Genomic DNA, 57,671 nt, shown 5'->3' with positions numbered 1-57,671 from the left:
GGCTGCACGACCGATAGTACCATCCGCTAAAATCACATCGGCTTCAATGGTTGGGTTGCCGCGTGAGTCCAAAATTTCGCGGGCAATGATATCTTTGATTTGGTTATTGGTGGTGGTTTCTTCAGCGTACATGGCGTTTCCTGTTTTTATTCAGTAAAAGTAAAATTTTCGCCATAATAGCATATTTTGGTAAGTTTTTTTAGTAGGATAGAAAACCATATTTTGTTAGACTCATCGTAATAAATATCTACTCATATAAGCGAAAATCGTAATGATTAAAACCTCTTTATCCATCACAACCCTATGCACTTTTTTGACGCTGACTTTGTTGGGTTGTCAATCAAAAATTTTATCAAACCCACCACCAATGGTCATTACTCATCCTGAAGTCAAAAAATCACTTGATATAAATAAGCCTAATCTTTCTAGCCCTTTAGTTGTTATGCCTAGCGTTCTTACTAAAGAGGGTTATCGTATTGCACCGATGGCAAAACTGACGGGTCCACTTAATCTAAAAGATAATTGCTTGATGATAGGTGATCAAGCGGTTGTTTTTCCAGCTGAAACCACGAGCTGGGATGCGCAAAACCAAATTCTAACTATAAGAAAAACCAAATACCGTTTAGGCGATACTATGTCCGTTGGTGGGGGTGAATATTCTTATGCAGCTCTACAGCCACAACCTAAAATCAATTGCAAAGTCGAAAAAGTATGGCTAATGTGACACTTTAAATCGAGTCAATCGCAGCGCATTGAGTAGTACAGAAATCGAGCTCAGCGCCATCGCCGCTGCCGCTATCATCGGATTGAGTAGCCCAAACGCCGCTAACGGTATACCAAGACAATTATAGATAAACGCAAAAAATAGGTTTTGCTTGATATTACGCAGGGTTGCGCGAGCAATTGTGACCGCATAATCGACATGTTTGAGCGACTCGCCCATTAGCCTTGCCGTGGCGCTATGCTTGGCAATATCGGTTGCGCCTTCTACCGCAAAACTTGCAGTCGCCGTTGCCATTGCAGGCGCATCATTCACCCCATCCCCCACCATTGCTACTTTTTTGCCTTGTTGTTGCCATTCATCAATGCGCTGCGCTTTGTCACGTGGTGACAGCTCGCCAAGTGCCTTGCTGGCGTTAATCTGCTCACCCACATAATCTACCACCGATTGCTTGTCACCACTCATCACTACCACATCTAGATGATGGGCTTGCAGCGACGCAATCACCTTAACACTGTCTTGTTTAAGCTCATCGGCTAGCGCAAAGGCTGCCACAGGGGTGTCATCGATACTTACTGCCACTTGACTGGCAATTTGCCAAATGGGATTGGCTTGGGTAGTCGCTGCAGGCAACTGAAGATTGGCAAAACTTGGCGTGCCGATTTTCACCCGCCCAATAGTTGCTACCTGTGCCTGTATCCCCTGCCCGAGCACTGTCTCCACATGGCTTATGGTAAATGCCGCTGGACTTTGAGGCGTATCAGTCTGTTTATTGTAAGATTCAGCATAGTTCACTAGCGTGGTCGCAAGCGGGTGATTCGCATGACGCTCGACACTGGCAACGAGCTGCAGCAGTGCTGCTTTATCTAAGTTAAACAGTTTTAGATTGTCATCTATCAGGTACGCTGCAGATAATTGGGGTTTACCTTGGGTGATGGTGCCTGTCTTATCGAGTACTACCGTATCAATTGCGCCTGCTGCTTCTAAGGCTTGCGCATCTTTAAACCAAACCCCTGAGCGTGCTGCCACACCCATGCCCGCCATGATGGCTGCCGGCGTCGCCAGACCCAATGCACAGGGGCAAGCAATCACTAACACGGACACCGCACGCATGAGTGCCGTGTCAAACGCGCCTAAGAACCAATAATTGGCAAAAAAAGTCAACAAAGCGATGGCAACCACCACCGGCACAAAGATACCCGCGACTCTATCTGCAATACGGGCGATATGGGCTTTACTGCCTTGTGCGTCATTGAGCGCTTTTATCATATCACCGAGCCGTGTTTGGCTACCTTTGGCGGTGATTTGGTATTCAAAGCTGCCGTTTTCTACCATGGCACCTGCTAGCACCGTGCTGCCAATATGTTTAGATAGGGGCACCGACTCACCCGTCAAATGGCTCTCATCACACCAGCCTTCGCCAGCGGTGACAATGCCATCAGTGGCAATGCGAGTACCTGCTTTAGCACGTAAAATTTGACCAGCCGTGACTTGCTCGAGGGGCAGGGTTTGCCACTGCGCATCTTGGCTTTGTGGATTGGGAATTTTAACTTCTACTTGCTCAGGGGTGAGCGCTAATAGCAAATTGATGCTATTTAGGCTGTGTTTTTTGGTACGGGCTTCTAGGTATTTCCCCATTTTGACGAAGGCAATCACCATCACACTGGCTTCAAAATACACATGGGGCATGCTATGCGCCATCCCATCATGCCCCATTTGGGCTGTGGTTTGCAGATAGCTCAACCAACTATAGGTCGAATACGCCCAAATTGTCAGTGTGCCCAGCACCACCAACACGTCCATATTGGCAAGACCGCCTTTGATACTCGCCCACGCACTTTTGTAAAACGCTATCGCCAAGCCAAACTGTACGATAGTTGCCAACACAAATTGTAGCCACAGCGGCGGCATCAGTGCGTGACTGCCTATCATCATGCCTGCCATGCCAATCAAAAAAGGCAGCAAGCAAATCCAGACCGCAATCAAGGTATAGGGCACTTTCTGCTCATAGGCTTCATGCGCAAATAGCGCGTTCTGCCGCTGTACTTTTGCCTCATAGCCCGTCTTTTTCACCCATGCTACAATCTGCTCAGCGTTGGTTTGTGAGGCATCAAACTGCACCTGCGCCACTTCATTGGCATAATTGACATCAGCTTGCACAATCGCAGGCTTTTTATTAAGCACTTTTTCGATGCGGCTGGCACAGGCTTGACAAGTCATGCCATCGATATCAAGAATGATTTGCTCAGTATGGGCGTTGTCTGACGCGTGGGTGATCGATTGGGTAGTCATGATAGTGTCTGTCTTGTATGGAGTCCTTGTATGGTGTCTTTATGTGGCGTCTTTATACTACGTCAAAGCCAGCGTCTTCAATCGCTTCTTTAAGCGTGCTTTGTTGTACTTGGCCGTCATCAAAGTTGATGGTTGCGTTGTTATGGTCAAGACTGACATCGACAGATTGCACCCCTGCCACTTGATTGAGGGCATTGGTTACGCTTTTGACGCAGCCGCCACAAGTCATGCCTTCGATATTTAATGTGATGGTTTGGGTTGTCATACTACGCTCCTTTTTTAGGTGGTTTTAGGTGGCTATTTTTTTAATTAATGGGCTTGTTTGCTAAGCCAATCTTGCATTTGTTTGATTTCTGGCGTTTGCGCTTGTTTAATCTGCTTGGCGAGTGTTAGCATCGCTGGATTTTTACCATAGGTTTGCTCTATCGTTGCCATATCAATCGCGCCTTGGTGATGCGGTATCATACCCTTGGCAAAGGCAATATCAGGATTGGCGTCCATAGTCCCCTGCATCATGGCATCGTGGTTGCTCATGTCTTTTTGCTGATAGGCTTGCGTTATTTCTTTGGCATTACTCGCTGCTAGCTGACTTGATTCGTTCTTGTCCAACCAGTTTTGCATCACGCTGATTTCACTTTGCTGGGCATCGACGATTTTTTGCGCAAGGGCTTTCATCTCGGCATCTTTGCCATATTGCAGCTCCACTTTTGCCATCGCAATTGCGCCTTCATGATGCGGTATCATGCCTTTGGCAAACCCGACATCGGCATTCTTAGCTTGCACCCCTGCTGACATGGCTTGGTGCATTTTATTCATGATATCCATATAAGCCATGATATGCGGCGGCTGTGATTGTGACTGCGTATCCGCTGCCGAAGCCATATGATGCATTGACTGCGCTTGGGTCATACTCGCATGGGTACTCATTGAATCGGTACTTGATGCTGTCGTTGCAGTTTGGGTAGTGTCATTTTTTGTACAAGCCGTCATACCTAGCGCCAATGCCACCACCCATGACAAACCCATGATGTTATTCATATTAATATCCTTCAGGTTGATTTTTTACTTTCTTTGAAAAAAATATTGATTTATCACACTGTGGTATTACTATAAACCTTAACATTAGGTCAAGGTCAAGCAAAAAATGAATATTAATGAAGTCGCTAAATTGACTGAGTTATCGCCCAGACAAATTCGTGAGTACGAAAAACTCGGTTTATTACAGACCATCCAGCGCACGGACAGTGGTTACCGTGTCTTTAGCGATACCCAATTACAGCGTCTAAAATTTATCAAACATGCCCGTGATGTGGGATTTTCGTTAGCGCAAATTGAAGCGTTATTGGCTCTACAAGACAACAAGCAGCGTAGCAATGCCCAAGTCAAAGCATTAACCCGCAATCACATCGATGAACTAAGCGATAAAATACAGCGGTTACAATCAATGAAAACCACCCTGCAAGGATGGCATGATAGTTGTTTGGGAGATGGCTCGCCTACCTGTAGTATTCTAGAGGGCTTACAAGATGGCGTACAAGATGGCGTACAAGATGGCGTACAAGATGGTTCAGTGACCAAGCACGCTTGCCACATCGAGCGTAGCCACTGAACAAACAATTTAGGAAAGTCTACCATCTTTTGCCAAATCACCCGCTAAAGTGCGATTGTTGGCAGGGTTGGCAGGTGCTTCAATCGGGAACGGCTCGGTGATATAGTCCACATTGGTCAGCGCAGCTTTGAAGGCAAAAACTGACGTCTGTGTATCATCAAAGCTGACAATCACGCGATGATTTTCAGGCTCAAGATGTACTGCCTGCACCCCGCCGATGGTGGTTAAAGCTTTCATGACTTCCTCATAGCCTGCAGGGTCATGAATGCCTTTTAAATCATACGCGACTGTTTGAATTGCCATGGTTATTCCTGTATTTATGCGGTGGGTGATAAAATATTGTTCTAGTTCTATAACCTAGCACTATACCATAGCCAAAAAAAAGCCTCGTTATCGATTGATAGCATTTTAATAACGAGGCGTTGCAAATTTGTGTTAAAAGGTTGAGTAAAAATTAGTGGGTATCTAACACCTCAAACCCTTTGACTAAGGTATCAAGCTGTTTTAACTGCGCTAAAAACGGCTCAAGCTGACTCAGCCGCAGCGCACAAGGGCCATCGCATTTGGCAACATCAGGATTTGGATGCGCTTCCAAAAATAATCCTGCCAATCCTGTTGCCATGCCAGCGCGTGCTAACGTGGTAATCTGTTCTCGGCGACCGCCTGCACTATCTTCACGCGCACCTGGCTGCTGAAGGCTATGGGTCACATCAAAAAACACGGGAACCTGCATTTTTTTCATAGTGTCAAAACCCAGCATATCGACAACGAGATTGTTATAGCCAAACGCGCTGCCACGCTCGCACAAGATGATTTTATCATTACCGGCTTCAAGGCATTTATTGATGATATGCTTCATCTCATGGGGTGCCAAAAACTGTGCTTTTTTGACGTTAATAATCGCACCGGTTTTTGCCATCGCTGCTACCAAGTCAGTTTGGCGACTCAAAAACGCGGGCAACTGGATAATATCCGCCACTGCTGCCACAGGCTCAGCTTGGTACGGCTCGTGTACGTCAGTGATAATGGGCACATTGAACGCTTTTTTGATATCGCTTAGCCATTCAATGCCTTTTTCTAGACCTGGACCACGAAATGAATACAAGCTTGAGCGATTGGCTTTATCAAAACTTGCCTTAAACACATAGCCGATATTTAAGCGCTTACAGATTTCAATATAGCTTTCAGCAATCTCAAATGCCAAATCTTTGCTTTCTAGTACATTCATGCCGCCAAACAGCACAAACGGTTGATCATTGCCGATGGTGATATCGTTGAGCTGAATATGGGATTGTGGTGTCGGTAAGTTAGTGGTCATAGGGCTCTCAGTATGTTGTTAAAGTTGTTATTGATTGTCACTATAGCATAATTGGCTATAGCCAATGGCTAAAAACAAAAAACCACCTGTAACAGATGGTTTTTTGTGCATCATAAATACTATTTTTTGGTTTGTTTCGCCGCTGCAACAAAGCTATTGAACAATGGATGACCACCGCGTGGCTGGCTGGTAAATTCTGGATGGAATTGTACCGCGACATACCAAGGATGATTGGCAATCTCTACCGACTCAACCAAATGCTGTTTGGCTGAATAACCAGAAATTTTCATACCGGCATTTTCCAGCTGTTCGATATAGCGACCATTCATTTCATAGCGGTGACGATGGCGCTCAGTAATCACAGGGCTGCCATAGATTTGACGCAGTTTGCTGTCTTCCACAAGCTCGGCTTTTTGGGCACCCAAACGCATGGTACCGCCCAAATCTGAGGCGTCACTACGCACTTGTAGTTCACCTTTTTCATCAAACCATTCTGTAATCAAACCAATCAATGGCGCCTTGGTTTTTTTATCAAACTCCGTTGAGTTGGCGTCTAAACCTAATACATTGCGCGCAAACTCAATGACGGCTAATTGCATGCCCAAACAAATCCCTAAATAAGGCACATTATTTTCGCGGGTATAGCGAATCGCTTTCATTTTACCCAAGGTGCCGCGCTCACCGAATCCACCAGGGACGAGCACAGCATCGGCGGATTTAATATGCTCAAACAGGCTGTCATCATTTTCAAGTTTTTCGGCATCGACATAGTCAATATTGACTTTGACATTGTTTGCCACGCCCGCATGTAGCAAGGCTTCATTGATTGACTTATAAGCATCAGGTAGTTCGACGTATTTACCCACCATCGCCACAGTGACGGTTTCTTGGGTATTTAACAACGCTTGGGTAAACTGGTGCCAATCACTCAAGTCCGCCTCTGGCATATCTAACCCAAAGCGCTCACAAATCAAATCATCTAAATGCTGCGCGTGCAGGATACTTGGAATTTGATAAATGGATTTGGCATCTGGGCAAAGGATAACGGCACGTTGCTCAACATTGGTAAACGAGGCTATTTTTAGGCGATTATCATCGCTAATCGCGTGTTCACTACGACAAATTAATACATCAGGCTGCAAGCCAATGCTGCGTAATTCTTTGACTGAGTGCTGGGTTGGTTTGGTTTTGCTCTCGCCTGCACTCGCGATATAAGGCACGAGGGTTAAATGCATCAGCATCGCATTGTTGCGGCCAAGTTCAACTTGCATTTGACGCACCGCTTCCATGAATGGCAAGCTTTCAATATCACCGACAGTACCACCGATTTCAATCATCGCAATATCGTAGCCTTCGCCACTGGCACGGATACGCGCTTTGATTTCATCGGTAATATGCGGAATGACCTGTACCGTGCCACCCAAATAATCACCGCGACGTTCTCTCTCAATCACCGTTGAATAAATACGCCCGCTGGTAAAGTTGTTGCGCTGCGTCATTTTTGAGTGGCGCAAAAAACGCTCGTAATAGCCCAAATCAAGGTCAGTCTCTGCGCCATCTTCGGTAACAAACACTTCACCATGCTGAAACGGGCTCATTGTACCTGGATCAATATTGATATAAGGGTCCATTTTGGTCATGGTGACTTTCAGACCACGTGCCTCAAGAATCGCGGCTACCGATGCAGCGGTGATACCTTTGCCAAGTGAAGAAACGACACCGCCAGTTACAAAGATGAATTTTGTCATGTTATCTATTTCGCTCGTTGGTAAAAAAGAATTTTACTCGAAAATGCCTAGGTTTAGCAAAAAATTATTTTTATCAATAAATCGCTCACTCATAAAAAAATCCACTCATCGCTGAGTGGATTTTTTTATAACAAATTCTAGTAAAGATTAGAATTTGTATTCGATACCAGTACCGATACCAAAACCGTCTCTATCATCTTGACCTTCTTGCTCTAGATTTGAGTAGCCAGCGTATACATGACCCGTTGCATTGGCATTGAATGCATACTTACCACCTAATACTAAACGCTGTGCGTCCTTACCATCAACACCGTCAACATTTGAGGTCATTTCAGCTTGCGCGTAGGCTGTCCAAGGCGTTGCAGTTTTGTAGGTTGCGCTTACTGCAGCCAAGTTTTCTTTGTCACTTTTGTCTAAATCACTGATTTGATACAATGCACCAAGACCAATTTGGTTATTTAAGTCATAGGCACCGCTTAAGCGAGTAGTATTGAAATCACCTGATTTGATGTAGGTTGCACCAGCACGGAATGGTTGATTTGCTGGCTCATACTTCACACCTACACCAAACGCTTCTGCATCTGTGGGTAAATCAGATGCGTTATCCTCTTTAAATGCATACATACCCATGAATTGAAGACCGTTATAGGCTGGTGAAAAGTAAGCCATCGCATTGTTTACACGGTCACCATCCCAATAAGCTGCATTGAAACCGTCGTATTGACCTACAGTTTGGCTAACGTAATTGATGTTGTCATCGATTGCAGACAAACGACCAGCAACCAAAGTACCATATTGTTTGTTAGATAGACCTAAATAAGTGTCACGTGAATGAAATTGATTTTGTGATTTGCCTTTCACAGTGCCACCGTTGTCACTATCAATTTCAACACCATACTCTAATTGGTATACCAAGTCAGTATTAGCTGTTAGTGCTTCGGCACCTTTAAAACCAATACGTGAGGCAGTAGAATTCAACTTAGTAGTTGATTCATCGTCAAAATCAGAATAATCAACTGTAACTAACGCTTTACCATAAACAGTTGGAGCAGCATGGGCAGCAGAAACTGAAAGTGCAGCGACGGCTGTGGCTAAAAGTAATTTTTTCATAGGACATCTCTATCAGGAAAAACAAATTTTAGATAACTGGTGACTTGTCAGCACCACTACCTCTCCGAACGACCAAAGCAAGAAAATCTTTACTTTGATTATTATTAATAGCGTCAACTATTAACTGTATAAGTCTAGCAATAAAGTATGAATATATTTACATTTTATTCGTACTAATTACTAAAAACATACTTCTAACTACTAGGATAACAATTTTGAAATATTTTGCAATAGTTTTTTTAATTTTTACGTGATTGTAAGTTTATTTTTAATCTTAGTGACATAATATTCTTTCTAGTATTAAATCATATTTTTTTTAATTAATTTTTTAGCGTTAATGAAAATAAAAAAGCTAACTAAAAAATTAGTTAGCTTTTACAGCAATCTAAAAGTTAGATATATTAGAACTTATATTCTAAGCCACCACCCACGATTGTTCTATCTGAAACATTATCAGTATCGATTTGTGCAGCGTACAAGTGACCTTTGGTAGCTTTGTTAAAGCTATATTCAGCACCTAACGCAACTTCAGTAGCATCACGGTCTTTCACGCCATTTTGGTTTGAAGTGTCAATATATTGTGCTTTAACCGCCCATGGCGTTGCCCCAATTTTGTATTTACCGCTTAACAGCCATGATTTCTCATTATCATCAGTGTTAAAGTCATAATCTTGATATAGCGCACCCAGTGTTAGACCATCAACCATGTTCATTTTGCCCATATCTACTGAGCCCGCTAAACGCCATCCACTTGTATCTTTACCATATACTGAATTGTCATAACCTAAACCGATATATACACCATTTTGGTCATAGTTTACCATTGCAGAGTAAGCATTTTTCTTGTCACGATAGACGGCAGGTTTTGCTGGTGTACCTTTAGTGTAACCAATAATGTTTTTACCAGTCACATCATAAATCGCTTGTGGTGCAACGGCTGCAACAGCTGGCGTAGCTACACATTTATCATCATCATTTTTAGAGCATTCATCGAGGCTCACCGCGCCTAAAAAGGTAACTGGCATACCTACCAATGTTGGTGATTTATAAGCAATCACGTTGTCAACGCGTTGTTCACCCGCCATTAGCTTACCTAACGCTACGTTATCGTAATCATTGAATACATCAACACTGCCTTTAGTTAGTTTAAATGGTGTGTCGTGACGACCGGCAAGTAAAGTACCCATAGTGTTATGAGCTAAACCGATGAATGTATTACGAGAGTAAAATTGTTGGTTGGTTTTACGGGCATTGCTATCAGCATCAACATCAATACCGTATTCCAATTGATACACAAGTTTAGTAGTATCAGTAAGATCATCTTCACCTTTAAAACCAATACGTGAAGAGTTAGAAACTAATTTTGTACTAGAAGTATCATCATTTTTAGCAGTTTTATCATCAACATCTGTATATTCGCCAGTTAATAAGACTTTACCATATACAGTCGGTGCAGCATGGGCAGCAGTGATTGAAACTAGAGCGATAGCAGAAGCTAGAGCGATTTTTTTCATAAGGATTTCTCCACAGTATCCTAGGTGAAACTACACAGATGCGTAGCAATTCTTTTGTATAGATAGATTTTGCCAACAATTTGTTACAAAACAATGAAAAAGTTAACAGAATCTAAAACTTTCTTTGTGAAATTAGAGTAATTCACTCTGAAACATTTTGCAATATTTTTATGCCATAAAAAAACCACCAGTTACAAATCTGATGGTTTTTTGAATAATTGATAGGTTTGAATGGCTAAAATCTAGTTAGCTTTGAGATTAAGACGGGCTTGATGTAACAATGGCTCAGTATATCCGCTGGGTTGTACTGTACCTTTAAAGATAAGATCGCGAGCTGCATTATATGCCCAAGTGTTATAGTCATTTGCCATTGGGATATAAGCAGGATCGTCTTTACTTTGCTCATCGACCATTTTTGCCATACGTTTGAGTACGTCATCCACTTGCTCAGGCGTCACAACCCCATGCGTTAGCCAGTTGGCGACGTGCTGGCTAGAAATACGCAAGGTAGCGCGGTCTTCCATCAAGGCAACGTCGTCAATATCCAGTACCTTAGAACAGCCAACGCCTTGGTCAACCCAGCGCGCTACATATCCTAAGATACCTTGAATGTTGTTTTCAAGCTCGGCAGTTTTTTGCTCATCTGTCCAGTTGGTATCCGTAGCAAGTGGCACGGTCAAAATGTCATCAAGCTTGGCGGGCTCGCGGTCTTTGATATTATCTAACACGTCCATGACGTTGGTTTCATGGTAATGCATGGCGTGAAGCGTCGCGCCTGTCGGTGATGGTACCCAAGCACAAGTCGCGCCTGATTTTGGATGATTGGACTTGGTGGCAACCATTTCTTTCATGTTGTCAGGTTTTGCCCACATGCCTTTACCGATTTGCGCTTTACCAGGTAAGCCCAATTTGACGCCCATGTCTACGTTCCAACGCTCATAAGCATTGAGCCAATCGGTATTTTTCATGTCGTTTTTACGGACAAAGGGACCTGCTTTCATACTGGTGTGCATCTCGTCACCGGTACGATCCATAAAGCCTGTGTTAATAAAGATAACGCGGTTTTTAGCAACGCGGATACATTCTTTTAAGTTAACGGTAGTACGGCGCTCTTCATCCATGATACCGACTTTTAAGGTATTCTCGGGTAGGTTTAACGCTTTTTCTACCGCTGAGAATAAATCTACCGTAAATTGCACTTCTTCTGGACCGTGCATTTTTGGTTTTACGATATACATTGAACCTGTACGTGAATTGCTTAAGCTGTTTTTACCCAAGATATCTGGCAGGCTACACAGTGGTGTGATTAGCGCATCCATGATACCTTCATAAATTTCTTCTTGCTGACCTTCAAAATCGACTAAAATCGCGGGGTTGGTCATCAAGTGACCGACGTTGCGAATTAGCATCACTGAACGGCCGTGCAAGGTGATTTTACCACCATCTGGTGCAGTATATTCACGGTCAGGGTGCATGGCGCGCGTGGTTTGTTTGCCATTTTTTTCAAAGGTGTCTTTCAGGTCGCCTTTCATCAAGCCAAACCAGTTGCGATATACTTCTACTTTCTCTTCGGCGTCAACGGCAGCGACTGAGTCTTCACAGTCTTGAATGGTGGTAACCGCGGCTTCCATCAAGACATCTTTGATGCCTGCAGGGTCATCTTTACCCACATGGCTTGATGGGTCGATTTGGATTTCGGCATGTAGGCCGTTGTTTTTCAGTAAAATACCCGTTGGATTTGCCGCATCGCCTAGAAAACCTGCGAATTTTTCTGGCTGGGCTAATGAGGTAGTTTTATCGCCTTGAAGTATCACTAATTTACCGTCTTCAACCTTAAAACCGGTAACGTCAGCATATTTACCCTCAGCTAAGGCAAAGTTGGCATCCAAGAAGTTTTTGGCGTATTTTACGACTTCGGCACCACGAACAGGGTTGTAGCCTTTGCCTTTTTCTGCGCCATTGGTCTCATCGATGACATCAGTACCGTATAGCGCATCATACAAGCTGCCCCAACGCGCATTTGCTGCGTTTAGCGCATAACGGGCATTGCGTACGGGTACCACTAACTGTGGGCCTGCGATATGGGCGATTTCGTCATCCACGTTTTGGGTTTCAACCAAAAAGTCATCGCCTTCTGGCACGATGTAATTGATGTCTTTTAAAAATTGGGTATAAGCGGCTTTATCGATTTGACCGTTGCTAGCGGGGTTTTTGTCATGCCAGTCATCGATTTGGGTTTGAATCTCGTCACGTTTTGCCAACAATGCTTTATTACGGGGTTGGAATGCTTTGACAATTTTTTCAAATTCTTGCCAATATTTTTCGTTATCGATGCCCACGACTGGCGTAACTTCATTGGCAATGAAGTTATAAAGCTCTGTATCAATCGCTAGACTACCCTTTTGAACGCGTTGTGACATGGCATTTTTCCTTATGTTATGACCTAAAATAGCAAAAAATTCACATTTGATTATACGAACATCATTTATAAAAATAAAGAAATAAAAACTATTTATTTTTTAAATAATCGTTATATATAAATTTTTGTGCTAAGGGTTTTATCGCTGATTTTTGGTAAAATATCACTTTATTAACTTGTGAATAAGTGAGTAACCCCTTGTCAAATTCCGCTCTTATCAATAACCCACTACAAACGGACAGCAGTTTTGATGAATTAGCCGTCATCGACTTGGATAACGATAACTCTGTCTATCAGCCAAAACCCATTGATATCACCCCTGTTTTGGCGTTTTTGGGTTGTACGACGTCGGATAAATGGCTAAAAGCCGCAATGGCAGATTTGCCGACCATCATCCAAGATCATGCCAATTGTGAAAAAAAAGCCGCAGGCACGGCGATGAATTTGATTTTTCGCTATATGTCGCATACCGAGCTGCAATTAAAACTTGCTCAGCTGATTCGAGAAGAAATGCTCCATTATGAGCAAGTGATGGGATTGATGGCAGAGCGTGGACAAGCGTGGCAACATATTGCTGCAGGTCGCTACGCCACGGGTATGCTCAAACATAAACGCACTTATGAGCCGCAAGCGATGATAGACACGTTAATTATTGGTGCTTTCATCGAAGCCAGATCGTGTGAACGTTTTTGGGCACTGTCACAAGTGATTGAGGATGAGCGTTTGGCAAAATATTATCGCTATTTGCTAAGATCAGAAAGTCGCCATTTCGAAGATTATTTGGCATTGGCGCAAAGTATCAGTCACGAGCCGATTGATGCGCGGGTGGCGTTTTTTCGTCAAATAGAAACGCAGCTCATCAATGAACCCGATGATGAATTACGCTTTCATAGTGGGGTACCCAGTTGGATTGCATGAGGTTGGATTGCGTGAGGTTTTTGTAGACTGTAACGATAAAAAAAGCTAACCATCAAATGGGGTGGATGGTTAGCTATTACAATTACAATTTAATCCTTAAACTGACTCACTGCCATTTACTGTCACTCACTACCAACGCTTGGAATAGAGCCATCAGGATTTATAGTGCGTTTTTGGGCATTTTCTGGGGTACTATAAAGATTGCGCTCATTAATGGTGTCGCTTTTTAGCTGTTCATTACCAACCGCGTCCCCGCCAATGGTATGTTCATTAACATTATCATCAAACGCTTGTCCCGGTTGGTTACGACGATCGACAAACTCGGCAGACTTATCGCCTAAATTAACGTGTTTGGTTTGTGCTTCTGGTGAATTCATGGTCATTCCTTTTTCGATATCAACCCAATAAAATGCTTAAACTTAACTTAGTGATATCGAAAATTAGTGATCTCGGTCGATATCTACACTACCATCTGATAATGTATGCAGTGAATTTTCTGCATTAAGATTGGCTTGGGCAGTTTGCTGTAATTTCTGCGCCTCTTCCTCAGAAATACGTGCCACATTTTCATCCGATAATTCGCCATTCGCCACGTCTTCTGCGGATTGGACTTTTACCGCCGCTTGTGGAGTATTATCAAAAATATCAGGCGTTTCCATTGAGGGTGACATGCCTGTGGTCAAACCATCCCCTGATTGGTGAGTGACACTGTCTTCTACTACAACGGCTTGGGGGGTCACAGCAACACCCGTTTTTGGATCTACAATTTCTACGTTATTTTGATTTTGCATTTTTTATTCCTTTAATTAATTGTTATCGCTCAATTGGTTATTATTTTTACAGGTTGAGCTATATAAATTAGTCAATCAAAATTTAATGATTAAAAGCTTAGTATTCAAAAGCTTAACAATTAAAATTCTAGCGGTTGTCAGTACGCAATGACTCGTCAATAAAAGGGGTGTTTTCACTTTTGTCTAAGTCTTGTGGCTCACCTTTCACGCTATTTTGCTTGTCCAAATTTTCTGATAATTGACTGGGATCCACATTTTCTGTCGCTTTTTGAATCTCGGTTTGGTTGCTTGACTGATTCTGTGATTGATTTTGTGCTTGATTCTGTGACATGGTAATTTTCCTTATGTTTTTTATTAGTATCAATTTAAGTCAAAGATTTTAACCATAGACTTTTAAATAGAGCGCGATTAAATTTATGTAAAAAAAATAGCCAATTCAATCGCTTTTATACTTATAATTTCATGATTTGATAGTAGCAAATAAAGGCGGTTAGTGATAAGTATTCGCGTAACAAGCTGTTATCACTATGTGATAAGTGTTTAGCTGTGTGAAATTTTAGCAGATTTATTACTATTCGGTAAATTTTGAACGCTAGGTGTAAGTCAGCGCATTCATCAACAAAAAACCGCCATCTTCTGTAGATAGCGGTGTAATTGACTCAAAACCTATGACTAGCAAAATTAGCTTTTTCTGGTGATTTTGGCTAATAAATAATCTTGTGCCGAGAATGCTGTTTCACCTTCACCAGGGGTAATCGCTCGCCATGTACCTTTGGCATCAAGCTCCCATGCATTGACATTGTCATTGAGGTAATTGTGCAAATCTTCCATAATGCGTTTAAAGACGACCGGGTCTTCAATGGGGAAAGCCACTTCAACACGGCTAAACAAATTACGATCCATCCAGTCTGCACTGGCGCAATATAAACGGTGGGTACGTTTGCCATTAGCATTGGGATTTTGATGGCCATTGGCAAAATAATACACGCGGGTATGCTCCAAAAACCGCCCGACGATAGAGCGCACGGTGATGTTGTCGGATACGCCGGGTAATTGCGGACGAATACAACACATCGAACGAATAATCAGATTGACTTTAACGCCTGCTTGCGATGCTTCATATAGCTTGTCAATCAATAGTTTTTCGGTCATCGCATTGACCTTGATAATGATATGCGCCTCTTTGCCTGCTTTGGCATGGGCAATTTCGTTGTCGATAAAGCCCATGAGTCTGTCATGCAAGGTGAAGGGGGCATGCAGTAGTTTTTGCACTTTGGCTGGTTTGCCCATGCCTGTGAGTTCGTTAAAGATTTTATGCACATCTTCGGTGATTGCTTCATTGGCGGTAAATAGACCATAGTCGGTATAAGCTTTGGCATTGCCCGCATGGTAGTTACCCGTGCCCAAATGCACATAGCGGCGGATTTTATCTTCCTCACGGCGCACAATCATCATCAGCTTGGCGTGGGTCTTGTAGCCTACGATGCCATACACCACCACTGCCCCAGCCTGCTGCAGAAAGTTTGCTACTTCGATGTTGGATTTTTCATCAAAGCGCGCACGCAGCTCAATCACAGCGGTGACTTCTTTGCCTTTACGCGCAGCTTCCGCCAGCGCTTGGACAATTTCAGAATTTGTCCCTGAGCGGTAAAGGGTCTGTTTGATGGCTAATACATGCGGGTCATTGGCGGCTTGGCGCAAAATGTTGACCACAGGTGAAAACGAATGAAACGGGTGATGCACCAATACATCTTGCTTACGAATGGCATGGAACACATTTTCATTTTTGTCCAAGCTATCACGGCGAAACGCTTTGGGAATGGCATGATTAAACGACTGATAACGCAAATTTGGGATTTTAAAATCAAACAACAAGCGCGTCAAATTGACAGGACCATTGACACGGTATAGCTGCTCTTGGCTTAAACCAAACTCATCAAGTAGATAATCCACCATCGGCTGTGGGCAATAGGTCGTCACTTCTAAGCGCACTTTGGCACCAAATCGTCGGTTCTCTAACTCACCTTCCAACGCTTTCGCCAAGTCTTCGACATCATCGGATAAATCTAAATCGGCGTTACGGGTCAAACGAAATTGGTGGCAGCCAGTGACCGTCATGCCAGGGAACAAGTCTTCGATATGCCCGTGAATCACTGCGGTGAGCATGATATGATGTTCTTTACCGCCTGTCAGTTCATTGGGTAAGCGAATAACCCGCGGTAAGCTTCGGGGTGCAGGGACAATTGCCATGTTAATATCGCGACCAAAGCCATCTTTGCCCTCTAAGCCCACCATAAAATTCAAGCTTTTATTCACCAATCTAGGAAAAGGATGTGCAGGGTCAATACTAATCGGCGTCAGCACCGGCGCGACTTGTTCGGCAAAGTATTTTTTTACCCATGCGGCTTGCTCTTGGGTCAATTCATCACGTTTTAAGTAGCGAATGTCTTGCTCCGCCAGTGCAGGCAAAATTTCATCGTTCAAAATACGGTATTGCTCATCTACCGCATGATGGGCGATTTCAGAGATATATGACAAAACCTTACTGGGGCGTATACCATCGATACTGCTCACCACATCGCCCATTTGTACTTTTTGCATCAAGCCTGCGACACGGATTTCAAAAAATTCATCTAAATTGGATGAAAAAATGATCAAGAAAAATAGTCTTTCAAGCAGTGGGTGGCGGGGATTGGTGGCTTGGGCGAGTACCCGCTGATGGAACTGTAACAGTGACAATTCACGATTAAAATACAGCTCGCTATCGTCTTGTTTGTATTCAAACACGTTTGGGTAGCAAATACTGTTAAAGCCTAGTATCGGATTAATTTCTGATACATACTCTTCGCTGGGTCTATCTTGTTTAGCAGTGTTTGGCATAGCACAGTCCTTTTATGGTCAAGCATTTTTAACAGTGTAAAGTTAACAATGTAATGATAAGCGTGTAATGATAAATGAGTTTCTTGACTATTCCGTGTCGGGCAAATCTGCCGCACCCATGCGCCGTAGAATAATTTGGGTTTTGTTAAGCAGGCGGCGGTCGTTACGGTGGTCTTCAAAATATTTGGGGTTAGGTAGCATGGCAATCAAAGATGCGGCTTGTCGCTTGGTCAAATGCGCTGCCGACTTATGGTAGTAGTGCTGAGCGGCTGCTTCAATGCCATACACGCCTTTGCCAAACTCTGCGACATTGAGATAAGCAAGCAAAATCCGCTCTTTGGTCCACATATTTTCAATCATCAAGGTAATTAACGCTTCTTCGCCTTTGCGAAAATACGAGCGATTGGGGTATAAAAATAAATTCTTGGCAAGCTGTTGGCTAATGGTTGAGCCGCCCGCGCTGATAGCCCCCGCTTTTTCATTTTTCTTAATCGCATTCTCAATGCCCTGCACATCAAAGCCAGCGTGATTGACAAAGTTGGCATCTTCACTGGCAATCGCCGCGCGTTTTACATTCACCGAAATTTGATTATCATCCACCCACGTCTGGCTGACAGGGGCAAAATTGCCCAAGCGATACAGTATCATGAACATACTGTTATTGATAGGCTGGGTTTTCCAGACAACCAATAAGGCTGCAACTATTACATGAAACGCAACAAAACAGGCAATGACTATGAGCAAAATACGCTTGAACCAGCCGCCAAACCCGATACCGCGGTTGGTGGGTGGTAAAGCTGTGTTGACAGGTTTGGGCTTTAACGACATTTTGGTAGCGGGTTTGGTCACGGTGTATTCCTAACGGCGGGGGCAAAAGCAGCGATGGCTTAAGCTAAAAATATAACGTATTATGGCATTTTTGGCTACATGCTAAGGCAGAATATGTCCGACTTCGACGCGCAACACATGACAAATCCGCACGATCACATGATGGCTGACCCAACTACTTGGCGATTATATGGCACAGTGGGCTGTCATCTGTGTGAAATCGCTGAAAGCTTATTGCTGCAAGCACAAGCCGTTGCCGATATACGCTGGCAGTCGATTGATATTGCCGAGCTGCCAGAACAAGAGATGCTGGAATTTGCTGATAAAATACCTGTGCTAGTTACCGCTACCAAGACGTTATATTATCCTTTTTCCATCATGGATATTATAGCGTTAAGCTGAAAAGCCCATATAGATTATTGGCATAATATTAAAAATTTAATTCATTATGTCTTGGCAGATTTTTTTATCATCAACGCCATGCCACTAGCTGCGAGATTTTCTTGGGCAGTGGCGTACGCTCAGGTCAAGAGGTGCTCAAAGCCATTGCCCTTGGTGCAAAAGCCGCCATGATTGGTCGGTCGTTTTTGTATGGCTTGGGGGCATATGGCGAGGACGGTGTGCGCCGCGCGCTTGAAATTATCTACAACGAGATGGACATCAGTATGGCATTTGGTGGCTATACCAATATCCAACAGGTGAGCAAAGATATCCTCATCAAAGGCACGTATGAAGACTTGCTGACTCGTCCCTTCATTGTGCGAGAGCGTACTTAGTTGACCGTAGCAAACGAAAGGACGGATGTGAAGTGTTTTGGCACTTTGCCCGTCCTTTTGCTAATCTCTTGTTAACAGCTTTTTTTAAAGCTGATTTTAAAGCTTAGGTAATTGTTTTTTCAGTAAGCTTGCATCCATTTCCCGCGCTTCAAAACCCTGCGCTTCTTTCCAGCCTGCTTCATCAGCAAAGTACAAGCGATTAAATTGTTCATCACGATAAAACCGCATGGGCTGACCACTGTCGCCTTGAATCACAAAATTTTGCACAACTTCGTGAAATTTGGCACGGATATTGGCTTCATTGTGGTCGCTTGCGAGCGTCGGGGTGATGATATAAGCCAAATCATTGTAAAGTTGTGGACTTAACTGTCTAAACACCGCCTTGTTCTCAAGTAACTTGTGGACGATACGCTTTATATCGTCCAAACCAATCGTGCCTTCATGAAGTTCAAGAAACATCATTTTGATTGCCTCAATGTGTACCAGTGTGTATCGCCAAAAAAATGCTAGTATAACGATTAGCAGTTGAAAAATTAGTGGTTTAACGATTAGTAGTATAAACCCTTAGAAGCTGTATTCACAAGCACATATTTCTCAACAATTGAGTGATATGAGCAATTTTAATAAAAGATTCAGCAGATAAAACCGTAATTTCAAAATCTTTAGCGAGACGACGAGCATTATTTAACCAAGCGAAATTACGCTCGACCACCCAACGTTTAGCAATGATTCTCCACTCACCATTGATTTTTGTAGAAATATCAACAGGGATATTATGATTGTTCATAACATCTTGCTCAAAGGTTTTGCGATAACCTGCATCTGCTGAAATAGCTTCAATGGTTGGATAGGTTTTTAATGCCTTATCAACAACCATAATACCCGCTCTAGTGTCATGAATGTTAGCCGCATGAACAACAACGCCTAGTAGATTACCGATAGTATCAACAAGGATATGTCGTTTTCGACCTTTAACCTTTTTACCACCGTCAAAGCCCTTTTGCTCTGATTTACTGGTGGTTTTAACACTTTGAGAGTCAATGATGGCATACGTGGGTGTTGCTTCTTTACCAACGCTCAATCGTTTTTTTTAACCAATGTTTGTAGTATTTCATCCCAAAGCCCTGCTTGATTGGCTCTGCGATAGAAACTCCAGACTGTCGCGTATGGTGGAAAATCATTGGGTAACATTCGCCATTGACAGCCTGTTTTGGTAATATAAAGCACGGCATTGATAAGCTCTCGTTTTTCCCATTTGTAGCGTCTTTGGTTGCTAAAATGTGGTGCGATGAGTTGCCATTGTTCGTCTGTTAGGTCGGTTGGATAGCTCTTATTTGTCATCCGTAGATTTTAACATAACAAGTTAATATATTTAATGAAATATATTATTTTTATTTATGAATACAGGTTCTTAGAGGACACCTGCGTTCTCTACCTTCTTTTGGCTTAGGATAAAAAATAATTCGCTACCCTGTCTAGGCTTAATTGAATTATAGCAAGGCGCCAGTTTATCAATGGTGAAAAACTGCTGAAATAATGTTTCATATTCTTGCTTGTCGCCACCAAACGGTGGACTGCTTTCAAAATGCTTATCTAGCAACAAGCCCACCAATTTACCCGTGGGTTTGAGGAGCTTTTGCATTTGCTTGGCATAATCGCTGCGTCTACTGGGGTCAATCGCGCAAAAAAACGTCTGCTCAATAATATAATCAAACTGATACTGCGCAGGGTCTAAGCCAAAAAAATCCGCTTGTAGCAGGTGCGCTTTGGGAAAACTGGGATAGCGCTTGGCAAAATTATCCAAAGGCAGCCTAGCAAAATCCACCACATAAACATGGCTAAAACCTTGTTCATGAAGATAGCCTGCTTCGTAGGCGTTGCCCGCCCCCGGGATTAAAATCTGTACCGATTTACTCACGCCGTTGTCGAGTAAATGCTCGATATAGGCTTGCAGGGGTGGCGAAATTTTACCGATGTCCCACCCAGTGTAGCCATCATCATAGCGTTTTTGCCAAAATTCGGCGTCGTTGACCGAGTGTTCAGTTAGCGTGTTGTTATCTTCCATGATTGCTGCTCCTGATAGTTTTTTAGGCTTTTCGAATGGTTAAAATTTGCTCGCTACGACCAAATGCGCCGTGTGCGTCATGCAGCACGCTACTGGTCAGACCCACGCCATCGCTCCCAAATTGTTGCACAGTCTCAAGTCCCAGCCAACGCCCAACAGGCATACGGTGCAGATGGATTTGCAAATCTAAATTGGGGAAAAACCATTCAATGGTATTGGGTTGATGAATGCGCGGTACCACGCCATTGGCGGTATCGACCATGCCCATCAAATGCACAAAGTCGGATGTGGGCTTTGCTTGACCGTTTTCTTCGACCATGTCGATATCGGTATTGATCCACACGATACCATCACCTTGGCGGTTGTCGGGGTCGGCTTTGAGATAAATACTGTCAATATAGCCACCGCCCCAATGCTTCATGCCGTCCCAGTTCGGGTAGCTTTCTGGATGACCGATTCGCTCATCTTCAAGCCCAGCAATCTCTGAGGTATCGCTGGTTTGCATACGCCACGCGCGGGCAACGATACAGGTTTTGCCATTGGCTGCCATGGTGGTTTCGACCAGTTCGATAGTGCGACCCGGACGGATAATGTGGGTGGTCACGCTAACATCACCAAAATGAATCAGCCCAAAAATATCCAGACTGATGCGCCCGATACGCATGTCACTGCGCGGTTTGAATTGTTCAAGCTCGTAAGCCAACAGTCCTGTTGCTGCCGCCATGTGCTGTTCGTTATCATTCCATGCGCCTTGGCAGTGGATATTGCAGCGGTAGTTTGATGTGGTGATATCATCGGTCGTGGTGCAGTCAAGCAGTGTGTAATAGCTATTGCCCATAAAGTTCCCTTTTATGCCTAAAAATTGGTTGTGTCTAAAATTGGTAAAACGCCTAAAATTGCTAAAAAATTGTAGCACATTGGCTATCGGCTATTGGTGGAATTTTTGCAAAGCTGCCGCTATCACGACCCGCCAAACTTCGCACTTACTTAGCATACACCCGATTTGCATCCGCCAAAATCTATCCAGCTTCTGCCAATAAATGAGTTTGAAATGCTTAACGATTAGCCGCAAAAAGCCAGTATAATACGCGGATAATATAAAATTTTTCTGTATTTTGACACTGTCTTATATTTTGATATTAGCCTATATTTTGATACTGTCCTGTATTTTGACACCATATTTTAACAACATAAAGATAAGTAATCCTATGACTGCAACTGCCCTACTTGATACCGATCACATCAACACCGAAAAGCCGCCGTTTATCTTGGTGGACGGCTCATATTATATGTTCCGCAATTTTCACGCATTGCCTGTCACCATGCAAACCACCCAAGGCTTGCACACCAACTCCATCCGCGGCACGCTCAACGCCCTCAAAAAACTGATGGAAAAATACCGCCCGACGCACATGGCGGTGGCGTTTGATACCAAAGCGCCCACCTTTCGCCACAAGCTTTCCCCCATTTATAAAGGCGACCGCCCAGAAATGCCCGCCGAACTTGCCGAGCAAATCCCTTACATTCACAAGATGATACAAGCGATGGGCATACCGCTACTCGCCATTGAAGGCGTAGAAGCTGACGACATCATCGGCACACTCGCCCACCGTGCTTGCCTAGAAGGTCATCATGTCATCATCTCCACAGGCGACAAAGATATGTGCCAATTGGTCAATCCCTGCGTCATCGTGGAAAACAGCTTTGATGACAAGCGTTACGACATCGCAGGGGTCAAAGAAAAATTTGGCGTTGAGCCCCGTCAAATCATCGACTATCTCACCCTCATGGGCGACGCGTCGGATGGTATCAAAGGTGTCGCAGGCATCGGCGCAAAAACCGCGCAAAAACTGCTTGAGCAATACGACAGCATTGACAATATCCTTGCCAATGTCGACCAGTTAAAAGGCAAGCAACAACAAACTTTTTTGCAAAGCACCGACAGCATTGCGCTGGATAAACGCTTGGCAACCATTATCACCGACCTTGATATCGTGCCTGACTGGGAGACTTTGCGACTACCGACTGACCCAAGTTTTAACATAGCAGAAAAACGCGCAATTTTTACCGAATTAGAATTTAAAAGCGAAATAGCGTCGCTCAATCATCCGTTTCACCCATCCAATAACGGCAATTTTAAAGCCGCTGAGCCTGCTCAAAATGCCGTGGTGGAAGCGATTAAAGCGAGCCAAGATAGCAAAAACCCTGCCAACAAGCAGTGGCACACTGTCACCAGCCAAGCCGATTTTGATACGTTAATCCAACGCCTTGGCGCATCAAAGCATTTTGTCATTGATACCGAAACCACCGATGTGAATTGGCAACATGCCGAGCTTGTCGGCTTGTCGTTTGCGCTGCAATCGCATGAAGCCTATTATGTGCCTGTTGCCCACGTTGATGAGATGGGCAATCGGATTGAACAACTTGCCCGCGACGATGTTTTAGCCCAGTTAAAACCGATTTTGCAAAATCCACAAATCGGCAAAATCGGTCAGCACTTAAAATACGACGCGCATATTTTGGCAAATTATGATATCGACTTAATCAACGAGCCGAGCAACTGGGCAATGGACACCATGCTTGCCAGTTATGTGATTAACGCCGTTGCTACCCGTCACGGTATGGACGACTTGGCACGTCACTATCTACATACCCAAACCATCACCTTTGAAGATGTGGCAGGCAAAGGCGCCAAGCAAATCACCTTTGACAAAGTCCCTTTAAATGTGGCAAGTGACTACGCCTGTGAAGACGCCGATATCACCTATCAGCTATTTGAACTGTTTAGCGACAAACTCAAAGCAGAACCGAACAACGCCAAGCTACTGCATGAACTAGAAATCCCTGTTGCCCAAATCCTGTGCCAAATGGAGCATGATGGGATTTTGCTCAATAAAGGGTTTTTGGGGGAACTATCCGCGCGCTTTGATGAAAAAATCCAAGCACTTGAAACAGTCGCCTTTGCGCAAGCCGGCGAAACCTTTAACCTTGCCAGTCCAAAGCAGTTGGGTGAAGTGCTGTTTGACCGCTTAGGCATTACAGGTGGTAAAAAAACCAAAACAGGGCAATACTCCACCAGTGAAGCGGTGCTTGCCACCATCGACCATCCGCTGATTGAAACCGTGCTTGAGCATCGCAGTCTGTCCAAGCTTAAAAGCACCTACACAGACGCGTTGGCAAACGTGGCGGACAGCAACGACCGTGTACATACCAGTTATCATCAAGCGTTGACGACCACAGGACGGTTGTCATCGACTGAGCCGAATTTGCAAAATATCCCGATTCGCACCGATACTGGGCGGCTCATTCGTGGCGCGTTTATTGCCCCCAAAGGTCGCAAAGTGCTATCGGCAGACTATTCGCAAATTGAGCTTCGGCTGATGGCACACTTTGCCAATGACCCTGTGCTTATCAAAGCGTTTCAAGAAGGGCATGACATTCACCGCGCCACCGCCGCTGAGATTTTGGGCAAGGCGTTTGATGATGTGACGAGCGAAGAACGCCGCCAAGCCAAAGCGGTCAACTTTGGGCTACTCTATGGCATGAGTGAATTTGGGCTTGCCAAGCAGTTGGGCTTTACTCGCCAGCAAGCGCAAGACTATATCAAGCTGTACTTCGCCCGCTACCCGACAGTCCGTGCCTATATGCAAGCCACCCGCACGGCTGCGCAAAACCAAGGTTATATCACCACGATTTTGGGGCGTAAGCTATTCACCCCCGATATGCAGCACCCCAACCGCGGCGTGCGCCAAGCGGCAGAACGCGCGGCGATTAATGCGCCACTACAAGGCTCGGCTGCCGATATCATCAAACTTGCTATGATTGCGGTGAATGAGGTCTTGCCCCACGACCATGCCAAAATGCTATTACAGGTGCATGATGAGCTGGTGTTTGAAGCGGATGAAGACAAAGTCGATGAAATCGCTAAACTTATAAAGAACGCCATGCAAGATGTGCTATCTAAGACAGCCAAAGATAAAGGCTGGGATGTGGATTTTGCGGTGCCGCTTGTCGTTGAAGTGGGCATTGGTGATAATTGGGATGAGGCGCATTGATTTTTTAAGCTTAAAAGAAAACCCACAGATTTTGTGGGTTTTCTTTTAACCTAGTATATAAAATTCTAAAGCTTGCCAGCCCATTTGTTCTTTTTTTCTGTCGTAAGATTCAATTGCAACGCACTCAACATCGTAAATTTTATCTTCATCTAAATTTTGTATTAGGTAGTAAGGAACAATAATACTTACAGATTCGCTTTTGATAATAGCATAGCTAATTGATATTTTTTTTAAGGTTCCTTTAAATCTCTTTACAAAGTTCAAATCTTCATAGCAACAAGGCTTAAAGTCCACGACAGTGAGTTCATTATTAAAAGAACTTTTTTCCAAAATTAATGCAACTGGTGTGCCTTCTCTAAGCTCCTTAATATCTGGAAAATCTATATGCCATACTCGATAACCTTCTTCATCATCTGACGAAACTCTAATAAAACTAAATTCTCTACCATAATTATGATTATGAATATATCCCGTAATTTCTTTAAATTCATTGTCATTTTGATTATTTAAACCTTCAATCTGATTATCATCTAGCTTATCTTTTCTCAAAAAAGCCAATTCAGAAAAGGATTTGTAAATAGATTTATCATTTTTATCGCTGTCAGAAATTATATTCTTTTCAGTTTTTGAGATGCTGAGTACATCATTAAAATCTACATTATCTTTATCTATCTTTGGTATGTTTGTTCTTGAAATTATAGGAGTTATTTCATGTTGAAATGGGTTAGAATAACTATCATAAACAAAATCAAAAAATTCTTTTACGTTAAAATAAATGAAGTAAGCTAAATCAACATTAGCTAATTTGATTTTCGCAATTCTCCGCCCTGTATTTGGGCAATTGTCATTACATAATCTTTCATCAAGTGTAACACATACTTTTTTGGTGAAAGATACTTTACCCGTCTCTTCATTCTTAATAATATCTTTTAAAAAAATCATATAAATATGACTAGCAATAGAATTTTTTTTATTTTCAAAATCTTTGAAGGATAAGTGACCATCAAAACCAACGACTTCATAATCATTAGTGCCTAATACTTTTGAAATTTCGGGCATTGCTATATCGGTAATAAAATCTTGATAACGTTTGCCTTGTAAACCAAATACAAACTCACTTTGAAAATCAGTCATTTAAATATATCTCCTGAATTTTCAAAAAATTCATTTTTACTAATTCAATAGTACAATCTAACATTTTCAAATCTATTACTATATCATTACAGTTAAAATCATAAAATGGAATAGCGAATTGACTGTTAATTGGTATATCTAAAGCCTGTTGCAAACAAAACTCATATGCTAGTGATTTGATAATACTTATATTAATCCTATCGTTATTTCTATAATCTATTTTTTCAAAATCACTGTCAGAATAATACTTCCAGTCAGTAATATATGTCCTATTCTCATTTTCTATATTATTATTTTCATAACTATTAAATATTTTTTGATAAATTTCATCATATTTATCTTTTGAGATATTTTTTACACTAAATGAATACTTACCTTTTGGGATATATTGGTATCCCTTTAGCGAGCCATGAGCCACTCCTTTTATCCTGTAAAGATTAGAAAAATAATTAGAGAATCTATTAAAAATTTCTTCCCCTTTTTTGATAATATCGGAATTTTGGTTTGCATTAATTTCTCTATTTACATTAAGAGAGAAATCTATATTGATATTATTTGTGCCAAAGGATAAACGAGATTTTACTTCGTGTGATTTAATAGATAAAATATTCTTTTCACCTTTAATTACACTGTCTAAAGGATTTTCATTGTAATCGTTTGCTATTACTGGTCTAGTGATAATATCTGGTCTAAGCCAACGTTTATACCCATGTAAATCAATATGAAATACATTTTCAATTTCACTTTTATCTATCCAAATTCTATTTTGCTTTAATAGATGATCCTTATATTGATTTAAAGGTAGTTTTGTATCACAGTATAAGATTTTATACTCATTACTTACTGCTACCATATAATTACACATTTCTTCCCATATGTAGCTAAAATTATTTATACCCCAAAATCCCTGACTACTATCTTTATCAAATTCTAAGCTGCCATATAAAAAGTGCTCAACTGCCTCATAAATATCCCAATATTGACCATTTTTATAAGCCGTCATTTTATGAATATTATCCAAACAATCTTTTAACGTATTCATTGTAGATTCAAACGAATATTCAGAAAATAGGCTTTGTTCTGGACTAAGAAATTTATAAGAAAAGTTAAATGAAATTTCTTTAATACTCTCAAATACTTCTTGTTTTAATTCATCTGCTAATTCAGTATAAATATAACAGAAAAGCTCTATTAATTCGGATGGTACACCTCGCACAATATTGCGATATCCAACCATATTTTCGATAAAAATTGCGTGATTATCTAAATAAACGCCTTTATCTAAATATCTATCTATTTTTGAGTAGTCAATATCTTCAACTAAGCCAAGTTCTTGAATTAGAGATTCGATTTCCATTTCTTTATAAAGTTGAAAAATACTATCAATTAAATCTATTTTGCTATATAAGATGGTCTCATTGTTATCTTCATCAGTAAATATATAAGCCCCGCTATGATTATCAATTTGAGCATTATCTTTTCCTGTTGGCTTATCATCTAGATTTTCATTTTTTTTGGCAGTCTCTAAGAACTTGTCAAATGTTCGATACATAGAGAAAAATAAATTCTTGACATTCTCATAATTGACTTCAAAATCTTCAAACCCTTTCGGCACAGTAAAAGCCATTTTTCCCAAATATTTATCTTGGCGAATACCCACAAATGATCCACGATAACAATTTGGCTCATTTGGCTGAACAATGGCTAGTTCATTAAAATTAAACATTACCTTTCCTGTATTGCTTTTATAAATGCCTTTACTTTTAGAGCAAAATCGCCAAAAGTCACTAATTCATCTTTTGATACACCTAGTAAGTCAGCCAAGGGTTTTTTATCTCGATTAAACACGCTATCCCAAATGAAAAACATCAACTTACTTTGAACTACTGCATAACTAATTTGATTGTCGAAACCTTTAATAAAATATTTACCAATCTGTTTGTCCTCAATACCTCTAATATAGTTATGGTTAGCTTTAATAAAGTTATTCAAATTTTGAATGAAATTAAAGTATTCTTTATTTTTAGGGTCTTTTTCATTATCAGAGTCGTAATAGAAAGCCACACCATGCTCTGCGATTGACTTGGAATCTATATCTATAAACTCCCAATCCCAACGTCTCTTAAATGCAGTATCCATATGATAAATAGAATTATCAGACGTATTCATAGTAGCAATGATATGTAAATTAGGCGGTATTTTGATGGTTTTATTGACTAAATCAAAATTTAAGTACGCAAATTTCGGTTGAAAAGTTTCTAGTTTTTTAGCGTTGTCAAATCCTTTAAACTTATATTCATCTATATTTCCGTTAATATCATAAGTAAAACCAAACCCAATCAACTCTAACAACCTAACAAATGTTACACCATTAATGGTTGTATCATAGCTAGACCAACCATCATCATCCCTATCCAATAATTGAAAAACTGTACCAAAAATGGCAGATGAGTTACCACGATTAACTTCATCAATCACTAAAACAACATTCTCTGGCTCAGAGATTTTAGTGCCACTTTTATCATGTGCAGAAATAAGATTTTTATAGGCTTGAGCAAGGGCTTTTAAAAAATGCCCTTCATAAAAATTATACTCTACTTTTCCCGCTCTTGTTATTGGTAACAGCTTTCCAATAAAATCACCATAAGTATATTCGGGGTGAAATACTGCCTTTATAACATTTTCTTTATTTTCACTCCCAATTCCTAAAGTAGGTAAAATTTCAGCTTTAATCATATGGCTTTTACCAGTACCAGGACTACCAAATATAATTTTTTGAACGGGTTGATTTGTCATTACTCTTACCTTTTAAAATATTCAAATATTGTTCAATTATATATCAATTCAAATCGCCTTTAACTGCTCAATTTGCTTATTCATTTCGGCAAGTTGGCTATCCATCTCAGCAAGTTTCGCTTTCTCGCTTTCCACCACATTGGCAGGGGCTTTACTCACAAATGCTTCATTCGACAACTTACTACGCAGACTTTCTGCTTGTTTAGTAAGTTTTTCTTGCGCTTTGGCAAGGCGATTCAGCTCCGCCGTTGGGTCAATCAAGCCTTTCATCGGCACTAGCACTTTTAACTGCCCGACCATACTTGATGACGACAACGGTAACTCTTTATCAGAACCGTCACCCGCATTCACAATAGTCAGCGTATCGACTTTGGCAAGCGATTTAAACTGATTTTCAATACGGCTTAGACGCGCGGTTTCCTCATCGCTGATGTTGTCAAGTAGCACAGGCAGACGCACCGCATTGCCAAGCTTCATCTCACCGCGGATGTTACGAATCGCCCCAATCATCGCTTGTAGCCACGTCATGTCATGCTCGGTCTGTAGGCTGATTAGGCTGTCATCCGCTGTTGGGAAGGCAGCAGTCATGATACTGTCAGTCGCTTTTTTATCGATGATAGGGGCAATGGTCTGCCAAATGCTCTCGGTGATATACGGCATAATCGGGTGGGTAAAGCGCATGGCGACTTCAAGGCAGTTGAGCAGCACATAGCGGATTTGGGCTTTACGCTCGGCACTCACCGACTCATCGTTTAAGCTCGATTTGGCAAGCTCGACATACCAGTCGCAGTATTCATTCCAGATAAACTCATAGATATCTTGGCTCACCAAGTCAAAACGGTACTGGCTCATGTGCTCATGGATGGCTTTCACCGTGGAGTTTAGACGGCTCATAATCCACTGCTCTGGCAATTCCCACAACTCAGTATTGGCGGTTTTGTCGATGTTTAGCGCATTGCCATCTTTATCGACACAGTTCATCAGCACAAAACGGGTGGCATTCCAAATCTTATTACAAAAATTGCGATTGCCTTCAATGCGCTTGAGGTCAAAATTGATATCACGTCCCGTACTGGCAAGCGACGTGAAAGTGAAGCGCAGTGCGTCCGTGCCAAACGCAGGGATACCGTCGGCAAATTCTTTGCGCGTGGCTTTTTCGATTTTTTGCGCGTCTTTGGGGTTCATAAGACCTGTGGTGCGTTTGGCGACTAGGGTTTCTAAATCAATGCCGTCAATCAGGTCAATCGGGTCAAGTACGTTGCCTTTGGATTTGGACATTTTTTGCCCTTGTCCATCACGCACCAAGCCATGCACATACACCGTCTTAAATGGCACTTGCGGGTTGCCGTCTTTGTCTTTGATAAAGTACATGGTCATCATCATCATACGGGCAACCCAGAAGAAAATGATGTCAAAACCAGTGACCAATACGCTGGTTGGGTGGAAGGTTTTGAGTGCTTGGCTATAGTCGTCAAAGTTTAGCTCGCCTGTCCAATCAAGGGTGCTAAACGTCCACAATGCCGAGCTAAACCAAGTGTCTAGTACGTCACTATCTTGGCGCAGCGCTAGGCTATCAGCAAGGTGGTATTTTTGGCGGACTTCCGCTTCATCACGCCCGACATAGATATTGCCCTCGTCATCGTACCACGCAGGGATACGGTGTCCCCACCAAAGCTGACGGCTGATACACCAGTCTTGGATATCGCGCATCCACGCCATATACATATTTTTGTACTGGGCAGGGACAAACTCGGTGCGCCCGTCTTCCACCGCCTCGATGGCAGGTTTTGCCAGTTTTTCGATGGATACATACCATTGGTCAGTGAGCCACGGCTCAACGATGGTGTTACTGCGGTCGCCTTTGGGCACTTTTAAATCATGCGGTTTGATTTCTTCAAGCCAGCCTTCAGCCTCGCTTTGCTCAACCATTTTCTTACGCGCGGCAAACCGCTCAAGTCCTGCATACTCGCTAGGCGTGGGCTCAAGCTGTGGCTCTTTGGTTTGCAAATCAGTAAAAATCTGCATTTCTGGCAAGATATGCGCTGAATTATCAAAGATATTAATCATCGGCAAATTGTGGCGTTTGCCTGTTTCGTAGTCATTAAAGTCATGGGCAGGCGTGATTTTGACACAGCCTGTGCCAAATTCCATGTCCACTGCTTTGTCATCGCCCACAATCGGCACAATGCGACCTGTAATCGGTAGCGTCACGGTTTGCCCGATAAGGTGCTGGTAGCGTGCGTCTTCTGGGTTCACGGCAACGGCGGTATCACCGAGCAAGGTCTCTGGGCGGGTGGTGGCAACGACAAGGTAATTTTTACCGTCTTGGGTTTTAGCATTTTTATCGGTCAAATAATAGCGAAAATGCCACAGTGAGCCTTTCTCGTCATGATTTTCTACTTCAAGGTCGGATAACGCAGTTTGTAGCTTGGTATCCCAGTTGACTAGACGTTTACCGCGATAAATCAGCCCATCTTCGTACAGACGCACGAACACTTCTTTGACGGCATTGGACAAGCCATCATCCATGGTAAAACGCTCACGGCTCCAGTCTACCGAGCTACCTAGACGGCGGATTTGGCGGGTGATGTTGCCACCACTCTCGGCTTTCCACTCCCAAATTTTTTCAAGGAACTTTTCACGACCTAAATCATGGCGTTTGATGCCTTGGGCGTTCAATTGACGCTCAACGACCATTTGCGTAGCAATCCCTGCGTGGTCGGTGCCTGGTTGCCAGAGGGTGTTTTCGCCCAGCATTCGGTGATAGCGCGTGAGCGTGTCCATGATGGCATTGTTAAAGCCGTGCCCCATGTGCAGTGAGCCTGTAACATTCGGCGGTGGCAGGGCAATAGAAAACGATTGTTGTTTATCATAGCTTGGCTGAAAGTAGCCTTTGTCTTCCCACACTTGGTACATGCCGTTTTCGACGTCGCTTGGGTTGTAAGCGTTTTCTAAAGACGTTAAGGCTTGGGCGATTTGATGTTGCGTGCTCATAGATGGTCAACTTTTGCAATAAAAAAGAAAGGAATGTCAAAAAGGTAATTAACGGATTTTACCGTAAATTGCCTAGATTGTAGAGTATTTTGTGGGTAAGATAGCGGTTGATAAAATAATAAATGGGTTAATAACTCGTAAGGTTTGCGTTATGCACTTAGACTCTCTAAAGATTAAGAACTTTCGGATTTTGGAAGATGTGACGATTGAGAAATTGGGTCATGTGAATTTGATTGTGGGAAAAAATAATTCGGGGAAAAGTACTGTTCTTGAAGCCTTAGCTTTATTAGCAAGTGGGTTTAATCCTGAAGTAATGCTATTTATTTCAAATAATAGAAATGTATATCGTCATCTAAATACAAAAGACATAGAATCTAAGGTATTTTCAATTGAAAATATTATAAGTAAATCTAATGAAGACCCCTTTTTGAATTGGACTTATATTGGAAATCAAAGCCATTATTTAACTTTTGGTTATGTTAAGAATGGTAAAAATAATAATTTGGACATAGATAGAGAAAAAGGATATTCATTTACCTATTTTATTGATGATAGAAATTTTATGAACTTTGAAGTCAAAGCTATAAGTAATAGAGCTTTATTTATGGATATGTCCGAAAATTCACATCATATGAAAAAGAAAGCTTTTAATTTTGGTTATATCACTACTAATAACATTGACTTAAATTTGTTTGCTTCTTCATGGGATAAAATTGCATTAACAGATGATGAAAATTTAGTTTTGGAAATGCTTAAGTTGATTGATAGCGATATAACTAACTTGGCTTTTCTAAGTTTGGTGGATTCTGAAACAAGAATACCATTTGTTAGACTTAAAAATATTGAAAGAAGAATACCATTACATCAAATGGGTGATGGAATTTTCAGACTATTACAGATTATTTTAGAAATTCCAAAGTCAAAAAATAGTATCCTTTTAATAGATGAATTTGAAAACGGACTACATTACAGCGTTCAGCCCAAAGTTTGGGAACTTATCTTTGAACTCGCCCACCGCTTTAACATCCAAGTATTTGCCACTACCCACAGTTGGGACTGTATCGAAAGTTTTTCCCAAGTCGCCAAAGACCGCACCGACATGGAAGGCGTACTATTTCGCATGGGTCACAGCGTCCGCAAATCTGATAAAGGCAAACTTATCGCCACCGTATTTGATGAAGATGACTTATACAATCTAACCAAAATGAATATTGAGGTTAGATAATGATAAAGCACCTTATTGTTGAAGCAGAATCAGATAAATTATTTATCCAAACTTTTTTGCGTCATGAAAATCTAAACCTTCAATTAAACATTGACGTAGCAACACCCCAAGACCTTGAGCCAACCGCCTACACGACAAAACAAGCAGTATTGCAACAGCTGCCAAGGTTAGTAAAACTTTTAGAAACAGGACAAGTAAGCCATATTGGTATTTTGGTTGACATGGATTTTACTGATAAAACCGATATTAAAACCCAAAATCTACGGCAAATTAGCGAGCGATTAAACCCATTAGGATTTTATCAATTCCCACAACAAAATGATGAATTAGGTATTTATTTTGAAAATTTAGATTACGATAACCCAATTGGCGTTTGGCTAATGCCAAATAATCAAGATGAAGGCTATCTCGAAACTTGGATAAAAATGACGATGCCAACGAATGAACAAAATCATTTTGGACAAATCGAAAACTTTATCCATAGCCTTGGAACAAGCCATTTTAAAAATCCTACCACATCACTGGATAAAGCACGGATTTATACATGGCTTGCCACCCAATCAAAACCCACCCAAGATTTATCAAAAGCCTTGGCACTAGCTGACCCAAACACCGCTACCTACCAAAATTTTAAAAACTGGCTTATTACCACATTTGGATAAAGCAAAAAACCGCCATTTTAAAGGGCGGTTTTTATTAAAATCAATCCATTTTACCAGGCACAGGATTATCCAAAATTGTTTGGGTTTGTTTGGCGCGAAAATCACTGATTTTTTGCGCAAGCGTGCTATCACCAATCGCCAAAATTTGCGCTGCCAGTAGCCCTGCATTTGCCGCACCCGCTGCCCCGATGGCAAGCGTACCCACCGCCACCCCTTTGGGCATTTGCACGATGGATAGCAAACTGTCCCAACCGCTTAGGATGGAGGACTTGACAGGCACACCAAGTACAGGCAAATCCGTCTGAGACGCACACATCCCGGGCAGATGCGCCGCGCCGCCTGCCCCGGCGATAATCACAGACAGGCCGCGAGCTTTGGCAGTTTTGGCATAGTCAAACAATCTATCAGGGGTGCGATGTGCCGATACCACTTCACACTCAAAGGGCACCCCAAAATCCGCTAACATTTGCGCGGCGTTTTGCATGGTTTCCCAGTCAGATTGACTACCCATGATGATACCGACTTTGACTTGACCTTGTGGCGATGGGATGGGAGGTGGTAGCTGGTGTGTTTGGGCGTTTGGCTGACTTGCTGACATGGAAAATTCCTTTTGCCAAAAAATTGACGGACTTAAAATAAAAAAACGTGCATGAAATGCACGGTTAAAACTTAATATAGCATGATTTTTTACCCTTGAAAATCAAAATCTATGCGGCAACTATATCACCACATTGGCGGGTACTCGCGGCTTTTGCTCAGGGGCAAATTGTTGATGACTAAGCATGGCCAGCTGCGTCTCAATCGTATCGCACATCATCCCTAGGGGCAATTCGTTTTCCCCCGTACCAAACGGCTCGCTGATTTCATCGACGATTTCATTGAGCGCCATAAAGGTGTAGCCGACAAAACTGACTACAAATGGCGTTACCCAGCCAATCGCATTGCCCAGTCCAAATGGCAGCATAAAGCAATACAGATACACAGTGCGATGCAGCAGCACAAAATAGGCATACGGAATCGGTGTGTTATTAATGCGTTCACAGCCCGCTTGGATATGGGCAATTTCACCCAAGGTGTTATCCAAGCTTTGCCATTGCCAAACATCGATTTTTTGCTCGGCTTGCCAGTTGGCGAGCATCTGCCCCATGATTTGGGTCAAGCGTAACGCAATAAAGTTTTGCCCAACCACGGCTTGCTGTTCTTCAACCGTTAATAGCCGCTGCAGGTTTGCTGTATTATCCTCACTCCGCAGCTGTTGGCGTAGACTGTGGACAAAAGCGATTTGATGGCGGATAAAGGCTTGTTTTTCCGCCATACTGACATTCGGCAGTGTCATCACTTGACGGGCGATGTTGCGACTTAGCCAAACCAGCGTGCCCCACAGTTTACGCCCTTCCCAAAACCTGTCATACGCTGCGTTATTACAAAACCCGTGGAAAATCGCAAGAGAGATACCGAGTATCGCAAACACCGAAGGATTGAGCGGTACAGGCTCGGTGGCGATATGGGTTTGATAAAAATAGATGAAAAAGGAGAAAATAAACAACAAAACTTGTGGCACAATCAGCCGTTTAAAATACGAGCCTTGCAGCACAAATAGCATCTTTAGCGGCTCAATCGGACGTCGAATCATACCTAACCCATCTTAATCGTTTGCTCACTGGCTATCATTATTAGCCGTAAGCTTTAAACAAATATTTTAATTTATGTTACACCCAGTTTACCGTTTAGCTTTGGGTCAATGCTGATATTGAATAAAATTCGCTGAGCTCAAAGCCGGATGATCGGTATCAAATTGATAAGCCGTCAAAAACCCATCTTTGGCAGCAGAATAATCCACACAGACCACTTGATGACTAAGTAGCTCAGGCGTGCCATTGAGCCAATAATGCCCGACAAAAATAGGTTTGTCGTGGTCAAGACCAAACAAAATCTCAGCGCTCAGCGTGTCTTTAGGGATATGAATCAAATCCTCTTGACTGGCGCGCGCAATCTGGTGAATCGGCTGAAACGACAAACTAGGCTGCCACCACTGCACGCGTACATTTTTACGTTGATGACCTTCTTTATCGACCAAATGAATGCCTTCAGGTAGCGGTGCTTCCACACCTTTAAGCACTCTTTCCAGTGCCTCAAAAGGTGGCGTGCCTTCCTCACTGGTTTTTTGCAGAGCAAGCGGCGTCAAGCGATTGTCTATCGTTAACAGCGGCTTTAACATCGCCATCGCATCACTGTCCCAACAAGCATGCACAAAACACGCATCATCCAATGCTAGCCACAGCGGTAATTCATAAAACCGCTTGAGCCAAAACTGGTGCAACTCACTACCAAACCCTACTTCATCAAGGAACGCTTGATGCTGCGAGGTATTTTTATCATTATGTTGTCGTAAATATTGGCTTGCATCGCGGGCATCGGGTGTTGCGTAAGCTAACGCATTATACTCGTGATTACCCATGACCGCGAGCGCTTGCCCGTGGTCAATCATCGCAAATACGATAGATAAGGTTTGCAGCTGTTGACTGCCCCTATCAATCAAGTCGCCTATAAAAATCGCTTGGTGATTAGGAGGCGCTTGAAAACACTGACCATCATGTTGATAGCCCAACTGCGTCAGTAACCCAATGAGTTTATCTGCCTGACCATGCACATCACCAATCACATCATAAATCATATTTTTTACCTTTTACTGCTTTTTACGACTTTACCGTTAACCAGCCAAGCGACTGTTAACTAGGCAACCTGTGGCTGTACAACCTATGAATGGGCAAGCTGTAATCAGGCAAGCGGCGCCACGCAATTTTTTGCCCCCAAATGTTAGCCACCAAAGCCTAAAAATCTTGGGTGCATTAATTGGTTAAAAAAATGCGCCACAATACCGGGCTCAATGGCAATCGTGGCTAACATACCAAAAATACCACCCACCAAATGTGCCGAATGATTGATACTACCGCGACCTTGCCCATCCGCCCACACACTATACGCCACATACGCCACCGCGAACACAATCGCAGGTACAGGAATCACAAACAGCAACAATGTCGACCACGGATTCATCAAGATATAGCTAAAAATTACTGCTGAAACAGCGCCCGATGCGCCTAGACTGCTATAGCGAGGATTGTTCTTTTGTTTTAGATAGGTTGGCACAATCGCCACCACCAAAGCGGCAAGATAAAACAGCACAAATCCTAGACTGCCGAGTTTGGACATGAAAAAACCCTGTACCGCTTGTCCAAACGAATACAAAGTAAACATATTAAAAAATAAGTGCATCCCATCGGCATGGATAAAACCATGGGTGACAAAGCGATCGACTTGCCCTCGCTTCACCGCAGGCGGATAAAAAATTAACCTTTGCATCAGTTGGGGTGATTGCCAAGCTAATAAACTGACAACCACCGTAATGATAATGATAAATAAAGTATGGTTAGAAAAAAGTGACATAGCACCTCAAAATAGCAATAAATAATGATAAGTAGGATTATGATAAAGATAGCGTATTATCTCAATAAGCCAAATGTGAATTTATTGATGATAGGTAATACATAAATCTGCCTTGCAGTATAACGTTCAATTTGCCGTATGAAACTAATGACAAACCCTTCAAATTTTAGCAACACACCTTTACCCAAGTTTACCCAAAATGGGGAAGATTTGAATTTTTAACACAATATTTACGCAATAGTTACCTTAACATAACTGAAGGCGTGCCGATTTTGCTTTAATTTATTAGCTATATTTGAGTAATACTGCAAAAGACTTAACAAAATCTGTTGAATTGCGGCAGTCTTTCTCAGTATTGTTAAGCGTAAACTAAATAGCAATGCAATAACAAACCCAACAACCATAAATAATAATTTTTGAAAACATATAATAGAATTATTGGCTAGTGTGCTGGATATAACAATAATACATTGGTTTTATGGTGGTTGATAACCCTTTATTTTTTTGAGGATTGAATTATGAATATCATTGAACATTTAACCCGTACAGTAACACCCGTTCTTTTAAATAATGCAACTGACGAAAACCGCTCATCTTTATTAGAAAAATTATACGCTATTATGGTTGCCCGTCTTGCTGACGGTACCATCTCCAACAGCTTTGCTAATGCAACCATCGCTGATGATGACCATGGCTTTTTTGACCGTGTACTACCAGATACTACCCACCGTACAGAGCTAGTCCAACAGCTCTCACGTCATTACAGTGTACCAGAGCAAGAAACTAGTTCGTTGGTAAGCCGTGCTGCGCCGCTGGTACTGCGTGAATTACGCTCACTTGCAGGTACGACACCGCTCAATACTTTCTTATCAAACAATATTGCGTCTGTGGCTTCTGTGATTCCTGCTTGGGCATATGCATTTATCCCAGCGGGCATTTTGACCATGTTGAATTTGTCGCCTGCGCATGCAGCCACCACGCCTACTGTCCAAACGACCACTCGTACAGAGGAGCATTTGGTTGCTACGCCTAAACGCGATGAAGGCGGCTTGATGAAAATGTTACTGCCAATCATTGGTTTATTAATTTTAGGCGCACTTGCTTGGGCATTGTTAAAATCATGTAATAAAACTGAGCCAGTCGCGACGCCAGTTGTGGCTTCTACCACTGCTTCAACAACGACAACCACTACCACAACTGAAGTCTCTGCGGCAAGTGCAACCAATAGCATGGCAATGCCTGTAGCATCAACCACTGACATGGCAGTAGCAAGCATGCCAATGGCATCTGGCACCACGATGACTACCACTGAAACCACGGCAACAACTATCTCTAGCACTGAGCCTTCAGTGGTATTTGAAAATGGTCGCTTAAGCTTCTACTTTGCTACGGGTAAAGCACAAGTTGCTGGTAATGCTAAAGAAAAAGCCAATGATATCCTTGAAGCCGCTAAACAAGGCAAAAAAATCGGTATCAGTGGTTATACTGACAGCACAGGTAATGCTGCTGCCAATGAGAAGTTAGCAAAAGAGCGTGCCCAAGCAGTTAGATCATTCTTGGTAGCCAATGGTGTGCCACAATCACAACTTGAATTGATCAAACCACAAGATACAACAGGTGCTGCGGGTAAAGACCAAGAAGGTCGCCGTGTCGATGCATACATTGTTGATGACAATGCTGTTCCTGCCACTGGCACCACAACTGTTACAACCGTTGCAAGCCCAGCGAAATAAATCACCTTTTACGGTTGATTCATCGTTAAAAATCCTTGATAAGTTATCGAGGATTTTTTTTGCTGTTAAAAATTTTTAAATGCCACTGGCTTTTTGGGTAAAAAATTTCATCAAGGGTGTGATTTTACTAACCATGCTCACGCCTTCACTGCGTAGCTGCTGAATCGGACGCAACTGTGTACCAAAAATCCAATTAATCCCTGAAAAACTGTGCATCATCATCGCGTTATTAGCGTAGCGTTGACGCTCATACCGCTGTAAGGTCGCAAAACTTGCCCATAGCTTGTTGCCTGAACGCTGGTAATCTTTTTGCAAAATATCGCTCAAGGCAATGATATCAAGCATACCCAAGTTTAAACCTTGTCCCGCCAAAGGATGCACCCCATGCGCAGCATCGCCAAGCAATGCCAAGTTGGCTTTGACATAATTTTTGGCATGTTGGGCACCCAGTGGGAAACTGGCGATTGACTCAATCTCAGTGATATCCCCTAATGCATAGCCACTGGCAAAGGCGAGTTCTTTGGCAAGCTCTTTTGGCGTGAGTGTGAGTAAATCAAGGGCAGCATTGGTGGGCAATGTCCATACCACCGATTGCCAATGTTGCGGGTTCGCCTGATCGTCAGCCGTCACATCTGCCAACGGTAAAAGTGCCAAAGGCCCTGTCGGCAAAAACACTTGTCTGGCTGTCGCCTTGTGTGGCTGCTCGGTTTTGATGGCGCAGCAGATTGCCGTTTGCTGGTACACCAAAGTATCTAACCCAATCCCTGCCGCTTGGCGTACCATAGAGCCGCGTCCATCAGCACCGATTAATAGCTTACCTTGATGCGTGGTGCCATTATCTAAGCTAACTTGATACCCCAAATCTTCACCTTGCCACGCAATATCAGTGACCTTATGCCCTGCAATATGGCGCAAATAAGATTGACCCTGATGGACAAGACGCTCATCGTCAAAACCGTCATACAGCGCTTTTTCGATGATAAAGGGCTCAACCATACTACCCAATAATTGCGGTGTTTGAGCATCACCAAAATTTAGCTCGCCCACGCCATTGGTCTGCCATACCTGCATTTGGGTATAGTCGGCTTTGCGTTTGCTTTGTTCAATACGCTGCCATGCACCGACCTCTTTGAGTAGGTTGATACTGGCGACGCTTAGCGCATAGACACGAGCATCACGCTGGTTGAGTTTTTGCTCCCAGTCGGCTTGAGTGAGGTGTGGGCGAGCATCGATTAAGGTGACAGGATGGCGCGATTGGGCAAGCTTTAACGCCAATGTCGCGCCAACAACACCACCGCCGATGATTAATGTAGTGTTTTTCATGATTTCAGCCCCATCGCAAAGGTAGCCACAGCTGGTTTCACAAATGGCACTTTATCAAAGGCAATAAGTCCGACGTTACGCGCGAATTTGAGCAAGGGATTTTGGTGCATAAAGCCATATACCACGGTATCGCAGAAAATTTCTACCCGTTTTTGGTCAGCTTTACGGCGTTTGGCATAAGTTTGTAGCATGCGACTATCGCCGATATCTTCGCCGCGCATCACTTGCTGTGCCAGCATTTTGGCGAGCGTATCAGCATCGCGCATACATAGGTTAAAGCCTTGTCCTGCCACAGGGTGCAAGGTGTGGGCGGCATTGCCCATGATGACGCAGCGATCTTTGACTTGACTATCTGCCAATATTTTCACCAGTGGATACGCGCCGCGTTTACCCGCTTTGACAAACCTGCCTGCTAGGCTGCCAAAGGCTTGTTGAATGGTGTCAAGAAAGTATTGGTCGTCGTCCAGATAGCGCTGTTCTTCGCCTTTTGGGCACACCCATACCACAGAGCGGCGGTAGCCTTGCTGGGCTTGTCGTCCATCCCCTTGACTGATATCAAACGCATCAACCAAAGGCAACACAGCAACTGCGCCCATTTTATTAAAGCGTTCAATCGCTTGATGCTGGTGCGGTTTGTCCGTCATGACCACGCCCACGACACCTACTTGGTGATAATCGTGTGCAGTTGCGCCAATGCCCAGTAGTTGCCGGCTTGGCGAGTGCTGACCATCACAAGCCACCAATAAATCAGCTGTTAAGGTTTGGCAAGCTTGGTGGTCTTGGTCAAAGCGAATGGTGACATCAGTTGCCGTCTGTTGTATATCGGTCAAGGTGGCACCGTCTAGCAGGGTTATCAGCGGATTGTTTTGCACGGCGAGCAGTAATTTTTTGCCAAGCCATGCGTTTTCCATCACTTGTCCAAAACTTTCCACCCCTTCAGCGTGTTTATTGAGGGTGGCTTTACCAAAACTACCTTCTTCACTGATACTAACTTCATCAATGCGGCAGGCATGGCTTTGTAAATCATCCCATAGCGCTTTGCCATTAAAGGTCATACCATTATAAATTTGTACCGTACGGCGTGACAGCGCGATGTTACGGCTGTCAAATTGCGCGCGGTCTAAGTCATCATCAGGGCTGATGGTCGGATAATTGGCTTTTTCTAGTAACGTACTTGAGATGCCTTTGTCAGCAAGCAGTAAAGCAAAGGATAAACCCACATTGCCGCCGCCGATAATCACCACAGTTTGGGGGGTAAGAATATTCATGCTTGTTCTCTTTTTTAAAGGGCGGTTAAAGCGCACCTTATCAGAATTTTTTACCAGTTTAGCACAAATCCTTACGCGCTTTGTGGCGGCATTTGGGTAAAATCCATAAAGCAAATGTTAAAGGAATAAGCAAAATGTCGGTACTACAGTGGTTGTTGCTGTTTTTGCTTAGCAGTATATTTTATGGTTGGGTGCTGCTGGGAAATGGCGCAAAATGGCTAGAAGGCTGGCAATCGTGGTGGCTAATTGGCTGGTTTTCGCTAGATTGGACCGCCGAGCAAATCCGCTTGTATGTACTGATCATTTGGATTGTTGAAACGATTTGGTTTGTGGTCGGTTTGGTTCAACCAAGTTTACGTACTTTTTAGACTGATTTCGACAAAAATTTTGGCTACCTTTTTTTGTGAGGTTCTGTTAAAATAGGCAAAATCAAACCTTAGCGAGTTGGCATGATAAAGTTAATGGCACAGACTGGTAACGCATTAAAACCAGTTAGCTATTTTCTTTAAAATCAATGTCTTCTCGCTTTTTTGTGGGCGATACTTTTTACGGTATGTGCATTGAGTGGGCATCGTATACCGTCGCACACATAGGTAGAACACAGGATACGAGCGGAGGCACTAGGTGAACACGAATTACGCAAAGGCAATTTTGGCATTGGCAGATGGTACGGTTTTTTATGGTCGCAGCATCGGTGCTAGCGGACATACCGTTGGTGAAGTCGTGTTTAATACCGCGATGACAGGTTACCAAGAAATCTTGACCGACCCAAGCTATGCCCAGCAAATCGTCACCTTAACCTACCCCCATATCGGTAATACGGGCACCAACGATGAAGACACAGAGTCAGGTCGCATTCATAAGGTGTGGGCAAACGGACTGATTATCCGTGATTTGACCATGGCAACCAGTAACTTTCGCTCAAGCCAATCACTAAGCGAGTATCTGATTAACCATAACACCGTCGCCATCGCTGATATCGACACCCGAAAACTTACTCGCCTACTACGTGAAAAAGGCGCACAAAACGGTTGTATCATGACCGCTGATAGCGACGGTCAGCTCGATGAAGCCAAAGCAATCGAACTTGCCAAAAGCTTTGCCGGTATCAAAGGCATGGATTTGGCGAAAGTCTGCTGTGACCAAGCAGGTTTTACCTGGACGCAAGGCTCATGGCAATTGGTGAGTCCAGAAGTGAGCCCAACTTGTGGTCGCTTTAAAGAATTGGGCACTGACATTGAGCAAAAATTTAACATCGTGGCGTATGACTTCGGCGTCAAAACCAACATCTTGCGTATGCTCGTTGACCGCGGCTGTCATGTCACCGTTGTGCCTGCCCAAACGCCTATCAATGAAGTGCTCAAACACAACCCAGATGGTATTTTCTTGTCCAATGGTCCTGGCGACCCTGAACCTTGTACTTATGCCATTGATGCCATCAAACACATCATCACCCAAACCGATATTCCGCTGTTTGGGATTTGTCTAGGTCATCAGCTATTGGCACTCGCTAGCGGCGCGCAAACCCTAAAAATGAAATTTGGTCACCATGGTGCCAACCACCCTGTACAAGATATCGAGCAAGGTACGGTGATGATTACCTCACAAAATCACGGTTTTGCGGTAGATGAAAGTACGCTTCCTAGCAATATTAAAGTGACGCATCGTTCGTTATTTGATGGCTCAAATCAAGGCATTGAGCTCACTAACAAGCCTGCGTTTAGTTTTCAAGGACATCCAGAGGCAAGCCCAGGACCCCATGACTGTGCGCCATTATTTGATAAATTCGCAGCTATGATGGCAAAGGCGAAAGCATAAATGCAACAATACCCTTTTCACCTGGTTAATGTCTTTGCCGAAAGCCATTTTGGTGGTAATCCGCTTGCCGTATTTCCCCATGCCGATGGGCTAAATGATGAGCAAATGCAGTCGATTGCTCAGCAGTTTAACTTGAGTGAAACGGTGTTTATCTTTGCGCCCACTGATTTACATGGTACAAAAGCCGTCGCCAATTTACGTATTTTTACCCCAAATTATGAAATGCCACTGGCAGGTCATCCCACGCTTGGCTCGGGATTTATTTTAAAAAGTCTCAATGACTTGCCCAGTCAATTTGTGGTTAATACACAAGCCAAGGCCGTAGAAATTTTTACCAGTAATAGCCGTATACAAATCAAAATTCAGGGTTATCAGGCTAAGCAAATTAATGCTGATAAGGCTAGTTTGGCAGCGTTAAGCGGTATAAATACGGACGATTTTGTAGGTCATGCTTATTTTATCAATAGCGGCACACAACAAATCTTGGTTGAACTAACCAATCGCCAAGCGCTAGCCAATGTGCAAATTGATATGACAAAACTTCGTGAGTTAAACATTGATAATCCCTTTAAAACCACCGAAGAGCCGTCTATTTATTATTGGTTTGATGATGGTGACATTATCCATTCACGGATGTTTTCTGAGCAAAATAATAGCTTTGTAGAAGATAGCGGCACAGGTTCGGCATGTGCCAATTTGGGGGCGTATTTTATTAGCCGAAATCATTACCCTATTAGCAAAGCCATTCACCAAGGCGATGATATGGGCAGACCCAACCGCTTGACGCTCAACGTCGATAATGAGCAAAACATTTTTGTGGGTGGCAATGTCATCGAGGTGGGCAAAGGTGAGTTTTATTTATAATAAAAAGTGCGTTAATCGCGCTTTTTTTAAAATTAGGATTTTAAAACATCAGTTAGTACTCAGTTTTTTATTTTAAATTTTATGTAATGCAGTTAAAAAGGGTGTAAAGCAATGCCAAAACGTACCGACATCAAATCCATTCTTATCATCGGCGCAGGTCCTATCGTCATCGGACAAGCCTGTGAATTTGACTATTCAGGCGCACAAGCTTGTAAAGCCTTACGTGAAGAAGGCTACCGCGTCATTCTAGTTAACTCAAATCCAGCCACCATCATGACTGACCCTGTCATGGCAGATGCGACCTACATCGAGCCTATCACCTGGCAAACGGTAGAGCGCATCATTGATAAAGAACGCCCCGATGCCATCTTGCCAACCATGGGCGGACAAACCGCGCTCAACTGTGCGTTAGACTTGGACAAGCATGGCGTACTGGAAAAATATGGCTGCGAGCTGATTGGCGCGACCAAAGACGCCATCGAAAAAGCCGAAGACCGTAACCTGTTTGACCAAGCGATGAAAAAAATCGGCTTAGAGTGCCCGCGCGCCGAAGTGGCTGAAACCATGGAACAAGCCTTCGCTATTCAAGCCAAAGTCGGCTTTCCCTGCATCATTCGCCCGTCGTTTACCATGGGGGGTTCGGGCGGCGGTATCGCTTACAACCGTGACGAATTTGTCGAGATTTGTGAGCGTGGTTTTGACTTATCACCCACTCACCAACTATTGATTGATGAAAGCTTAATTGGTTGGAAAGAATACGAGATGGAAGTTGTCCGTGATAAAAAAGACAACTGTATCATCGTCTGTTCGATTGAAAACTTTGACCCTATGGGTGTGCATACAGGCGACTCTATCACTGTGGCACCTGCTCAGACTTTGACGGATAAAGAATACCAAATCATGCGTAATGCGTCATTGGCGGTGCTGCGTGAGATTGGCGTGGAGACCGGTGGTTCAAACGTACAATTTGGTATTGACCCAAAAACAGGTCGTATGGTGGTCATCGAGATGAACCCACGTGTCAGCCGTTCATCTGCCTTGGCATCTAAAGCCACGGGTTTCCCGATTGCCAAAATCGCAGCAAAGCTTGCGGTCGGTTACACGCTCGATGAACTTAGCAATGACATTACAGGCGGCTTGACCCCAGCCAGCTTTGAGCCCGCCATTGACTATGTGGTGACTAAAGTACCGCGCTTTAACTTTGAAAAATTCCCCCAAGCTGACAGCACCTTATCTACCCAAATGAAATCGGTGGGTGAAGTGATGGCGATTGGTCGTAATTTCCAAGAGTCGATGCAAAAAGCGTTACGCGGTCTTGAAATTGGCGTGAATGGTTTTGATGAGTATCTTGATTTCAATCAAGACGAGGATACCATTCGCAGCACCTTAAAAGTTAAGTTAAAAACCCCCACACCTGACCGTATTTTCTACATTGCTGATGCCTTCCGTTTTGGCATGAGCGTGGATGAGGTGTTTGAGTTTACTCGCATTGACCCTTGGTTTTTAGTGCAAATTGAAGACATCGTCAAAACGGAAAAATTGGTGAAAGAAACTGGCTTTGGCGGTTTGACCAGCGACAACTTGCGTCAATTCAAACGTAAAGGGTTATCAGATTTACGCTTGGCAACGCTCTTGGGAATTTCACAAAAACAACTGCGTAAAAAACGTTGGGATTTGGGCGTGTATCCTGTGTACAAACGCGTGGATACCTGTGCCGCGGAGTTTTCGACGTCAACCGCTTATATGTATTCAAGCTATGATGACGAATGTGAAGCCAATCCAACCAACAACAAAAAAATCATGGTTATCGGTGGTGGTCCCAACCGCATTGGTCAAGGTATTGAATTTGACTATTGCTGTGTACATGCCGCCTTGGCAATGCGTGAAGATGGTTATGAGACCATCATGGTCAACTGTAACCCTGAAACAGTTTCAACTGACTATGACACCTCTGACCGTCTGTACTTTGAGCCTATTACGTTAGAAGATGTGCTTGAAATCGTGCGCATCGAAAAACCCGAAGGCGTGATTGTGCAGTACGGTGGACAAACGCCATTAAAATTAGCGCGCGCACTGGAAGCTGCAGGTGTGCATATCATCGGTACCAGCCCAGATGCGATTGACCGTGCAGAAGACCGTGAACGTTTCCAACACATGATTCAGCAATTGGGCTTTACTCAGCCACCCAATGCCTTGGCGACCAGTACCGAAGACGGTATCGTCAAAGCGACGCAAGTGGGCTATCCCTTAGTTGTCCGTCCCTCTTACGTGTTGGGCGGTCGCGCCATGGAAATCGTCTACAACGAAAACGAACTGCGTCGTTATTTGCGTGAAGCTGTACAAGCGTCCAATGAAGCCCCTGTGTTACTTGACCGCTTCTTGGATGATGCGATTGAAGTGGATGTGGATTGTATCTCTGACGGCACCAACGTAGTGATTGGCGGTATCATGCAGCACATCGAACAAGCGGGCGTGCATTCAGGCGATTCAGCGTGTTCAATCCCGCCGTATTCACTTAGCCAAGAGATTTGCGATGTGATGCGCGAACAAACCGTGGCAATGGCAAAAGAGCTCGGTGTGGTGGGCTTGATGAACGTCCAATACGCGGTCAAAGATGGTGTGGTTTATATTCTTGAAGTCAATCCACGTGCCTCACGTACGGTGCCTTTCGTATCAAAATGCATCGGCACTTCACTTGCGCAAGTCGCCGCGCGTTGTATGGCGGGCACAACGCTTGTGGAACAAAACTTTACCACTGAGGTGATTCCAACATTTTTTGCAGTCAAAGAAGCGGTATTCCCTTTTGCCAAATTCCCAGGCGTTGACCCTATTTTAAGCCCTGAGATGAAATCAACGGGTGAAGTCATGGGTGTGGGTCAGACCTTTGGTGAAGCTTACTATAAAGCCATCATCGGCAGTAATGATAGATTGCCCGGTTTGCCAGTGGAGAATGAAGTTAAAAAAGTGTTCTTATCAGTGCGTGAAAGCGACAAAGCCAATCTGGTACCAGTGGCAAAACAATTTGCCGACTATGGCTTTAAACTTGTGGCAACCTCAGGCACCCAAAAAATCTTGACCGAAGCCGGTATCGCCTGTGAGCGCATCAACAAAGTCACCGAGGGTCGCCCACATATCGTCGATGCCATCAAAAACGGTGAGATTGCGATTGTGGTCAATACCACTGAAGGCAAACAAGCGCATGAAGACTCGTTCTCAATTCGCCGCTCAGCCTTACAGCATAAAGTATTTAATGTGACTACCTTAAATGCCGCGGCGGCAGTTACCCAAGCGTATAAAGTGCAGCTACCATTTGATGTGTATAAGCTTCAAGCGCTACATACACAGACACAGGAATAACCACCGCTAGTCTAAAATACTGATAGCCAGTGCTGTCAGTATTTTTTTATGGGCTAAGATAATCCTAAGGTTTGGGGTGTAGACTGGGTTTGCCCTAAGTATAGCCATGTTTATCAATGTTTTGACCATTAACCACAATCAGGGTGTGAATGCCATGAGACAACCTTCTAAGACCTTTAACATCATACTGTTTGCTGCTGTATTAGCGCCAACGACAACGGTATATGCCAAAAGCGATAGCGAAAAAGCGGGCGATATATTGCATATTGCTATCCCGGTAGCAGGCTTAGGCATGGCACTTGCCAAACATGACCAAGAAGGCGTCTATCAACTAGGCAAAACCATGGCAACCAATTTGGCGGCTACCTATGCGCTCAAATACGCCACCAATGACACCGCATGGGGCGAACGTCCCAATGGCGAAGATTACTCATTTCCGTCAGGGCATGCTAGTGATTCTTGCGCGGGCGCGACTTTCATCGGTCAACGCTATGGCTGGCGCTATGGCTCGATGGCAATGATTCCTGCCGCCTATGTGGGCTGGTCACGGGTGGATGCCGACAAGCACCATACCCGTGATGTGGTTGCTGGCTGTGCGCTGGGTGTCGTCAGTGGTTTGGTGATGACGCAACCGTTTGACAATGCCACTATCTTACCTTGGTATGAAAATAAAGCCGTGGGTGTTACCATCAGCTCAGCTTGGTAATGTCAGGTTCATACAGTCAATTGAGTGAATGCTTTGCATCACAAGCCGTTATCAAGTAAAATACCGTTATTGTGGTGATTGACGCAGCACAGCAAATTTTTTACTAGAACCTTGTTAGGCAGTAGCCCTGTCTAGCATGGTTTTTTTCATCTATACAAAATAGATAATGGTTAATCACGAGCGTTGATGACCATTTTTTGTGACTTGTTACTTTGGCAATCTTGCCGTTTGAATCCCTATTTGTGACAAAAGGAATCCCCTATGCAACGTTATCCAATGACGCCTCAAGGTCACGCGGCTTTAGAAGAAGAGCTCAAACAGCTCAAAACCGTTGACCGTCCACGTATTACCGCGGCGATTGCCGAAGCGCGCGAACATGGCGATTTAAAAGAAAATGCTGAGTACCATGCTGCCCGTGAGCAGCAAGGATTTTGTGAAGCCCGTATTCGCGATATCGAAGCCAAACTGGGCGGCGCTGAAGTCATTGATCCGCTCAAACTACCGCAAGAAGGTCGCGTGGTGTTTGGCGTCACGGTAGTGATTGAAAATCTCGATACGGAAGAGCAAAAACGCTATAAGATTGTGGGTGATGACGAGGCGGATTTTAAAGCCAATAAAATCTCGATTAACTCGCCCATCGCGCGCGGTCTGATTGGTAAATCAGAAGGTGATGAAGCCAAAATCCAAACCCCAAGCGGTGAAGTCGAATACGAAATCGTCGAAGTTTTGTACCAATAACCGCTATTTAGCCGATAAAGCCAATCAAATGATTGGCTTTTTTATTGTGACAAATTATGGGTAATTGTCAAAAAATGGCGAAAAACACGTTGACAAAAATGTTACAATAATTCGATAGGTTGATTTTACAGATTATTTTTTGATGACTTGATAGGAAAGGTTATGAGCCACGATACCACAAACGATGCCACCAATAACGCCACCATTTTACAATCTGTCCCCGTCGGACAAAAAGTCGGTATCGCGTTTTCTGGCGGACTTGACACCTCAGCTGCGCTACTTTGGATGAAGCAAAAAGGCGCGCTGCCATACGCTTATACCGCGAACTTAGGTCAACCTGACGAAGAAGATTACAACGCCATTCCCAAAAAAGCCGACCAATACGGTGCGGTCAAAGCGCGTTTGATTGATTGCCGTTTGCAATTGGCGCTTGAAGGTATTGCTGCAATTCAATGCGGTGCGTTTCATGTCAGCACCGGTGGTATGCCCTACTTTAACACCACGCCACTGGGTCGTGCGGTCACAGGCACCATGCTAGTCACCGCCATGAAAGAAGATGATGTCAACGTTTGGGGCGATGGCTCAACTTATAAAGGCAATGATATTGAGCGTTTTTACCGTTACGGTTTACTCACCAATCCTGCCCTTAAAATCTATAAACCGTGGCTTGACCAAACCTTCATTGATGAATTGGGCGGTCGTAGCGAGATGTCACAGTTCTTAATCGACAATGGCTTTGACTACAAAATGTCCAAAGAAAAAGCCTACTCAACCGACTCAAATATGCTAGGCGCGACGCATGAAGCCAAAGACTTGGAGTTTTTGGATGCCAGCATGCACATCGTTGAGCCGATTATGGGTGTGGCATTTTGGGATGAAAATGTCAAAATCGACAAAGAAACAGTGACAGTACGCTTTGAACAAGGCATGCCTGTGGCAATCAATGACGAAACCTTTGATAGCCCAGTGGATTTGATTTTAAAAGCCAACGAAATCGGGGGTCGTCATGGTCTTGGTATGAGTGACCAAATTGAAAACCGTATCATCGAAGCCAAATCACGCGGTATCTATGAAGCCCCTGCTATGGCGCTGTTGCACATTGCCTATGAGCGTTTGGTCACTGGCATTCACAACGAAGACACCATCGAGCAGTACCGTATCAATGGTTTACGCCTAGGTCGCTTGTTGTACCAAGGTCGCTGGTTTGACTCACAAGCCTTGATGCTTCGTGAAACCGCCCAGCGCTGGGTCGCCAAAGCTATCACGGGTGAAGTCACCATCGAGCTACGCCGCGGTAATGACTATACCATCTTAAATACTAAATCTGACAACTTGACCTACCAACCAGAACGCCTATCGATGGAAAAAGTTGAAGATGCGGCGTTCACGCCAATGGATCGTATCGGTCAGCTGACCATGCGCAATCTAGATATTTCAGATACCCGGGCTAAATTGGCGTTATATAGCCAATCGGGTTTGTTATCCAATGCCCATGGCTCAGACGTACCGCAACTAGAGCAAAAATAATGCGGTAAATAAAAAAAGGGCAATCGATGCGATTGCCCTTTTTTGTGACTACCATTAATCATTGGTATGAAAGAGTAAGAACAGCTCAACGATATTTTTTTCTATGGCTTGTGCCATTTGACTCATGGTTTCTGGGTCTTTGAGTAGCTCTTGCATATCAGGTTGGTCTTCATCAATGCCACTAAACAAAATCATCGGTAACGTCAGCATTGCCACATCTTCTTCGCTGTCATCATCATCAAACCAATCATCTTCTTCGTCATCGCTGGCATACATGGCATCAACAAAGCCCACCGACCATTCGCTGATTTCTGAGTTTTCAATATCGAGATAGTCAGTTTCTTCGACATCAAAAGGCAGCTCAATTTCACGCTCATCTTGCAGCATGGCTTGCAGCTCATCACGCCACTGTTCAATGGCTGATAACACCTCTGGCTTGACTTGTTTTTCATGCCCTTCAAAAAGATAGGTTTGCCAATTGTCTAAAGGTTTGCCGACAATAGAGGCAGTTAAAAAGCCGTGTGTGGCGATGCTCGATAGCCCAAATTCGTTGTCATCACTGTCTAAAAAATCGATTAAATCATCAAAATCCATGGTAGTTATCCTAGTATTCTATCAAAAAAGCGGATTGAAAAAAGAAAGGTTAATACCGACTGTATTAACCTTTTGCTTGACTTACAACTCATCATCATCAAAATCGTCGTCATCGTCTAAGTCATCAAGATCGTCATCAAAGCTGTCTTTGAGTGAGCGCTCTAGACGCTTTTCTTCCAATAAATTGTCAATCAAACGACGTTTTTCAAGACTACTTGCCCGACTTCGACCCGATGCGTCGTCATCCACGAGTCGCGCGTCATCGTCATCATCAAAATTGTCATCTTCAAAGCTATCATCAATATCTGGATCAGCCATTTATTGCTCCTTTCGCTGGTCGATTCGATAAATTTGCAATTTCATAAAGCCTTATAATGGGTTTTGTCGGTCAAGTCAAGTGGCGAAAGAAAAAATAGCCATGATTCGTTTATTTTTCTGTGGCGGTCAAAATATCATCGCGTTTGGCAATGAGTTCGGTCATCAAGGATTCTGATAAACCGTTGTACCAAACCATCTCACGCTCTGTGATAGTGGTCGGATGTTGCAGGTTTTTAAACTGCACTTTACCATCTAACGTTTTAAGTAAATCCAGCGGATACAGGAGCAATAAACCATCTTCTTTGGCGTGGTTTGCCATCAGTTTTTGTACGTCATCGAATTGATGACTGATACTGGTACCGATGGTTAATGGCAAGGCAAAACGCGATAGCTCACGGTGTTTTTCGTATACCACTTGGTTGAGGATAATCAACAATTTTGACAACAGCACCGCTGCCAGTGGCAATTGCTCGGCTTTACCTGCTAGATGAATGACTGCGCCATTGGCATTAAAATGCGAGTTGTCTTTGATATACACGTCTTTGATATAGCGATTTAACACATTGTTTGAGGAATTAAACAAACTGTTTGATGCGCGCATCAATAGCTGATTACATAATTGAAAATACGGTTTTGCAACTTCAGGTGCCACCCGTTTTAGCAGATGATACTGGTCATAAAAATGAATTTGTAATTCAATTTCAGGCTGTTTTTGGCTGTCTACTATATTTTCTTGAGCCAGATTGTCAGTCGCTTCAGTGGCTGTAGGCTGGGTTTGGTGAATGTCTTTAGCAGATTTTGATTTTTCTCGATTTAAAAAATCATTGATGGTTTTGCCAGTGGCGGCAGGTTGCGCGGTGGCGTTGCTATCCCCTATATTGTACAAGGTGTCTTCGTCTAACTGCAATTCACCACCCGCTGTCAATGCAGGGTTGGGGGGTGCTAAACCGCCACGCGCAAGCGCGATATGCTGCTGGACTTTTTCACCCAATTGCGCAAGCTGTTCCTGCGTTGGGCGCGCCATATAGCCATAAATCAACCATAAAAACCCATGCAAAATTGCTGACCCTAATACAAACAACCATTGACTACTGACAATCTCGCCTTTGGACACCGCTTTCATGATGATGGTGGCGTGACCGAGAACTTGGTTGTTTTGGATAATGGGTTTGTCAATCACCTGCCCCACTTCGTTTTGCGCTTGTCCCGTTTGCACCAGCGGCTGGTTGTTTTGGTCACTGATGACAAGCTTGGCGACTTCCTGATCTACTTGGTAGCGGTTTGCCAAGACGCTCAGGCTAATTCTATCTTGGCTCGTGATGCCCACCATGGCTTCTTTGGCTAACTGTTCAACAATTTTTTCACCCTTTTGGGTACGCTGCTCGTATTGGGATTTTTCACTACTAAAAGTCAGCATCAAAAAATGTAAACAAAAACTAATAAGTAGCACAATAGCGAATTTGCCTTGACGGGGAGCTAGATGATTCATGGGTAGATTAAACTTTCTTTAGGAGCGATTAAATGCTACATTATCATGTTTATTTTTTTGGCATACAAGGGGTAAACTACCATGACGACGAATTTTTTGTATCAACTTAATCAGCATTTTCCCCATAGTTACGCGATTACCCTAAGCGCTGCCAAGTTTGAATTGGGGCTATTGAGCCAAGTCAGCGAAACCCTTGCAAGCCTTCATCCTGCCATTCGCCTCTTACATCAAGACACCTTAGTCAATGAGCTTGATTGGCAAGCCAATGACACACTCGCCCAAGCTGAGCAAACCAGCCCTGTGACGACGATTCGCTGGATTGTGACGCTGGAATCAGATAGCGATATCAACGACTTACCCCAACGGGTCAAACAAATCGCCGCCAACAACCTCTATCACGTAGATATCAATGTCATGCCCCTTGCGACATTGGTGCGCCCGCATAAACTGGCGTTGTTTGATATGGATTCGACCTTGATTGAGCAAGAAGTGATTGTGGAATTGGCAAAAAAAGCCGGGATTGGTGAGCAAGTCGATACGATCACCGAATCTGCCATGCGTGGGGAAATTGATTTTGCCCAAAGCTTTACTCGCCGTGTGGCTTTACTTAAAGGGTTATCAAGTGAGGTGCTCGAAGATATTATTGCCAATCACATTACTTTTAGCCCAGGGGCAAAACGCTTGATTAGCGCACTAAAAAATCATGGTTACTATGTGGTATTGGTCTCAGGCGGCTTTAACTATTTTGCCGAATACGTAAAAAACAGCTTAGGAATGGATGAGAGTTATGCCAATGACCTAGATATCGTCGATAATCTAGTGACAGGTGAAATCACCTCAGCGATTGTAGATGGCAAGCGTAAAGCCGAAATTTTGCAAGCCGTGGCACAGCGTTTAAGCATTAAGCTGTCAGAGACTGTTGCTGTCGGCGATGGCGCTAATGACTTGCCAATGCTAGGGCTAGCTGATATCGGTATTGCCTATCGCGCCAAACCGATTGTGCGTGACCAAGCAGATTATGCGGTAACCGTCGCAGGACTCGATGGGGTGATGACTGTCTTGGGATTGAGCGATTCATGTTAGCGGTTAGTTTTAAAGATTATTTTTAAAAATGAATTTTAAAGATTATAAAAAAGCCACCCAGACTATCGAGTGGCTTTTTTGTTTTTTTGGATAAAAAAGCTAAATTGGCAATTTCGCCACGACTTTATCGACGATGACTTGTAATTTTTGCCTCACTATCGGTGATAAAATGACAATACCGCCTAGCACACCCATGAGACAGCCGAGCACGGTATCCCAAAACCGCGTGACGATAATCTCACTGATTGCGGTAGGCTGCACCGCGCTGTACTCTGCCAAAAAGATGGTCAGTGGGGTGATAAAAATAACCGCCACCCCATAATGGCGTACCACAAAAGTTTCAATACAAAACATCATGCCAAAAATGCCTAGCGCCACACCCATATCGCTCAAATGCACCGATAGCAATAGCCAAGCTAGCAGCATACCAATCGCCGTACCCACAATCCGATGTATCTGCTTGCCCCACATGCTTTGAAAATTCATCCCTTGCATGATGACATAGCAGCTCATCGGCACCCAATATGGTTTGGGCATCTCTAGCCACAGCGCGAGCAGCAATGATAAAGCGATAAACGCCGATACAATGAGCGTATCACCCAAAATCTCCCGCACGGGCATCGATGTGTTTACCGGTAAGACAGGCTTGTTATAAATCAGCAGTAACGCATAAAAACATGCCACCATCCCCGCAAACAACGTGCCCAATACCACCACGCCAATCAGCTGTGGGATTTGTGACACGGGTGCAGGCATAAACAGCGCAATCGCTGAAGCCATGATGATAAACAGCCCAGCAGGCGGTGGTAACTTATAATAACGGCTAAACAGCGTACACCAAAAGGTCACAAAAAACATCAAGGGAATCGTCAGAATGGGCACGTTGTGGGCGACCAAGCCAACGGCAAAACACGCGACCATCCCAAAACTACACGCCAATACCGTGGTCATGCGAGACAATAACGACCCAGTATAGGGTAAGTTTAAAATCACCATCGCACCGAGTGACGCGAGTAGCCCCATGCGCAAATCACTCAGATACGCGCCTATCATCACTGGAAAACTAATCGCAAATGCCACAAACAACGGCATATGCCAAGGTCTAGGATTGCGATTGAATTGGGTCAAGGTGGTGAGCGGGTGCTTGATATATTGATGAGTGATAGGGTTGTCCAAATGAAAGACTCTTTTGTTAATCATACTGAGGGATAAAAATTTAAACTTAAACTTAAATAACCTGCTAAAAATACAAAACTGGAGCAAGCCCCAGTTTTAGATGTTTATCTATTTTACATTTCATCCAAATTTAATTGGACTTAATTAGATTCGCTGTAGCGATTAGCTAGCTTGATGAATGAATCCGATTTATCGACCTGACTCATCAACCAAAGACACGCCAATACGCTGGGCAACTTCTTCATAACCTTCGACCACATCACCTAGGCTTTGACGGAAACGGTCTTTATCCAGTTTTTTCTTGGTTTGTTTGTCCCAGACGCGGCAACCATCGGGTGAGAACTCATCGCCCAGTACGATACGGTCTTTGAATACCCCAAATTCTAGTTTGAAATCCACCAACATCAAACCACCGTCATCAAACACTTTTGATAACACGTCATTGACTTTAAAGGTTAAGGCTTTCATTTCATCCAGTTGAGCTTGCGTTGCCCAGCCGAGTGATACCGCTAATGAATCATTTACCATTGGGTCGCCCAGACCGTCATCTTTATAGAATAATTCAAAGGTAGGTGGTGTCAACGCTTGACCTTCTTGCAATCCTAAGCGACGTACTAGGCTACCTGCCGCATAGTTACGTACCACACACTCGACGGGAATCATTGTTAGGCGTTTGACCAGCACTTCTTCATCCGATAATTGCTGTTCAAAATGGGTTTCGATGCCTGCTTCGCTGAGTTTTTGCATGATAAAGGCATTAAAGCGGTTATTGACTTTGCCTTTACGCGCTAACTGTTCGATACGCTCGCCGTTGAACGCAGAGGTATCATCACGAAATTCTAAAATCAGATAATCTGGATTGTCAGTTTCGAAGACTGATTTTGCTTTGCCTTTATAAAGTAAATCGAGTTTTTGCATGGTAATTCCCAAATGGCTGTTTAAGATTGGCTAAGGTTGGCTCAGAGTAGCTAATTTATGACAGTTGCATTGATTGGCTGATACGCGGTTAGCAACACAAGCTGCCAACTATCATAGATGCTATCAGCCACTCTCTATTTTACGGTACTAATTGGACGCGGTAGCTCAAAACGCTTACTGCCTTCTTTTGTGATTTTTAACGTATTTTCACCCGATTGCGGCACTGCATAAACTGGCGTAAAAGGTAGCGTTTGTGCATCTGCCGGTAATTGGATGGGTTCAAGTTTTTTGGTCTTTGTATAGTCCAAAGAATTGTCGCCAACTTTACGTTTAAAAGTAGTACAGCCTGTCATAGCAATGCTAGCAGAGGCAATAATCGCTAGGGCTAGCTGGGCGTTGAATCGATTGCGGTTGGTGCTGCGTGTTTTTTTCATAGTAAACCTGCTTTGGCAAGTGCTTCATCCATCACTTGTTGGTGTTCTGGGGTAAGCCAAGTTAATGGTAAACGGATACCTTGCTCAATATGACCCATTTTGTGTAACGCATATTTTGCAGGAATTGGACTTGACTCGATAAATAAATCTTGGTGTAAATGGGCTATTTTTTGGTTTAATGCTTCGGCTTGTTCAAACTCACCTTTGAGTGCCAAGCCAAAAATTTGGCTCATGATTTTTGGTGCGACATTGGCGGTCACTGAGATATTGCCTTTTGCCCCATGACGCATCAGTGCTAACGCGCTTTCATCATCCCCTGACCATACAATCATGCGACCTTTTACTGCTTCAATCAGTTTGGCACCACGCGCCACGTCACCCGTCGCATCTTTAATCGCGATGATATTTTCGATATCCGCTAAGCGCTCGACCGTTGCTTGCTGCATATCAACAACAGTGCGCCCGGGTACGTTGTATAGCACTTGGGGAATGTCCACGGCTTCAGCAATGGCTTTATAGTGTAAGTATAGCCCTTCTTGGGTCGGTTTGTTGTAGTAGGGCACAACCAACAGCGCGGCATCAGCGCCCGCCTGTTTGGCGTGCTGGGTCAATTCAATGGCTTCAACTGTATTGTTAGCGCCTGTACCCGCGATGACGGGAATACGACCACCCACTTGCTTCATGGTAAATTCAATGACGTCCACATGCTCTTGCATGGATAAGGTTGCGGATTCACCGGTCGTACCAACCGATACCAGTACGTCCGTATCTTGCTCGATTTGCCAATCAATGAGATTTGCCAATGATTGCCAATCGACGTCACCATTGCTATGCATAGGTGTAATCAACGCGACCATAGAGCCTTGTAGTTTATCTAAAATGGGGGTCATAACAATACCTTGGACAAAACCTTAAGTAGAATATGTAACAGCTGCGACAATTTTTTGAAAATTTTTGTCTAGTGTAGCATATATTTGGGGCGAAGTTTAAGCGCTTTGATAGCAAACGCAAGTTTCTCCACCG

The 57,671-nt window shown here is 43.5% G+C and carries 53 protein-coding genes and 1 pseudogene (1 of these 54 only partly in view); 17 read left to right on the top strand and 37 right to left on the bottom strand.

Annotation, left to right across the window (positions count from 1 at the left end; all coding sequences use genetic code 11):
* A protein-coding gene (eno, locus tag RTL34_RS04095; protein WP_050325797.1) for a phosphopyruvate hydratase crosses the window boundary here: on the bottom strand, window positions 1-132 show its 5' portion. It extends 1,194 nt beyond the left edge of the window; the window shows 132 of its 1,326 coding nt (coding positions 1-132); its start codon is at window positions 130-132; its stop codon lies beyond the left edge, outside the window.
* 139 nt (window positions 133-271) lie between these two features.
* Here eno and RTL34_RS04090 point away from each other — a divergent pair, with 139 nt between their 5' ends.
* Window positions 272-724, top strand: coding sequence for a hypothetical protein (locus tag RTL34_RS04090; RefSeq protein WP_065253194.1), 453 nt, complete (start codon window positions 272-274; stop codon window positions 722-724).
* Here RTL34_RS04090 and RTL34_RS04085 read toward each other — a convergent pair.
* The 3 genes from RTL34_RS04085 to copM are packed head-to-tail and all read right to left on the bottom strand — an operon-like array spanning window position 716 to window position 4,051.
* A complete protein-coding gene (locus RTL34_RS04085) occupies window positions 716-3,013 on the bottom strand; it encodes a heavy metal translocating P-type ATPase (protein WP_065253195.1) in 2,298 nt (765 codons plus the stop codon). The two genes, RTL34_RS04090 and RTL34_RS04085, sit on opposite strands and share 9 nt — an antisense overlap.
* A 52-nt stretch (window positions 3,014-3,065) precedes the next feature.
* Window positions 3,066-3,278: a heavy-metal-associated domain-containing protein gene (locus RTL34_RS04080; protein ID WP_007116106.1), complete on the bottom strand. Its 213-nt coding sequence runs from the start codon at window positions 3,276-3,278 to the stop codon at window positions 3,066-3,068.
* Window positions 3,279-3,322: 44 nt separating this feature from the next.
* Window positions 3,323-4,051 (bottom strand): CopM family metallochaperone, encoded by a 729-nt coding sequence (gene copM / locus RTL34_RS04075; RefSeq protein ID WP_065253196.1) that lies wholly within the window; start codon window positions 4,049-4,051, stop codon window positions 3,323-3,325.
* Window positions 4,052-4,157: 106 nt separating this feature from the next.
* On the opposite strand from copM, the gene RTL34_RS04070 reads away from it, so the two are divergent.
* Window positions 4,158-4,622 (top strand): MerR family DNA-binding protein, encoded by a 465-nt coding sequence (locus tag RTL34_RS04070; protein WP_312114779.1) that lies wholly within the window; start codon window positions 4,158-4,160, stop codon window positions 4,620-4,622.
* Window positions 4,623-4,631: 9 nt separating this feature from the next.
* On the opposite strand, the gene RTL34_RS04065 is transcribed toward RTL34_RS04070, so the two are convergent.
* The 6 genes from RTL34_RS04065 to RTL34_RS04040 all read right to left on the bottom strand — a co-directional run bounded on the left by RTL34_RS04065 (window position 4,632) and on the right by RTL34_RS04040 (window position 12,732).
* On the bottom strand, window positions 4,632-4,925 hold the full coding sequence (locus RTL34_RS04065; RefSeq protein WP_007116109.1) for a heavy-metal-associated domain-containing protein: 294 nt from the start codon (window positions 4,923-4,925) through the stop codon (window positions 4,632-4,634).
* 151 nt (window positions 4,926-5,076) lie between these two features.
* Window positions 5,077-5,940 (bottom strand): 3-deoxy-8-phosphooctulonate synthase, encoded by an 864-nt coding sequence (kdsA, locus tag RTL34_RS04060; protein WP_312114776.1) that lies wholly within the window; start codon window positions 5,938-5,940, stop codon window positions 5,077-5,079.
* A 119-nt stretch (window positions 5,941-6,059) separates the two neighbouring features.
* The gene (locus tag RTL34_RS04055) at window positions 6,060-7,688 is read right to left on the bottom strand and encodes a CTP synthase (protein WP_312114774.1); all 1,629 of its coding nucleotides are present in this window, start codon (window positions 7,686-7,688) and stop codon (window positions 6,060-6,062) included.
* 147 nt (window positions 7,689-7,835) lie between these two features.
* A complete protein-coding gene (locus tag RTL34_RS04050; RefSeq protein ID WP_312114773.1) occupies window positions 7,836-8,798 on the bottom strand; it encodes a porin in 963 nt (320 codons plus the stop codon).
* 401 nt (window positions 8,799-9,199) lie between these two features.
* Window positions 9,200-10,312, bottom strand: a complete 1,113-nt coding sequence (locus tag RTL34_RS04045) for a porin (RefSeq protein WP_050325806.1) — start codon at window positions 10,310-10,312, stop codon at window positions 9,200-9,202.
* A 242-nt stretch (window positions 10,313-10,554) separates the two neighbouring features.
* On the bottom strand, window positions 10,555-12,732 hold the full coding sequence (locus tag RTL34_RS04040) for a malate synthase G (protein WP_312114771.1): 2,178 nt from the start codon (window positions 12,730-12,732) through the stop codon (window positions 10,555-10,557).
* A 269-nt stretch (window positions 12,733-13,001) separates the two neighbouring features.
* Between RTL34_RS04040 and RTL34_RS04035 the strand changes: the two genes are divergently transcribed.
* Window positions 13,002-13,649 (top strand): MiaE family protein, encoded by a 648-nt coding sequence (locus tag RTL34_RS04035; protein ID WP_409455438.1) that lies wholly within the window; start codon window positions 13,002-13,004, stop codon window positions 13,647-13,649.
* Window positions 13,650-13,771: 122 nt separating this feature from the next.
* On the opposite strand, the gene RTL34_RS04030 is transcribed toward RTL34_RS04035, so the two are convergent.
* The 5 genes from RTL34_RS04030 to mtgA all read right to left on the bottom strand — a co-directional run bounded on the left by RTL34_RS04030 (window position 13,772) and on the right by mtgA (window position 18,148).
* A complete protein-coding gene (locus tag RTL34_RS04030; RefSeq protein WP_050325808.1) occupies window positions 13,772-14,026 on the bottom strand; it encodes a hypothetical protein in 255 nt (84 codons plus the stop codon).
* A 63-nt stretch (window positions 14,027-14,089) separates the two neighbouring features.
* The gene (locus RTL34_RS04025; protein WP_065253205.1) at window positions 14,090-14,440 is read right to left on the bottom strand and encodes a hypothetical protein; all 351 of its coding nucleotides are present in this window, start codon (window positions 14,438-14,440) and stop codon (window positions 14,090-14,092) included.
* 127 nt (window positions 14,441-14,567) lie between these two features.
* On the bottom strand, window positions 14,568-14,771 hold the full coding sequence (locus tag RTL34_RS04020) for a hypothetical protein (RefSeq protein WP_065253206.1): 204 nt from the start codon (window positions 14,769-14,771) through the stop codon (window positions 14,568-14,570).
* 350 nt (window positions 14,772-15,121) lie between these two features.
* Window positions 15,122-17,320 carry a polyphosphate kinase 1 gene (ppk1, locus tag RTL34_RS04015; protein ID WP_312114767.1) on the bottom strand — a complete coding sequence of 733 codons (2,199 nt, stop codon included), beginning with the start codon at window positions 17,318-17,320 and terminating at the stop codon, window positions 15,122-15,124.
* An 87-nt stretch (window positions 17,321-17,407) separates the two neighbouring features.
* Complete coding sequence (gene mtgA, locus RTL34_RS04010) at window positions 17,408-18,148, bottom strand: monofunctional biosynthetic peptidoglycan transglycosylase (protein ID WP_083710758.1); 741 nt, start codon at window positions 18,146-18,148, stop codon at window positions 17,408-17,410.
* Window positions 18,149-18,262: 114 nt separating this feature from the next.
* Here mtgA and RTL34_RS04005 point away from each other — a divergent pair, with 114 nt between their 5' ends.
* Window positions 18,263-18,550 carry a glutaredoxin family protein gene (locus tag RTL34_RS04005; protein WP_282850335.1) on the top strand — a complete coding sequence of 96 codons (288 nt, stop codon included), beginning with the start codon at window positions 18,263-18,265 and terminating at the stop codon, window positions 18,548-18,550.
* A gap of 89 nt (window positions 18,551-18,639) precedes the next feature.
* Window positions 18,640-18,924: pseudogene (locus RTL34_RS04000) on the top strand (alpha-hydroxy-acid oxidizing protein); the annotation flags it as partial.
* 96 nt (window positions 18,925-19,020) lie between these two features.
* Here the strand turns inward: RTL34_RS04000 and RTL34_RS03995 are convergent.
* The 5 genes from RTL34_RS03995 to RTL34_RS03975 form a co-directional block, all read right to left on the bottom strand.
* Window positions 19,021-19,386 (bottom strand): hypothetical protein, encoded by a 366-nt coding sequence (locus RTL34_RS03995; RefSeq protein WP_050325813.1) that lies wholly within the window; start codon window positions 19,384-19,386, stop codon window positions 19,021-19,023.
* A gap of 115 nt (window positions 19,387-19,501) precedes the next feature.
* Window positions 19,502-20,005, bottom strand: coding sequence for an IS5 family transposase (locus RTL34_RS03990; RefSeq protein WP_050325023.1), 504 nt, complete (start codon window positions 20,003-20,005; stop codon window positions 19,502-19,504).
* Window positions 20,002-20,265, bottom strand: a complete 264-nt coding sequence (locus RTL34_RS03985; RefSeq protein WP_050325022.1) for a transposase — start codon at window positions 20,263-20,265, stop codon at window positions 20,002-20,004. Before RTL34_RS03985 ends, RTL34_RS03990 begins: the two co-directional genes overlap by 4 nt.
* Window positions 20,266-20,335: 70 nt before the next feature.
* The gene (locus RTL34_RS03980; RefSeq protein WP_065253631.1) at window positions 20,336-20,989 is read right to left on the bottom strand and encodes a methyltransferase domain-containing protein; all 654 of its coding nucleotides are present in this window, start codon (window positions 20,987-20,989) and stop codon (window positions 20,336-20,338) included.
* Between the two features lie 22 nt (window positions 20,990-21,011).
* Window positions 21,012-21,827: a thioesterase family protein gene (locus tag RTL34_RS03975; RefSeq protein ID WP_007116127.1), complete on the bottom strand. Its 816-nt coding sequence runs from the start codon at window positions 21,825-21,827 to the stop codon at window positions 21,012-21,014.
* 370 nt (window positions 21,828-22,197) lie between these two features.
* On the opposite strand from RTL34_RS03975, the gene polA reads away from it, so the two are divergent.
* A complete protein-coding gene (polA, locus tag RTL34_RS03970) occupies window positions 22,198-25,044 on the top strand; it encodes a DNA polymerase I (protein WP_312114754.1) in 2,847 nt (948 codons plus the stop codon).
* A gap of 45 nt (window positions 25,045-25,089) precedes the next feature.
* On the opposite strand, the gene RTL34_RS03965 is transcribed toward polA, so the two are convergent.
* From RTL34_RS03965 to RTL34_RS03950, 4 genes are read right to left on the bottom strand one after another with little or no spacing between them, the layout of a single operon-like run.
* Entirely contained in the window at window positions 25,090-26,178 is a 1,089-nt protein-coding gene (locus tag RTL34_RS03965; RefSeq protein WP_312114752.1) for a hypothetical protein, read from the bottom strand.
* Window positions 26,171-27,904, bottom strand: a complete 1,734-nt coding sequence (locus RTL34_RS03960) for a hypothetical protein (RefSeq protein ID WP_312114750.1) — start codon at window positions 27,902-27,904, stop codon at window positions 26,171-26,173. The genes RTL34_RS03965 and RTL34_RS03960 overlap by 8 nt, the downstream gene beginning before the upstream one ends.
* Window positions 27,904-28,974: an AAA family ATPase gene (locus tag RTL34_RS03955; protein ID WP_312114748.1), complete on the bottom strand. Its 1,071-nt coding sequence runs from the start codon at window positions 28,972-28,974 to the stop codon at window positions 27,904-27,906. Before RTL34_RS03955 ends, RTL34_RS03960 begins: the two co-directional genes overlap by 1 nt.
* Before the next feature lie 48 nt (window positions 28,975-29,022).
* Window positions 29,023-31,968 (bottom strand): valine--tRNA ligase, encoded by a 2,946-nt coding sequence (locus RTL34_RS03950; protein ID WP_312114746.1) that lies wholly within the window; start codon window positions 31,966-31,968, stop codon window positions 29,023-29,025.
* 151 nt (window positions 31,969-32,119) lie between these two features.
* Between RTL34_RS03950 and RTL34_RS03945 the strand changes: the two genes are divergently transcribed.
* Together RTL34_RS03945 and RTL34_RS03940 are read left to right on the top strand one after the other, a co-directional pair.
* A complete protein-coding gene (locus RTL34_RS03945; RefSeq protein WP_095356173.1) occupies window positions 32,120-33,193 on the top strand; it encodes an AAA family ATPase in 1,074 nt (357 codons plus the stop codon).
* Window positions 33,193-33,855, top strand: coding sequence for a DUF3226 domain-containing protein (locus RTL34_RS03940; RefSeq protein WP_060995081.1), 663 nt, complete (start codon window positions 33,193-33,195; stop codon window positions 33,853-33,855). Before RTL34_RS03945 ends, RTL34_RS03940 begins: the two co-directional genes overlap by 1 nt.
* A gap of 40 nt (window positions 33,856-33,895) precedes the next feature.
* On the opposite strand, the gene purE is transcribed toward RTL34_RS03940, so the two are convergent.
* The 4 genes from purE to RTL34_RS03920 form a co-directional block, all read right to left on the bottom strand.
* The gene (gene purE, locus RTL34_RS03935; protein WP_203171455.1) at window positions 33,896-34,453 is read right to left on the bottom strand and encodes a 5-(carboxyamino)imidazole ribonucleotide mutase; all 558 of its coding nucleotides are present in this window, start codon (window positions 34,451-34,453) and stop codon (window positions 33,896-33,898) included.
* A 120-nt stretch (window positions 34,454-34,573) separates the two neighbouring features.
* Window positions 34,574-35,488 carry a bestrophin family protein gene (locus RTL34_RS03930; protein WP_203171454.1) on the bottom strand — a complete coding sequence of 305 codons (915 nt, stop codon included), beginning with the start codon at window positions 35,486-35,488 and terminating at the stop codon, window positions 34,574-34,576.
* Window positions 35,489-35,593: 105 nt separating this feature from the next.
* On the bottom strand, window positions 35,594-36,529 hold the full coding sequence (locus RTL34_RS03925; RefSeq protein WP_312114741.1) for a metallophosphoesterase: 936 nt from the start codon (window positions 36,527-36,529) through the stop codon (window positions 35,594-35,596).
* Window positions 36,530-36,672: 143 nt separating this feature from the next.
* Window positions 36,673-37,302: a rhomboid family intramembrane serine protease gene (locus RTL34_RS03920; RefSeq protein ID WP_312114738.1), complete on the bottom strand. Its 630-nt coding sequence runs from the start codon at window positions 37,300-37,302 to the stop codon at window positions 36,673-36,675.
* Window positions 37,303-37,820: 518 nt separating this feature from the next.
* Between RTL34_RS03920 and RTL34_RS03915 the strand changes: the two genes are divergently transcribed.
* Window positions 37,821-39,035 carry an OmpA family protein gene (locus RTL34_RS03915; RefSeq protein WP_312114737.1) on the top strand — a complete coding sequence of 405 codons (1,215 nt, stop codon included), beginning with the start codon at window positions 37,821-37,823 and terminating at the stop codon, window positions 39,033-39,035.
* A gap of 75 nt (window positions 39,036-39,110) precedes the next feature.
* Here the strand turns inward: RTL34_RS03915 and RTL34_RS03910 are convergent, their stop codons facing one another.
* Together RTL34_RS03910 and RTL34_RS03905 are read right to left on the bottom strand one after the other, a co-directional pair.
* A complete protein-coding gene (locus RTL34_RS03910) occupies window positions 39,111-40,358 on the bottom strand; it encodes an FAD-dependent monooxygenase (RefSeq protein ID WP_312114735.1) in 1,248 nt (415 codons plus the stop codon).
* Window positions 40,355-41,626, bottom strand: coding sequence for an FAD-dependent monooxygenase (locus RTL34_RS03905; RefSeq protein ID WP_312114733.1), 1,272 nt, complete (start codon window positions 41,624-41,626; stop codon window positions 40,355-40,357). The genes RTL34_RS03910 and RTL34_RS03905 overlap by 4 nt, the downstream gene beginning before the upstream one ends.
* Window positions 41,627-41,760: 134 nt before the next feature.
* Between RTL34_RS03905 and RTL34_RS03900 the strand changes: the two genes are divergently transcribed.
* The 7 genes from RTL34_RS03900 to argG all read left to right on the top strand — a co-directional run bounded on the left by RTL34_RS03900 (window position 41,761) and on the right by argG (window position 50,636).
* Entirely contained in the window at window positions 41,761-41,994 is a 234-nt protein-coding gene (locus tag RTL34_RS03900; protein ID WP_312114731.1) for a hypothetical protein, read from the top strand.
* Window positions 41,995-42,250: 256 nt separating this feature from the next.
* On the top strand, window positions 42,251-43,444 hold the full coding sequence (carA, locus tag RTL34_RS03895) for a glutamine-hydrolyzing carbamoyl-phosphate synthase small subunit (protein WP_312114729.1): 1,194 nt from the start codon (window positions 42,251-42,253) through the stop codon (window positions 43,442-43,444).
* On the top strand, window positions 43,445-44,308 hold the full coding sequence (locus RTL34_RS03890) for a PhzF family phenazine biosynthesis protein (RefSeq protein WP_007116145.1): 864 nt from the start codon (window positions 43,445-43,447) through the stop codon (window positions 44,306-44,308).
* Between the two features lie 111 nt (window positions 44,309-44,419).
* Window positions 44,420-47,665 carry a carbamoyl-phosphate synthase large subunit gene (carB, locus tag RTL34_RS03885; protein WP_007116146.1) on the top strand — a complete coding sequence of 1,082 codons (3,246 nt, stop codon included), beginning with the start codon at window positions 44,420-44,422 and terminating at the stop codon, window positions 47,663-47,665.
* 154 nt (window positions 47,666-47,819) lie between these two features.
* Complete coding sequence (locus RTL34_RS03880; protein ID WP_312114726.1) at window positions 47,820-48,371, top strand: phosphatase PAP2 family protein; 552 nt, start codon at window positions 47,820-47,822, stop codon at window positions 48,369-48,371.
* Between the two features lie 261 nt (window positions 48,372-48,632).
* The gene (greA, locus tag RTL34_RS03875; RefSeq protein ID WP_007116148.1) at window positions 48,633-49,109 is read left to right on the top strand and encodes a transcription elongation factor GreA; all 477 of its coding nucleotides are present in this window, start codon (window positions 48,633-48,635) and stop codon (window positions 49,107-49,109) included.
* 162 nt (window positions 49,110-49,271) lie between these two features.
* Complete coding sequence (gene argG, locus RTL34_RS03870) at window positions 49,272-50,636, top strand: argininosuccinate synthase (RefSeq protein ID WP_312114724.1); 1,365 nt, start codon at window positions 49,272-49,274, stop codon at window positions 50,634-50,636.
* A gap of 54 nt (window positions 50,637-50,690) precedes the next feature.
* On the opposite strand, the gene RTL34_RS03865 is transcribed toward argG, so the two are convergent.
* From RTL34_RS03865 to RTL34_RS03855, 3 genes are all read right to left on the bottom strand, one after another.
* Complete coding sequence (locus RTL34_RS03865; protein WP_312114722.1) at window positions 50,691-51,230, bottom strand: YecA/YgfB family protein; 540 nt, start codon at window positions 51,228-51,230, stop codon at window positions 50,691-50,693.
* 81 nt (window positions 51,231-51,311) lie between these two features.
* On the bottom strand, window positions 51,312-51,548 hold the full coding sequence (locus tag RTL34_RS03860) for a PA3496 family putative envelope integrity protein (RefSeq protein ID WP_007116151.1): 237 nt from the start codon (window positions 51,546-51,548) through the stop codon (window positions 51,312-51,314).
* Window positions 51,549-51,657: 109 nt separating this feature from the next.
* Window positions 51,658-53,037, bottom strand: coding sequence for a hypothetical protein (locus RTL34_RS03855; protein WP_312114720.1), 1,380 nt, complete (start codon window positions 53,035-53,037; stop codon window positions 51,658-51,660).
* 81 nt (window positions 53,038-53,118) lie between these two features.
* On the opposite strand from RTL34_RS03855, the gene serB reads away from it, so the two are divergent.
* Entirely contained in the window at window positions 53,119-54,120 is a 1,002-nt protein-coding gene (gene serB / locus RTL34_RS03850; protein ID WP_312114718.1) for a phosphoserine phosphatase SerB, read from the top strand.
* Between the two features lie 99 nt (window positions 54,121-54,219).
* Here the strand turns inward: serB and RTL34_RS03845 are convergent, their stop codons facing one another.
* The 4 genes from RTL34_RS03845 to dapA all read right to left on the bottom strand — a co-directional run bounded on the left by RTL34_RS03845 (window position 54,220) and on the right by dapA (window position 57,538).
* Complete coding sequence (locus tag RTL34_RS03845) at window positions 54,220-55,296, bottom strand: FUSC family protein (protein WP_158071777.1); 1,077 nt, start codon at window positions 55,294-55,296, stop codon at window positions 54,220-54,222.
* 189 nt (window positions 55,297-55,485) lie between these two features.
* Window positions 55,486-56,214: a phosphoribosylaminoimidazolesuccinocarboxamide synthase gene (purC, locus tag RTL34_RS03840; RefSeq protein ID WP_076774876.1), complete on the bottom strand. Its 729-nt coding sequence runs from the start codon at window positions 56,212-56,214 to the stop codon at window positions 55,486-55,488.
* Window positions 56,215-56,348: 134 nt separating this feature from the next.
* Window positions 56,349-56,648: a hypothetical protein gene (locus tag RTL34_RS03835; RefSeq protein ID WP_007116155.1), complete on the bottom strand. Its 300-nt coding sequence runs from the start codon at window positions 56,646-56,648 to the stop codon at window positions 56,349-56,351.
* Window positions 56,645-57,538, bottom strand: coding sequence for a 4-hydroxy-tetrahydrodipicolinate synthase (dapA, locus tag RTL34_RS03830; protein WP_007116156.1), 894 nt, complete (start codon window positions 57,536-57,538; stop codon window positions 56,645-56,647). Before dapA ends, RTL34_RS03835 begins: the two co-directional genes overlap by 4 nt.
* Between the last annotated feature and the right edge of the window lie 133 nt (window positions 57,539-57,671).

Source organism: Moraxella sp. CTOTU47915, assembly GCF_031986685.1.
Classification (GTDB): domain Bacteria; phylum Pseudomonadota; class Gammaproteobacteria; order Pseudomonadales; family Moraxellaceae; genus Faucicola; species Faucicola tetraodonis.
Note: the sequence above shows the minus strand (reverse complement) of the source record. Positions and strands in the feature narration are given on the sequence as shown.

Excerpts from the sequence above, each read along its gene's own strand:
- RTL34_RS04090 (WP_065253194.1), top strand. The coding sequence starts at position 272 with ATGATTAAAACCTCTTTATCCATCACAACCCTATGCACTTTTTTGACG.
- RTL34_RS04085 (WP_065253195.1), bottom strand. The coding sequence starts at position 3,013 with ATGACTACCCAATCGATCACCCACGCGTCAGACAACGCCCATACTGAG.
- RTL34_RS04080 (WP_007116106.1), bottom strand. The coding sequence starts at position 3,278 with ATGACAACCCAAACCATCACATTAAATATCGAAGGCATGACTTGTGGC.
- copM (WP_065253196.1), bottom strand. The coding sequence starts at position 4,051 with ATGAATAACATCATGGGTTTGTCATGGGTGGTGGCATTGGCGCTAGGT.
- RTL34_RS04070 (WP_312114779.1), top strand. The coding sequence starts at position 4,158 with ATGAATATTAATGAAGTCGCTAAATTGACTGAGTTATCGCCCAGACAA.
- RTL34_RS04065 (WP_007116109.1), bottom strand. The coding sequence starts at position 4,925 with ATGGCAATTCAAACAGTCGCGTATGATTTAAAAGGCATTCATGACCCT.
- kdsA (WP_312114776.1), bottom strand. The coding sequence starts at position 5,940 with ATGACCACTAACTTACCGACACCACAATCCCATATTCAGCTCAACGAT.
- RTL34_RS04055 (WP_312114774.1), bottom strand. The coding sequence starts at position 7,688 with ATGACAAAATTCATCTTTGTAACTGGCGGTGTCGTTTCTTCACTTGGC.
- RTL34_RS04050 (WP_312114773.1), bottom strand. The coding sequence starts at position 8,798 with ATGAAAAAATTACTTTTAGCCACAGCCGTCGCTGCACTTTCAGTTTCT.
- RTL34_RS04045 (WP_050325806.1), bottom strand. The coding sequence starts at position 10,312 with ATGAAAAAAATCGCTCTAGCTTCTGCTATCGCTCTAGTTTCAATCACT.
- RTL34_RS04040 (WP_312114771.1), bottom strand. The coding sequence starts at position 12,732 with ATGTCACAACGCGTTCAAAAGGGTAGTCTAGCGATTGATACAGAGCTT.
- RTL34_RS04030 (WP_050325808.1), bottom strand. The coding sequence starts at position 14,026 with ATGAATTCACCAGAAGCACAAACCAAACACGTTAATTTAGGCGATAAG.
- RTL34_RS04025 (WP_065253205.1), bottom strand. The coding sequence starts at position 14,440 with ATGCAAAATCAAAATAACGTAGAAATTGTAGATCCAAAAACGGGTGTT.
- RTL34_RS04020 (WP_065253206.1), bottom strand. The coding sequence starts at position 14,771 with ATGTCACAGAATCAAGCACAAAATCAATCACAGAATCAGTCAAGCAAC.
- ppk1 (WP_312114767.1), bottom strand. The coding sequence starts at position 17,320 with ATGCCAAACACTGCTAAACAAGATAGACCCAGCGAAGAGTATGTATCA.
- mtgA (WP_083710758.1), bottom strand. The coding sequence starts at position 18,148 with ATGTCGTTAAAGCCCAAACCTGTCAACACAGCTTTACCACCCACCAAC.
- RTL34_RS04005 (WP_282850335.1), top strand. The coding sequence starts at position 18,263 with ATGTCCGACTTCGACGCGCAACACATGACAAATCCGCACGATCACATG.
- RTL34_RS03995 (WP_050325813.1), bottom strand. The coding sequence starts at position 19,386 with ATGATGTTTCTTGAACTTCATGAAGGCACGATTGGTTTGGACGATATA.
- RTL34_RS03985 (WP_050325022.1), bottom strand. The coding sequence starts at position 20,265 with ATGACAAATAAGAGCTATCCAACCGACCTAACAGACGAACAATGGCAA.
- RTL34_RS03980 (WP_065253631.1), bottom strand. The coding sequence starts at position 20,989 with ATGGAAGATAACAACACGCTAACTGAACACTCGGTCAACGACGCCGAA.
- RTL34_RS03975 (WP_007116127.1), bottom strand. The coding sequence starts at position 21,827 with ATGGGCAATAGCTATTACACACTGCTTGACTGCACCACGACCGATGAT.
- polA (WP_312114754.1), top strand. The coding sequence starts at position 22,198 with ATGACTGCAACTGCCCTACTTGATACCGATCACATCAACACCGAAAAG.
- RTL34_RS03965 (WP_312114752.1), bottom strand. The coding sequence starts at position 26,178 with ATGACTGATTTTCAAAGTGAGTTTGTATTTGGTTTACAAGGCAAACGT.
- RTL34_RS03960 (WP_312114750.1), bottom strand. The coding sequence starts at position 27,904 with ATGTTTAATTTTAATGAACTAGCCATTGTTCAGCCAAATGAGCCAAAT.
- RTL34_RS03955 (WP_312114748.1), bottom strand. The coding sequence starts at position 28,974 with ATGACAAATCAACCCGTTCAAAAAATTATATTTGGTAGTCCTGGTACT.
- RTL34_RS03950 (WP_312114746.1), bottom strand. The coding sequence starts at position 31,968 with ATGAGCACGCAACATCAAATCGCCCAAGCCTTAACGTCTTTAGAAAAC.
- RTL34_RS03945 (WP_095356173.1), top strand. The coding sequence starts at position 32,120 with ATGCACTTAGACTCTCTAAAGATTAAGAACTTTCGGATTTTGGAAGAT.
- RTL34_RS03940 (WP_060995081.1), top strand. The coding sequence starts at position 33,193 with ATGATAAAGCACCTTATTGTTGAAGCAGAATCAGATAAATTATTTATC.
- purE (WP_203171455.1), bottom strand. The coding sequence starts at position 34,453 with ATGTCAGCAAGTCAGCCAAACGCCCAAACACACCAGCTACCACCTCCC.
- RTL34_RS03930 (WP_203171454.1), bottom strand. The coding sequence starts at position 35,488 with ATGATTCGACGTCCGATTGAGCCGCTAAAGATGCTATTTGTGCTGCAA.
- RTL34_RS03925 (WP_312114741.1), bottom strand. The coding sequence starts at position 36,529 with ATGATTTATGATGTGATTGGTGATGTGCATGGTCAGGCAGATAAACTC.
- RTL34_RS03920 (WP_312114738.1), bottom strand. The coding sequence starts at position 37,302 with ATGTCACTTTTTTCTAACCATACTTTATTTATCATTATCATTACGGTG.
- RTL34_RS03915 (WP_312114737.1), top strand. The coding sequence starts at position 37,821 with ATGAATATCATTGAACATTTAACCCGTACAGTAACACCCGTTCTTTTA.
- RTL34_RS03910 (WP_312114735.1), bottom strand. The coding sequence starts at position 40,358 with ATGAAAAACACTACATTAATCATCGGCGGTGGTGTTGTTGGCGCGACA.
- RTL34_RS03905 (WP_312114733.1), bottom strand. The coding sequence starts at position 41,626 with ATGAATATTCTTACCCCCCAAACTGTGGTGATTATCGGCGGCGGCAAT.
- RTL34_RS03900 (WP_312114731.1), top strand. The coding sequence starts at position 41,761 with ATGTCGGTACTACAGTGGTTGTTGCTGTTTTTGCTTAGCAGTATATTT.
- RTL34_RS03890 (WP_007116145.1), top strand. The coding sequence starts at position 43,445 with ATGCAACAATACCCTTTTCACCTGGTTAATGTCTTTGCCGAAAGCCAT.
- carB (WP_007116146.1), top strand. The coding sequence starts at position 44,420 with ATGCCAAAACGTACCGACATCAAATCCATTCTTATCATCGGCGCAGGT.
- RTL34_RS03880 (WP_312114726.1), top strand. The coding sequence starts at position 47,820 with ATGAGACAACCTTCTAAGACCTTTAACATCATACTGTTTGCTGCTGTA.
- greA (WP_007116148.1), top strand. The coding sequence starts at position 48,633 with ATGCAACGTTATCCAATGACGCCTCAAGGTCACGCGGCTTTAGAAGAA.
- argG (WP_312114724.1), top strand. The coding sequence starts at position 49,272 with ATGAGCCACGATACCACAAACGATGCCACCAATAACGCCACCATTTTA.
- RTL34_RS03865 (WP_312114722.1), bottom strand. The coding sequence starts at position 51,230 with ATGGATTTTGATGATTTAATCGATTTTTTAGACAGTGATGACAACGAA.
- RTL34_RS03860 (WP_007116151.1), bottom strand. The coding sequence starts at position 51,548 with ATGGCTGATCCAGATATTGATGATAGCTTTGAAGATGACAATTTTGAT.
- RTL34_RS03855 (WP_312114720.1), bottom strand. The coding sequence starts at position 53,037 with ATGAATCATCTAGCTCCCCGTCAAGGCAAATTCGCTATTGTGCTACTT.
- serB (WP_312114718.1), top strand. The coding sequence starts at position 53,119 with ATGACGACGAATTTTTTGTATCAACTTAATCAGCATTTTCCCCATAGT.
- purC (WP_076774876.1), bottom strand. The coding sequence starts at position 56,214 with ATGCAAAAACTCGATTTACTTTATAAAGGCAAAGCAAAATCAGTCTTC.
- RTL34_RS03835 (WP_007116155.1), bottom strand. The coding sequence starts at position 56,648 with ATGAAAAAAACACGCAGCACCAACCGCAATCGATTCAACGCCCAGCTA.
- dapA (WP_007116156.1), bottom strand. The coding sequence starts at position 57,538 with ATGACCCCCATTTTAGATAAACTACAAGGCTCTATGGTCGCGTTGATT.